This is a genomic window from Kribbella sp. NBC_00359, assembly GCF_036097425.1.
GTDB lineage: Bacteria > Actinomycetota > Actinomycetes > Propionibacteriales > Kribbellaceae > Kribbella.
In genome coordinates, this window is record NZ_CP107975.1 from 4,815,926 (window position 1) to 4,872,713 (window position 56,788).

Consider the following 56,788-nt stretch of genomic DNA (forward strand, 5'->3'; position numbering starts at 1 on the left):
CACGTCCGCGACGCCGACGACCTGTCGAAGGCCTACACGCCGGGCGTCGCCCGGGTCTGCACCGCGATCGCCGAGGACCCGTCCCTGGTACGCCGCTACACCTGGAAGTCCAACGTGGTCGCGGTCGTCACCGACGGCACCGCCGTCCTCGGCCTCGGCGACATCGGGCCGGCCGCGTCGCTGCCGGTGATGGAGGGCAAGGCCCTGCTGTTCAAGGAGTTCGGCGGCGTCGACTCGGTGCCGATCGCGCTGGACTGCACCGACGTGGACGAGTTCGTCGAGACCGTCGCCCGGATGGCTCCGACGTTCGGCGGCATCAACCTGGAGGACATCTCCGCACCCCGCTGCTTCGAGATCGAGCGGCGGCTGAAGGAGCGGCTGGACATCCCGGTCTTCCACGACGACCAGCACGGCACGGCCGTCGTCGTACTCGCGGCGCTGCGGAACGCGCTCCGGGTCACCGGGAAGTCCATCTCCGACATCCGCGTGGTGATCTCCGGCGCCGGTGCGGCCGGGGTCGCGTGTGCCCGGATCCTTCTGCAGGCAGGGGTCGGGGACCTGGCCGTCGTCGACAGCAAGGGTGTGCTGCACGAGGATCGCGCCGATCTGAACCCGGTGAAGCTCTCACTGGCCCGAGACACCAACACCGGTGGGCTGTCCGGCCGGCTGGTCGACGCGCTGGAAGGTGCGGACCTCTTCCTCGGTGTGTCCGGTGGGACGGTACCCGAGGAAGCGATCGCGCGGATGGCCGACGGGGCGATGATCTTCGCGCTCGCGAACCCGAACCCCGAGGTGCACCCGGACATCGCGCACCGCCACGCCGCCGTGGTCGCGACCGGCCGCTCGGACTTCCCGAACCAGATCAACAACGTCCTGGCGTTCCCCGGCATCTTCCGCGGAGCCTTCGACGCCAACGCGTCCCGCATCACCGAGGGCATGAAACTGGCCGCGGCCGACGCGCTCGCGAGCCTGATCGCGGAAGCCGACCTGCGCCCCGACTACATCATCCCGTCGCCCTTCGACGAGCGCGTCGCGCCTGCGGTCGCAGGCGCGGTCGCTAGCGCGGCCCACACCGACGGCGTCGCCCGGGCCTGAGCCTCCGGCTGCCACGACCCGAAGCTCAGCCGCGGACGACCATGCGCTCCCACCACTGCGCTGCGCGGTTCAGGATGTCCACGTCGTGGCCGCCGGACTCGACGTACCCCGTCATCGCCAGCCGGGAGTAGACCGCTGACATCGCGCCGCGGCCGGAGCCGTCGTACCAGCCATCTCGGCGGACCTCGTCGGCACCGGTGCCGGGGAAGGTCGTCCGCTCCAGGTCGAGCCAGGGGAAGTTCGCGGGAACCGGGAGCTGGGTCGCCTCGATGAATCGGTGCGTGTACCGGATCTTCGCGTCGAGTCCGAGCCAGAACTGCCCCGGCGCGAGCACCGCACGCGGTGGAGTGCCACGCCAGTACGACGCCAGCCAGGCCGCCGAATGCGGCACCTTGACCCGGTTGTCCCGGACGGCCTTCAACGCCGTACCCAGCTGGGCGATGGCGTTCGGGGACCAGCCGTAGGTGATCAGGTACGGCTGCTCACCGGTCTCCTCGCCGGTCTCGTACATCGCGCCGTCCAGTGGGAACCCGGCCGGGGCGCCGGCATAGATGAGGTCGGGATCGATCTGTGTGGTGCCGAGCAGATGCCGGGTGCCGGACGCGGCGGCATCGTTGTACGCGGTTGTGTGGAGCCGGCCGTATCCGAAGGCGAGTGCGCGGACCGCGGCGTACTGGTCGAGTGACAGCATCGACGGTGCCCAGTGTTCGATGTCCCAGCTGCCCATGCTGCCGTCGTCGCCGGCGATGAGGTGCGGAAAGGCGCCGACATACCGGTCGTTGTGGAAACTCGAGACGGCCTCCTGGCGCGTGTACTGCAGCGCCGCAAGCCGATCCAGCATTGCCCGGGCAGCGGTGTCGGCGGCTCGGATGCGAGTCGGGTCAGCGGAGCGCTGCTCCAACTGGTCTGCGTACTTGACCAGGAGCTCGGCCCGCCCGCTCAGGGTGCGGATGTCGCCGGTGCGCAGGACGTCGTCTGGATGGGCGGCGAACAGGTCGAGGACCGCGGACAGATAGGTCTCGAGGTTGGTGCGCAGCCGCGGATCGCCTTGCAGGTAGGGGCTGCGCAGCATCTGCAGGGCGATGTCGGTGTTCATGTGACTCGGCCGCACCCGCAGGATGTAGCCGAGCAGTTCGTCGGCGGACCGGCGCTGCTGCTGGTCACCGGTCACGTCGTAGATCGCCGCCAGTGCGGCGAACGCGTGCGTCGCGCCCTCGAGGCCGGGGCTGGTGGCGACGCCGTCGGCGGTGATCTGGAGATAGGCGCCGGTGACCTGCGCGGTCGTCGTGGCCGGGGCGGGTACGGCTGGGGCGGGTACGGCTGGTCCGATCAGCAGGGCGGCGGTCACGCCGGCGGTCACCAGGGCACGGAGCATCGGTTCCTCCTCGGGAATTACGGCCAGGCCCGTTATTCTCGCGGATCAAACCACATCGCCGGTCCGTTTTCCAGGGGTACGTGCCTGTGGTGAATTCGGTAACTGACGCTGTCCGCCGACCGGACTAGGGTGGGTCGCATGCTTGCTGCCTATGCCGCCAAGTTCGACGCCGACGACCCGATCGCCGCTCTGGAGGTGGGGGAGCGCCCCGATCCGACGGTGCCCGAGGGCTGGGTGACGATCGATGTGCGGGCGACGGCGCTCAACCACCACGACCTCTGGTCGCTCAAGGGGGTCGGGCTGGCCGAGCAGAGCCTGCCGATGATCCTCGGCTGCGACGCGGCCGGGGTCGACCCGGACGGCAACGAGGTCGTCGTGCACGCGGTGATCTCGGACCCGGCCTGGAAGGGTGACGAGACGCTCGACCCGAAGCGGTCGCTGCTGAGTGAGCGCTACCAGGGCACCCTTGCGGAGAAGGTCGCCGTACCAGCGCGAAACGTCGTACCGAAGCCGGCCGGGCTGAGCTTCGAGCAGGCCGCGTGTCTGCCGACCGCGTGGCTGACGGCGTACCGGATGCTGTTCACGCAGTCGGGGCTCAAGCCGGGCGACACCGTGCTCGTGCAAGGCGCGGGCGGTGGTGTGGCGACGGCGTTGATCACGCTGGCGCGGGCCGCGGGGATGCGGGTGTGGGCGACCAGCCGGGACGAGGGGAAGCGGGCCAAGGCGCTGGAGATCGGCGCGCATGACGCGTTCGAGTCCGGGGCGCGGATGCCGGAGCGGGTCGACGCGGTGATGGAGACGGTCGGCCAGGCGACCTGGTCGCACTCGCTCAAGTCGCTCAAGCAGGGCGGCACCCTGGTGATCTCCGGCGCGACCAGCGGCCAGGCGCCGAAGTCGGCCGAGCTGAACCGGATCTTCTTCCTGCAGTTGCGGGTCCAGGGCTCGACGATGGGGACCCGGACCGAGCTGGCCGAGCTCATGCAGTTCATGGCGACCGCCGGCATCTCGCCGCACATCGACTCGATGCTCCCGCTCGCCGACGCCCGCAAGGGCTTCGCGAAGCTGAACGAGGGCGACGTCTTCGGCAAGATCGTCTTTACTGTCTGAGTGCAACCAGAGATCAGGCCGGCCGGAGTCGAGGACGCCGAAGCCGGCGCATGGTGTCATCTGCAGTGCTGGCTGGAGGCGTACGCCGATCTCGTCGATCCCGCCAAGCTGGCCGAGCGGACCGCCGACATCGACACCCGGATCGAGCGCTGGACGATCGCCGCGAAGGAAGGCCGGCCGCGGTGGGTCGCGCTGAACCCGGACCCCGAGGCGCCGGTGCGGGAGCGGGTGGTCGGATTCATCGCGATCCGGCCGACCCAGGACGAGGATGCGCCGGTCCCGATCGAGGTGCAGGCGATCTACACCCGGAAGGCCTGGTGGAGCACAGGGCTCGGCAGCCGGCTGATGGAGGTTGCCATTGGCAACGCGCCGGCCAGCCTGTGGGTGCTGGAGGGGAACGAGCGGGCCCAGGCGTTCTACCGCCGCAAGGGTTTCGTCGCCGACGGGACGGTCGCCGACGAGCCGTTCTTCGACGTCGCCGAGCTCCGGATGGTCCGCCGGGGGGCCTAGTGTCACCGGCACAGCTGTGACACAGGCGGCGTACGACGTTTCATGGCTGAAACATGGGCGTCGCACCGGGGCAACGAGCCTGGCTCAGTCTGGTCCTACCGCGAGAAACCCCCGCGGTTTCGATCCGCCCGATCGATGAGGAGCAGGAGTGCCCATGAGGCCGACCTTGACGGTGATCGCCGACCCCGCCGACCGTTGGATGACCCGGGCCGCCTGCGTCGGCCAGGCGCCGGCGTACGACGAGACCGCGAGCCAGTGGGAGCAGCGCAAGGCCCAGGCGGTCTGCCTGACGTCGTGCCCGGTGCTGGAGGAATGCCGTGAGTGGGCCCGTCGGACCAAGTTCACCGGTACGGCGGCCGGCGAGAAGTTCCTCTACGGCCGCCGTCGCGGCCGCCCGGGCCCGCAGGAGCGCCGCCGCGCCAACCCCATGGTCGAGGTCGAAGAGCAGCAGGCCAGCTGATCAGGCGTTGAGAAGCTCGTCGGCGCGGTCCGCGTCGGCGGGCTTTTCTGTGCGCCGGAACGGCGACGTCAGCGTGGCGACGACGTACTGCCGGTTGTGGACGACCGCGACGATCGCCAGCACCAGGTAGACCGCACTCAGCACATACCGCCCGGTCTGACCCGGTACGGCGAACTGAACCGCGAACAGACCGAGCAGCGTCCAGGCCGCCCACCGCGGGAAGCGAAGACTCAGCAGTACGGCGAGCCCGAGCAGCGTCTGCGTGGCCGTCAGCAGGAACTCCTCGACCTGCCGTCCGTCCAGGTGCAGCGCGATCGGTCCACCGCCGACGCCGTACGCGATCGGGAGGCTGCCGATCAGCAGGGTCCACTGGTTCACCTTGGCCGAGATCAGCAGGCCCAGCGCGGCCGCGCCCTTGCCCCGCCAGGCGAACAGCAGGGCCACGATGAACTCCGGCGCCTCCGAGGCCAGCGGAGCCAGCCACTGGACCAGCAGGAACTGGTCGATCCCGAGCGCCCGGCCGCCCTCGACCAGCGAGTCCGCGAACGGCTCCGCCGACGCCAGGATCACCGCCGCCGACGCCAGGAACATCCCGATCACCGTGATCCGTCGCTGCACCGTCGGCAGGCCGCCGATCGTCGCCGCCGGCCCGATCAGGTCGGGCTCGTCGTCGTGCTCGGAGATCGCCGCGCGGTACAGGTAGTAGGCGAAGAACGCGAGCAGCAGGATGCCGAGCACCAGGTGGATCTCGCCGGTCACCGGGATGATGAACGCGACCAGGCCGGCGACCGCGAGGAAGCCGAGCTCGCGGCGGTAGCTGGATTCGAGCACCAGCGCCTTGACCGTCTGCCCGCTGCGCCGGGAGGCGACGTACAGGCTGACGAGGACGACGCTGGACCAGCCGAGGCCGAGGAGCAGCCGGTTCGAGCCGGTCATGTTGGCCGCGGCGAACTGCACATAGTCAGGGTTCGAGCCGGCGGTGTGCGCGAAGTAGAGGTCGACGGCGTACTCCGGGAGTACGGCGATGACCGCCAGCAGCGCGATCGCCAGACCGCCCGAGATGTCCACCTCTGCGGCCTCCGCCGCCCAGGCCAGCACGAACGACGCGGCGACGACGGCGAGGCCGAAGACGAGGATCGACGCGAGCGCCGGCGGGTGGGTGCCGGTCAGCCGGAGGGCGACCGCGGGGATCGCCACCACGAGCAGCAGGAGCACAGGGCGGAGGGCTCGGAACATGGTTCCAGCCTGCCACCGTTTTGATACTTTCGCAATTGCGAAAGTATGAGACCGTGCTCACGACGGCTCGGCGGACTGCCGTCCGGCCCGTCCACCGGTCACAATGACTGCGCGATGACCAGATCCCCTGAACCGACGAAGGCACAGCTGGATTCCGCCGCCGGCACCTTCGCGATGCTCTCCGCGCCGGTGCGGCTGCACCTGGTGTCACTGGCGGCCCAGGGCGAGTACGACGTCGGTACGCTGGCGGAGCGCGTCGGCGTGAGTATCGCCACCGCCAGCCAGCATCTCGGCAAGCTCCGGCTGGCCGGCATCATCACCGCCCGCCGCGAAGGCCGCCGGCACATCTACACCGTCGACGACCCGCACGTGCTCAACCTGGTCGACCAGATCTTCGAGCACATCGCCCCCGACGGCACCCTGGCCCCCGACCCACCCCGCCGCACCAGACCCCCACACACCGACTAAAGCATCTGCTGCCGGGTTCGAGGTACTGGCCGTCGGTCAGGTTAGTCGTCTTCGTCGTCGAGGCGGGCGAGCCAGGTGGCGAAGCGTTCGATCGGGGTTTCGAACTCGGGGTTCAGGTCGACGAACTCGCGCAGCCGCTCGGCCACCCAGGCCAGCGTGACGTCTTCCTCGCCACGCCGGCCCTCGAGTTCCTCGATCCCTCGGTCGGTGAAGTACACGTCAGCTGAAGGCCTGCTTGAGCAGGGTCGCCTGCTCGGTGCCGTGGACACCGTGCGAGCCGACCGCCGGGGCGGCCATGGCCGGCCGGGAGACCCGGTAGAACGGCCTGCCGCCGAGGTGCTCGGTCAGGTTCAGCGCCATGAACGGCCACGGGCCCTGGTTCGCGGGCTCGTCCTGGACCCAGCGGATCTCGGTCGCGTTCGGGTACTTCGCCAGCTCGGCGACGACCTCGTCGGCCGCCAGCGGGTAGAGCTGCTCGACCCGCAGGATCGCGGTGCTGATCTTGTCCGGCTCGACCTTCTTCCGCTCCGCCAGCAGGTCGTACACGATCCGGCCGGAGGCCAGGATGACGCGCTCGACGCTCGCCGGGTTCGCCTCGGCCTCGGGGTCGTTGATCACCGGCCGGAAGGTGCCGTGGGTCAGGTCCTCCGGCTGCGACACCGCCTCCTTGCGCCGCAGCAGCTGCTTCGGCGTGAAGACGACCATCGGAGTGTGCTCCTCGCCGAGCGTGTGCCGGCGGAGCAGGTGGAAGTACGACGCCGGGGTCGACGGCTGCGCCACCGTCATCGCGTCCTCCGCGCACAGCGCAAGGAACCGCTCGATCCTGGCCGAGGTGTGGTCCGGGCCCTGGCCCTCGTAGCCGTGCGGCAGCAGCAGCACGACACCGGACTTCTGGCCCCACTTCGCCTCACCGGACGAGATGTACTCGTCGATGACCGACTGCGCGCCGTTGACGAAGTCGCCGAACTGCGCCTCCCACAGCGTCAGCGCCTCCGGCCGCGCCACGGAGTACCCGTACTCGAAGCCGAGCGCGGCGTACTCGCTCAGCAGCGAGTCGTAGACGTAGAAGTTCGCCTGGTTCTCGTCGAGGTTCTGCAGTGGGACGTAGTCCTGCGCGTTGACCCGGTCGATGACCGCGGCGAACCGCTGCACGAAGGTGCCGCGGCGGCTGTCCTGACCGGCCAGCCGGACCGGACGCCCGGCCAGCAGCAGCGAGCCGAACGCGGTGATCTCCGCACTGGCCCAGTCGATCGGGCCCTGCGTGATCGCGTGCGCCCGGCGCTGCAGCTGCGGCATCACCTTCGGGTGCACGGTGAAGCCCTCCGGCAACGTGGTGTGCGCGTCGGCGATCTTCTTCAGCACCTCGGGCGTGGTCGCGGTCGCGTCCGGGCCGTCCGGCTTGTCCGGGTAGATCGGGGCGGTCACGTAGGGCGCCGGGGAGTCCGGCTGGTTCTTCGCCTCGCGGACCTCGGCGAACACCCGCTCGAGGCGATGCTGGAAGTCCTGCATGGCCTGCTCGGCCTCTTCGATCGTGATGTCGCCACGGCCGATCAGGGCCTCGGTGTAGAGCTTGCGGACGGACCGCTTCTGCTCGATCAGGTCGTACATCAACGGCTGGGTGAAGCTCGGGTCGTCACCCTCGTTGTGGCCGCGGCGGCGGTAGCAGACCAGGTCGATGACGACGTCCTTGTTGAACGCCTGGCGGTATTCGAAGGCCAGGTCGGCCACCCGGATGCACGCCTCGGGGTCGTCGCCGTTCACGTGGAAGATCGGCGCCTGCACCATCCGGGCCACGTCGGTGGAGTACATCGACGAGCGGGACGACGCCGGTGAGGTGGTGAAGCCGACCTGGTTGTTCACGATCACGTGGATCGTGCCGCCGGTGCGGTAGCCGCGCAGCTGGGACAGGTTCAGCGTCTCCGCCACCACGCCCTGACCGGCGAAGGCCGCGTCACCGTGGACGAGCAACGGCAGCACCGGGAACGCGGCCCCGCGGTCCAGCAGGTCCTGCTTGGCCCGGACGATGCCCTCGAGCACCGGGTCGACCGTCTCCAGGTGGGACGGGTTCGCCGCGACCGAGACCTTGATCTTGTCGCCGAACTCGGAGACGAACTCGCCCTCGGCGCCCAGGTGGTACTTGACGTCACCGGAGCCCTGCACGGTCCGCGGGTCGATGTTGCCCTCGAACTCGCGGAAGATCTGGCCGTACGACTTGCCGACGATGTTGGCCAGCACGTTCAGCCGGCCGCGGTGCGCCATGCCGATCGCGACCTCGGACAGACCGGCGCCGGCCGCCTCCTCGCAGAGCTCGTCGAGCAACGGGATGGTGGTCTCGGCACCCTCCAGCGAGAACCGGCGCTGGCCGACGTACTTGGTCTGCAGGAAGGTCTCGAACGCCTCGGCCTCGTTCAGCTTGGCCAGGATCCGCAGCTGCTCCTCGCGCGGCGGCTTGGTGTGCGGCCGCTCGACCCGCTCCTGGATCCACTTGCGCTGCTCGGGGTCCTGGATGTGCATGTACTCGACACCGGTGGTCCGGCAGTACGAGTCGCGCAGGATGCCGAGGATCTCACGCAGCTTCATGAACTTCCGGTCGCCGCCGCCGAACGAGCCGGTGGCGAACTCGCGGTCCAGGTCCCACAGGGTCAGGCCGTGGGTGGCCACGTCCAGGTCCGGGTGACTGCGCTGCTTGTACTCCAGCGGGTCGGTGTCGGCCATGATGTGGCCGCGCACCCGGTAGGCGTGGATCATCTCGAGGATGCGCGCCTGCTTGGAGACGTCCTCCTCGTGGCTGTGCGGGAGGTCGGCGGCCCAGCGGATCGGCTCGTAGGGGATCCGCAGCGACTGGAAGATCTCGTCGTAGAAGCCCTCCGCGCCGAGCAGCAGCTGGTGCAGGCGGCGCAGGTACTCACCCGACTGGGCGCCCTGAATGATCCGGTGGTCGTACGTCGAGGTCAGCGTCATCACCTTGCTGACCGCGAGCTTGGCCATCGTCTCGTCGGCCGCACCCTGGTACTCCGGCGGGTACTCCATCGCGCCGACGCCGATGATGCAGCCCTGGCCGGTCATCAGCCGCGGCACCGAGTGCTGCGTGCCGATGGTGCCGGGGTTGGTCAGGCTGATCGTGGTGCCCTGGAAGTCGGGCAGCGCCAGCTTGTTGTCCCGGGCCCGCCGGACGATGTCCTCGTAGGCCATCCAGAAGTCGGCGAACGTCATCGTCTCGGCGGCCTTGATCGACGGCACCAGCAGCTGCCGCGTGCCGTCCGGCTTCTGCATGTCGATGGCCAGGCCGAGGTTGATGTGGGCCGGCTGGACGTGCGTCGGCTTGCCGTCGGTCTCGTCGTACGACGCGTTCATCTCGGGCAGCGTCTTCAGCGCCTTCACCAGCGCCCAGCCGATCAGGTGGGTGAAGGAGACCTTGCCGCCGCGGGCGCGCTTGAGGTGGTTGTTGATGACGATGCGGTTGTCGATCAGCAGCTTGACCGGGACCTGCCGGACGCTGGTCGCCGTGGGGACCGTGAGGCTGGTCTCCATGTTCTGCGCGGTCCGCGCGGGCGCGCCGCGCATGATCTGCCGCTCGCCGTCGGAGTTGGTCGCGGGAGCCGGCTTGGGCTGGACGCTGGGCGGCTGGTTCACCGTGCCTCCGGTCGGGGCGCCGGTCTGGGCCGGCGCTTGCTTCGCTGCGGGTTGAGTCTGCGGTACGGCGGCCTGTGCGGCGGCCGGCGTGGGCTGAGCGGCCGCGGTGGTGGCCGCGGGTGCGCTGGAGGCGGGCGCGGACGGCGTTGTACCGCGGCTCGGCGCCTCAGGGGTCTTGTTCTCGGACACCGCGTCGGGCCGGGGAGCGTCGGCCGGGGTGGTGGTCACCGGCTTCGCGTCGTCACCAGGCTTGTACGTCTTGAAGAAGTCCAACCACGCCGGATCCACCGACTTCGGGTCCTGCTGGTACTTCTCGTACAGCTCGTCGACCAGCCATTCGTTCGCACCGAAGGCTGCTAGGGGATTGGTGTCTGATGGCTCGGTGGCCACTGGGCAGTTCGCCTCTTCCGATCGGGTCCGGTACCGCGGTTGTTACTGCTGATGTTATGGGTGGTGCCCCAGGGCAAGGCTAATAGCACGCCGACCACTTCCACAGCCCGGGACCACCGGACCAGTGCGTCGGGTGGTCAGGCCCTGGCGGCTTGATCGATCGAGGCCTGAAACACTGTGCAGGCAGGTGTTTCAGCTCATCGGCCGGAGGCTCCGGAGCCGACGGCACGGTCCACAGCCGACGGAGCTGCGGGACCCCTTGCAGAGGTGGGATTTCGGCCGCTCGCCGAGGTGACGCTGAGTAGAGTATTTGAGCGCAGTTGCCCACTGTATGCAGTTGTCCGCTTGCCGGTGGTGATGATCAGGACTGCGCAGAAATGTGGTCAACGTCACCCCGCGGATCAGTCCAGTCAGCCGCGATTGGGCTCACCGGTTGCTCAGGCGCCGGACCAGCTTCAGGCCCGACCAGGTCGCGTCGATCGCAGCCACCTTCACGTCGACCACGCCGAGCGGCAGGGCCAGCTCGCGGATGCCGTTCTCGTCCAGGTCGGTCGGAACGCCGGACGACCGCTTCGGCCACGCGATCCAGATCATCCCCGCGGTCACCGCCTTGCCGAGCAGCACCGGCAGGCGCTTGGTCAGCCGGCTCCGGTCCGGACAGAAGGCGAGCACCACGTCGTACGACGTCCGGCCGGCCCGGCGGACCACCGTCGTACCGGCGGGCAGGCCCTCGATCGCGAAACCGTCCGGCGCGTTGTCGAGCAGCACGACGTGCTCCGGCTTGATACCCAGCTTCGCCGCGAGCGGTTTGCCCGAGTAGCCCGGTGTGGTCATGAAGGGATCGTAGGGCTGCATACTGACGAGATGGCGTTGACGGATGAGGCGATCGTCAAGATCAAAGGGATGATCACCTCGGGGGAACTGGGTCCAGGGGATCGACTGCCGAAGGAGGCGGATCTCGCGGCGCGGCTCGGCCTGTCGCGGAACTCGCTGCGCGAGGCGGTCAAGGCACTGACGCTGGTGAACGTGCTGGACGTCCGGCACGGCGACGGCACCTTCGTCAGCAGTCTCGACTCGGCGCATCTGCTGGACGCGCTGAACTTCATGGTCGACCTGCATCGCGACGACTCGGTGCTGCAGTTCTTCGAGGTCCGGCGGCTGCTCGAGCCCGGGGTCGCGGCGCTGGCCGCCGTCCGGATCAGCCATGAGCAGCTGACCGAGCTCCGGCTGCTCTGCAGCGACCTGACCGCCGACTCGCCGGTCGAGGACCTGGTCGCCAACGACCTGCGGTTCCACCGCGCGATCGCCGAGGCGACCGGGAACCAGGTCGTGTGCTCGCTGCTCGACGGCATCTCCGGTGCGACCCAGCGGGCCCGGATCTGGCGCGGGGTCACCCAGGCCGGCGCGGTCGAGCGGACGCTGTCGGAGCACGCCGCGATCCTGGACGCGATCGAGATCGGTGACGCCGAGGCGGCCCGGGCCTGGATGACCGCGCACATCGCCGGCGTCGAGACCTGGCTCCGCAAAGCACCCTGAGGTACTCCGGTGGCATGGCCTTCGAACCGGCGCCGCCCCGCAGTGCGCTGACGCTGCGCCTGGTACTCGCGTCCTTCGGTCTGGCGCTGTGGATCGCGGCGGCCGTGCTGGCCGTCGTCTTCGACCTGCCGGCCGGCTGGGTGATCGCGTTCGGTGCGCTCGCGGTGGTCGCGCTGGTCGACCTGCTGATCGTTGCCCGGCGCAAGCGCCGGGAAAATGGTTGAACCCGGCCGGGAGTGCCGCCTACCCTTGGTGCTGTCCCATTCCCGACGTCAGGGGTCCGCGTTGTAGCTCCGAGGTCTTCTCTTCAGCCGATCGATCGCCACCCGTCCTGGTGTGCGGTCTCGTCCGAGACCTCTTCTGGAGTGCACGCACATGAGTTTTTCCCTGTCCTGTACGGACCTCTTCTTCGCCTGGCCGGACGGCGACGTCCTGTTCGACGGGCTCACCTTCGTCGCCGGACCCGTGCGGTCCGGGCTGGTCGGCCGCAACGGCGCCGGTAAGTCGACGCTGCTCCGGCTCATCGCCGGGCGGCTCACTCCGCAGCGCGGGTCGATCCGGGTGAGCGGCGAGCTCGGGTACCTGCCGCAGGACCTGACCCTCGACACCAGCCTGCGGGTCGATCAGGCGCTCGGCATCGAGGCCGTCCGCCGCGCCATCACCGCGATCGAGTCCGGTGACGCCTCGGAGGAGAACTTCGCGGTCGTCGGCGACGACTGGGATGTCGACGAACGGGCCGAGGCGCTGCTCGGCAAGCTCGGCCTCGGCGCGATCGACCTCGACCGGAACGTCGGTGAGCTGTCCGGCGGCGAGACGATCCTGCTCGGCCTGGCCGCGGAGTTGTTGCGGCGTCCCGACGTACTGCTGCTCGACGAGCCGACCAACAACCTGGACCTGCGGGCCCGGCGGCATCTGTACGACGCGGTCGAGCAGTTCCGTGGTGCGTTGGTGATCGTCAGCCACGACCGCGAGTTGCTGGACCGGGTCGACCAGATCGGCGACCTGCGCAAGGGCGACGTCACCTGGTACGGCGGGAACCTCACCGCCTACGAGGAGGCGGTGGCGATCGAGCAGGAGGCGGCCGAGCGGATGCTCCGGTCGGCCGAGGCCGACGTCCGCAAGCAGCGGCGCGACCTGATCGAGGCGCGGATGAAGATGGACCAGCGCCGGGCCCGCGGACAGCGGGCGTTCGAGCAGGGCGGGATCCCGAAGATCGTCGCGGGCGGGCTGAAGCGGGCGGCGCAGGTGTCGGCCGGGAAGCACCTCGGGATGCAGTCCGAGCGGCTCGACTCGGCGCGGGAGGCGCTGGCCGACGCGGAGGAGCTCGTCCACGACGACGACACGATCCGCGTCGACCTGCCGAAGACCGCCGTACCCGCGGGCCGGGTGGTGCTGCGGCTCGAGGATCACGTCCTGCGGACCGGGGCGCACGTGGACCTGGAGATCCGCGGGCCGGAGCGGATCGCGCTGACCGGGCCGAACGGCGCGGGCAAGACGACGCTGCTGCAGTCGGTCACGAGCGGTGGGTTGCCGGAGGTGCCGTTCCGGTATCTGCCGCAGCGGGTGGATCTGCTCCGGGACGACCTGTCGATTGTCGACAACCTCGCGTTGCTGGCCCCGAGCACGGAGAACCAGGAGCGGCGGTCGCGGCTGGCTCGCTTCCTCTTCCGCGGGCGGGCGGCCGATCAGCTGGTCAGCACGCTGTCCGGTGGCGAGCGCTTCCGGGCGACGCTGGCGGCGCTGCTGCTGGCTGAGCCCCCACCGCAGTTGCTGATGCTCGACGAGCCGACCAACAACCTGGACCTGGCCAGCGTCGCCCAGCTCCGCGACGCCCTCGCGTCGTACAACGGTGCCCTGATCATCGCCAGCCACGACCTCCCGTTCCTGCGCGAGATCGGCATCACCCGCTGGCTGGAGCTGACGCCGGAGACGCTGACGGACATCGACCCGCTCTAGTCGGCCATACCCCTGGGGGGTACTCTCGGGGGTATGGACGAGCATCACGACCACGCCGCGCCGGCTGAGCACGGTGGGCATGCGGGTCACGGGGATCATGCGGCGCAGTTCAAGGATCGGTTCTGGATCAGCCTTGGGCTGGCGGTGCCGGTGGTGTTCTTCAGTGCGATGTTCGCCGACCTGCTCGGGTACACGCGGCCGGAGTTCCCGGGGTCGGGGCTGATCGCCCCGGTCCTGGGGACGGTGATCTTCGTGTACGGCGGGCAGCCGTTCCTGACCGGAGGTTGGGGCGAACTGAGGTCTCGCCGTCCCGGGATGATGCTGCTGATCTCGATGGCGATCACGGTCGCGTTCGTGGCGTCCTGGGTGACGACGCTCGGCATCGGCGGGTTCGACCTGGACTTCTGGTGGGAGCTCGCGCTGCTGATCGTGATCATGCTGCTTGGGCACTGGCTGGAGATGCGAGCGCTCGGCGCTGCGTCCGGTGCGCTCGACGCGTTGGCCGCACTGCTGCCCGACTCGGCAGAGAAGGTGACGGCCGACGGCGTGGTCGAGGTGCCGCTCGGCGAGTTGCTGGCGGGAGACGTCGTACTGGTCCGCTCGGGCGGGCGCGTGCCGGCGGACGGGACCGTGATCGACGGGCAGGCCGAGGTCGACGAGTCGATGATCACCGGTGAGTCGCGTCCGGTCCTGCGGGCAATCGGGGATTCCGTGGTCGCCGGGACCGTTGCCACCGACAACGCTCTGCGGGTCGAGATCACGGCAGTCGGGGACGACACCGCGCTGGCCGGGATCCAGCGGCTGGTCGCCGAGGCGCAGGCGTCGTCGTCCCGCGCGCAGGCCCTGGCCGATCGGGCCGCGGCGTTCCTCTTCTACTTCGCGTCGATCGCAGGGTTGATCACGTTCGTGGTGTGGACGCTGCTGGGTGAGGTCAACGAGGCCGTCACGCGGACCGTGACGGTCCTGGTGATCGCCTGCCCGCACGCCCTCGGACTGGCCATCCCGCTGGTGATCGCGATCTCCACCGAACGCGCCGCGAAGGCCGGGGTCCTGGTGAAGGACCGGCTGGCGCTGGAGCGGATGCGCACGATCGACGTCGTCCTGTTCGACAAGACCGGCACTCTGACCAAGGGCGAGCCGGCGGTGACCGGCGTTGCCACGGTCGGACCCATCACTGACGAGGAACTCCTGGAGCTGGCCGCTGCGGTCGAGGCCGACAGTGAACATCCCTTGGCCAAGGCGATCGTCCGAGCCCACTCCGATCGGGTGCCGGTCGGTCACGGACGAGCCGTGGTGGCATCGGAATTCCAGTCACTCACCGGTCGCGGCGTACAGGCTGTTGTGGACGGTTCCGAGGTTGCTGTCGGTGGACCAGCGTTCTTGCGGGAGTACGGCGTACCCGAGCCGGCGGAGCTGGAGACGGACGTCGCGACCTGGAAGGGGCGTGGGGCCGCGGTGCTGCATGTGGTTCGGGACGGGCAGGTGGTCGGGGCGGTCGCGTTGGAGGACGAGGTTCGCGAGGAGTCGAGGCAGGCGGTGGATGCGCTCCATCGGCGTGGTGTGAAGGTCGCGATGATCACCGGCGACGCACACCAGGTCGCCGACGCGGTCGCCAAGGAGCTCGGCATCGACGAGGTCTTCGCGGAGGTCCTCCCGCACGACAAGGACGCGAAGGTCGCCGAACTGCAGGCACGCGGCCTCAAGGTCGCGATGGTCGGCGACGGCGTGAACGACGCTCCCGCGCTGGCTCGTGCCGAGGTCGGCATCGCCATCGGCGCCGGCACGGACGTCGCGATCGAGTCGGCCGGCGTAGTCCTGGCCGCCGACGACCCGCGCGCGGTCCTGTCGGTGATCGCCTTGTCGAAGGCCAGCTACCGCAAGATGTGGCAGAACCTGGCCTGGGCCACCGGCTACAACGTCATCACGGTCCCGCTCGCGGCCGGCGTACTCGCCTTCGCCGGCGTGGTCGTCTCTCCGGCCGTCGGCGCGATCCTGATGTCGATCTCGACCATCGTGGTCGCCCTCAACGCCCAGCTACTGCGCCGCCTTGACCTCTCACCCGCTCGACTCGCCGCGTAACCCGGTCAGCGTGACCGCGACCAAGCGCCGTACCGCCGCCTTCGACGGTACGGCGCCCCCCGCGCCGAGCGCATGCACGCAGTACGCCGCCAACTCCTTGGGCGGAACGTCGTCACGCACGTCGGTCATCAGACCCGCGAGGAACTCGATGAGGTGCTCACGAGCCTTGGTCACATGCTCCGACCGATGTAGCGACGCAGCGGGCTCCGACTGCGGGTGCTCGTAGCAGATGAACGCATAGGCCTCGAGCACATCGCTGAGCTGCCCGCTCCGCCGCCAGATGTCCTCGAGCTGCCGGAGATGTTCACCCACCTGTCGCTCGTGCCACGCGGCCAGAACCGACTCGACGTCCGGGAAGTACTTGTACAGCGTCGCCCGCCCGACCCCGGCCCGCTGAGCAACCTCCGACATCGTCACCCCGGTCACACCGCGCTCGGCCACCAGCGCGGCGGCCGCGTCGAGCACAGCCCCCCGCACCGCCTCCCGATGCGTCGCAATGCTGTCATCCCACAACTTCGGCACGGCCATCAGCCTACCTTGACAGACTGTCCGTATTCGAGACACTCTGTCTTGAAAAAGGAGTGTGTCGGGATGGCAGTCGTGCAGGCGTACGTCGGGACTCCGCGAGCGGCACGGTACGTCGAACAACTGACCAGCCACTTCGGTCACCAGCCCGGCGGGATGAAGGTGCTGGCGAGTAGTCCGGGTGAGCTGGTCATCGACCTGGGCGAGGCAACGTGGACGATCCGCAGCGCCGCGGACGAGCTGATCCTCCAGGTCGAGGCAGCCGACGCCGCCCGCCTGGACGAACTGAGCGCCCACGTCGCGCAACGCATCGAACAGATCGGCCGCCGCGACGGCCTCCAGGTCCACTGGCGACCCCAAGAACCGCAGTGAGCAAGAGCGGGGACATGGGCTGATTGCACAGTCTCCGGTCGCCTGGTGTGCACGATGGACGGTGAACAGGCCCGGCCGGCGCCGTACGTTCGATGAAATCCCCAGGCTGGAGGTTCTCATGGCCGGTTCATCTGTTGGTACGGACGACTACGCGCTCGCTCGGGTTCCGGAGAGTGCCCGGTATTCGTGGTGGTCTGTCGCGACGCAGCGGTTCGGGCAGATCTCGGCGCTCAGTCAGTTTCTGCTCGGCGCGACGCTCGGGTTCGGGATGGACTTCTGGACCGCGTTCTGGGCGCTGACGCTCGGCGCGGTGATCCTCGAGCTGGTGGCGATCCTGATCGGGATCATCGGGGCCCGCGAGGGCTTGCAGACCTCGGTGATCGCCCGCTGGACCGGCTTCGGTCAGGCCGGCTCGGCACTGATCGGGCTGGCGATCGGGATCAGTCTGATCGGCTGGTTCGGGATCCAGTCCGCGGTGTCCGCGGCCGGTCTGAGCCAGTTGATCGGCGTACTGCCGACGTGGGGCTGGTCGCTCGTCTTCGGTCTCGCGGTCACGCTGGTCGTGCTCCGTGGCTTCCATTCGATGGCGTGGGTCGCCTATGTGACCGTGCCCGCGTTCCTCCTCCTGGTCGGCTGGTCGATCATCAGCGAGCTGTCCGACCACAGCCTCAGCGCACTGGTCAGCTCCGCGCCGCCGGGTCCGCCGCTGAGCCTGCTGGAGGGTACGACGCTCGTCGCCGGCGGATTCATCGTCGGAGCGGTGATCACCCCGGACATGACCCGCTTCAACCGGACGGTCGGGGACGTGGTGAAGCAGACCGTTCTCGGCATCACCCTCGGCGAGTACGTGATCGGCCTGTGCGGCGTACTGCTCGCGCACGCGGTCGGCTCGGCGAACGTGATCACCATCGTCACCTCGTCGGTCGGCTGGGTCGGCACCCTGGTGATCATCCTGGGCACGATCAAGATCAACGACTGGAATCTCTACAGCTCCGGCCTCGGCGTGGTGAACTTCATCGGCACCGTCTTCGGCCGGCACGTCAACCGGGCCGTCGTCACGCTCGTGGTCGGCATCCTCGGCAGTGTGCTCGCGGCCGGCGGGATCCTGGACAAGTTCACCGACTTCCTGATCGTGCTCGGCGTCGCGTTCCCGCCGATCGCCGGGATCATGGTCGCGGAGTACTTCGTGGTGAAGCGCTGGCGCCCCGAGCTGGACGCGACGCGGGCCGAGGGCACGCTGCCCGCCACCGCGCCGACCTGGGTACCGGCCACGATCGTGATCTGGGTCGCCGCCGCCCTGATCGGCAAGTACGTCACCTGGGGTCTGCCCAGCATCAACTCACTGGTGGTCGGCTTCGCGGCGTACGTCGTCGCCGGCCGGCTCGGCCTGATCCGGGGCGTCGGGACGAGTCGCACCATGGACAGTGAGCAGACCGCCATCACCGCCGTACCGGCGACCAGCTAGACACAACGGGAGGATCTGGAATGCGTATCGGGATCGATGTCGGTGGTACCAACACCGACGCCGTACTGCTGGAGGGCGAGGGCACCGGCGTCAGCGTGCTGGCCGCCAACAAGTCGGCCACCAGTGCGGACGTCACCGCGGGCATCATCGACACCCTGGACCGGTTGCAGGCCGAGCGGTCCTTCGACCCGGCGCAGATCCAGGCGGTGATGATCGGCACCACGCACTTCATCAACGCCCTGATCGAGGCGCGCCGGCTCGCCCCGACGGCGGCGCTGCGGCTCGGTCTGCCGGCCACCGCGTCGCTGCCGCCGCTGGTCGACTGGCCGGAGCGCCTGGTCGAGGCGATCAGCGGGCGCAGCTACCTGGCCCATGGCGGGCACGAGTTCGACGGACGGCACATCGCCGAGCTGGACGAGGACGAGCTGCGCCGGCACGCCGCGGACATGATGTCGCACGGCGTCCGGTCGGTGGCGATCTCGTCGGTGTTCTCGCCGGTGAGCAACGAGTTCGAGCTGCGGGCGGCCGAGATCCTGCGCTCCGAACTCGGCGACGACGTGGCGATCTCGCTGTCCCACGAGATCGGCCGGATCGGCCTGCTCGAGCGGGAGAACGCGACCATCATCAACGCGGCTCTGCGTGAGCTCGCGGCGAGCATCGTGGACGGTCTGGCCGGCGCGGTCGCGGGCCACGGCATCGCGGCGCCGCTGTACCTCAGCCAGAACGACGGCACGCTGATGGACGTCGACTTCGCCCGCCGCTACCCGGTCGCGACGTTCGCGTCCGGCCCGACCAACTCGATGCGCGGCGCGGCGCTGCTGTCCGGCCTGGACACCTGCGCGGTCGTCGACGTCGGCGGCACGACGACCGACGTCGGCGTACTCACGCACGGCTTCCCGCGGGAGGCGACCACGGAGGTGGACGTGGCCGGCGTCCGGACCAACTTCCGGATGCCGGATGTGCTCAGCATCGGCATCGGCGGTGGCAGCTTGGTGGCCGAGGGCAACGACCTGGTGACGGTCGGCCCGCGGTCGGTCGGCTATCGACTGACCGAGGAGGCGCTGGTCTTCGGCGGTACGACGCTCACCGCGACGGACATCGCGGTCGCGGCCGGCCGGGCCGAGATCGGTGACCCGGCGGCGGTGGCCGAGCTCGATCCGACGCTGGTGAAGGCGGCGCTGGCGCGGGTGGCGGCGGACATCGCGGACGCGGTGGAGCGGATGCGGACCTCGCCCGACCCGCTGCCGGTGGTCGCGGTCGGCGGTGGCTCGATCCTCCTGCCGGACGATCTGCCGGGCAGTCTCGCGGTGCATCGGCCGGATCACTTCGCGGTGGCGAACGCGATCGGTGCGGCGATCGCCCAGGTCGGCGGCGAGGTGGACCGGGTGTACGCGATCGACCCCGGCCGGCGGGACGCGGTCGTGGACGAGGCGCGGCAGGAGGCGGTCGACCGAGCCGTCGCCGCAGGCGCCGATCCGGCGCAGGTGCGGATCGTGGACTTCGACGAAGTACCGATTCCGTATTTGCCGGGCAACGCGACCCGCATCCGCTGCAAGGCGGTCGGCGATCTCCGGCTGGGGGCATCATGAACCCAGATGGGGGAAGTGCGATGAGGCTGGGTGTCGATGAGCTCGCCGCGCTTGCCCGTGGAGCTGCCGTGCTGGGCACCGGTGGTGGCGGGGATCCGCACATCGGCCGGTTGCTCGCGCAGCAGGCGGTCCGGGAGTACGGCCCGGTCGAAATGGTTGCCGTTGACGACCTTCCGGACGACGCCTGTGTGTTGCCGGTGGCGATGATGGGCGCGCCGACCGTCATGGTGGAGAAGCTCCCGTCGGCGGATCAGATCTCGGTCGCCGTCCAGACCCTGGCTCGGTATGTCGGCAAGACGCCGACTCACATCGCGTGTATCGAAGCGGGCGGCGTGAACTCGACCGTCCCGGTGATCGCCGCGGCGCAACTCGGTCTGCCGTTGGTCGATGGTGACGGCATGGGCCGCGCGTTCCCCGAACTGCAGATGGTGCTGCCGACGCTGGCCGGCATCGAGGCGACCCCGATGTCGATTGTCGACGAGAAGGGCAACCGCGGTGTCTTCGACACGATCGACAACCCCTGGGCCGAGCGGCTGGCCCGGTCCGCGACCGTCGACATGGGGTGCTCGGCGATCGTCTCGCTGTACGCGATGACCGGCTCCGAGATCCGCCGGGCGTTCGTCTCCGGGACTCTCAGCCAGTGCCTCGCGATCGGTCACGCGATCGAGCGTGCGCAGCAACTGCACAGCGATCCGGTCGCGGCCGTGGTCGATCAGCTCGGCGGCCGGTTGCTGCACGTCGGCAAGGTGGTCGATGTCCAACGACGTACGACGACCGGGTTCGCCCGGGGTGACGCCGCGATCGACGGACTGGACGCATCGCTCGGGCGATTGATGGCGCTGCACTTCCAGAACGAGCACCTGGTGGCCGAGATCGACGGCACCGCGGTCGCGACCACGCCCGACCTGATCATCGTGCTCGACACCGAGTCCGGCGAGCCCATCACCACGGAGGCGTTGCGCTACGGCCACCGCGTCAGCGTGCTCGCCGCGCCCGCCGACGAACGGTGGCACTCACCGGAAGGTATCGAGCTGGTCGGTCCGCGCTACTTCGGCTACGACCTCGACCCGATCCGCGCGCTGGAGACGGTATGAGCTGGCAGCTCGACATCGAGCACCTGAGAGACCTTGCGAGGGGTGCCGCGATTCTCGGCACCGGCGGTGGCGGCGATCCGCTGATCGGGCGATTGCTCGTGGAGCAGGCGATCCGCGAGCACGGACCGGTCACGGTCCTCGACCCGGATGAGCTCGACGACGACGCCTTCGTCATCCCGACCGCGCAGATGGGTGCGCCGACGGTCATCGTGGAGAAGATCCCGCGCGGCAGCGAGCCGGTCGGCGCGTTGCGCGCACTCGAGCGCCATCTCGGCCGCACCGCGGATGCGACGATGCCGATCGAGTGCGGCGGCATCAACTCGATGATCCCGCTGCTCGTCGCCGCCCGGACCGGTCTGCCGGTGGTCGATGCCGACGGCATGGGCCGCGCGTTCCCCGAACTCCAGATGGAGACGTTCTCGGTGTACGGCGTACCCGGGTCGCCGATGGCGATCGCCGGGGAACACGACGAGACCGTCGTCATCGACACCGGCACGGACAACAAGCAGATGGAGTGGCTGGCCCGCGGGATCACGATCCGGCTGGGCGGCGTCGCGCACATCGCGGAGTACTCGATGACGGGCGCCGAGGTGAAGCGCACCGCCGTACCCAGAACACTCAGCCTCGGCCTGTCGATCGGGCGCGCGGTCCGCGAAGCCAGGGCTGCGCATGACGATCCGATCGAGGCGATCCGGGCAGCGCTCGCGCCGACGCTCTACAACCACCTCCGGGTGCTCTTCCGCGGCAAGGTGGTCGACGTGGAACGCCGTACCGTCGAGGGCTTCGCCCGCGGCCGCGCCCGCTTCACCGCGTACGACGGCGGGTCCGAACTGGAGATGCGCTTCCAGAACGAGAACCTGGTCGCAGAAGTCGACGGCGAGGTCGTCTGCACGGTGCCGGACCTGATCTGCGTGCTCGAGGCCGACACCGCCGAGCCGATCACCACAGAGGGCCTGCGCTACGGCCAACGGGTCACCGTGGTCGGGATCTCCACGCCCGACCTGATGCGCACACCTGAGGCGCTGGCGGTGTTCGGACCGGCCTGTTTCGGGCTCGAGGTGGACTTCAGTCCGGTCGAACGACGGGTCGAGGCTCTGACCGTCGCCCCCTGACTCTCGGCCCGCCGTGCTCGATACCCCTCCGCGGCGGGCCGAGCGTTCCGCCCCGCGGGGGCGGCGCCTCGGTGACATCATCGGCTCATGACGACGGTCATCCGAGAGCAGGATCTGGGGGCGCTGGTCGTCGGCGTCACTCTGCTGGGGTCCGGTGGCGGCGGCGACACGGGTGCGTTCGGGCGGATGCTGCGTCGGCGGCTCGGGGCTGGTGAGCTGGTACTGCGGGACGCCTCGGACACACCCGGTGCGTACCTGAGCCCCATCGGCGTGGTGGGTGCGACCAGCGTGCTGGCGGAGAAGCTGCCCAGTGGTGGTGAGTTCGAGACCGCCGTTGGGGCGGTGAGCCGGTGGACCGGGCAGGCGGTCACCGGGCTGATGTCACTCGAGGCAGGTGGGCTGAACGGCCTCAGTCCGCTCATCGCCGCGCTGGACCTCGGACTGCCGTTCGTCGACGCCGATCTGATGGGCCGGGCGATGCCACGGCTCGACCAGTTCTCCTGGGCGGTGGCGGGGCGTTCGCTGACGCCCTGCGCGCTCAGTGAACCGAGCGGACAGGTGATCGTGGTGGATCACGTCGATGCGTCCGGTCTGGAACGCGCGGTGCGGAGCTTTGTTGCCCAAACCGGCGGCTGGGCCGTGCTGGCGCTGGCGCCGACACCTGTCGATGCCGCGACGTCGGATGCGGTCAATGGCAGTTTGACTCGAGCTCTGGCGCTGGGCCGGGCGCATGCCGGACTCGACACCGGCGCTGCGCCGGCGACTGTCGCGTCGGCTCTCGGCGGCCGGCTGCTGGGTGGCGGACGGGTCGAAGAGGTCGCGCGGCATGCCATAGCGAACGGCGGGGCTGCCTTCGGGCGCGGCAGTGTCTGTGTGGTCGATTCCGCGAGCCGTGCGGTGGTACGGATCGAGACGGAGAACGAGTATCTGCTCGCCATGGTCGACGGAGAGCCGGTCGTGAGTACGCCGGACCTCGTCTGTGTGCTGGATCGACGCACACTGCAGCCGATTGCGGTCGAGGCGATCCGAACCGGCGACGAGGTGCTCGTACTGGCACTCCCCGGGCCGGACTGGTGGCGCCGAGGCGATCGGATCGGGTACGTCGGACCGCGAGCGTTCGGACTCGGGTGCGACCCGCAACTGCTGGAGGCCTCATGACCGCGCCTTCGCTGTCGGCGATGCTGACCTCACCCGGCTGGCGGGATGTCGTCGTCCTGGGCGGTGGACAGGAACCTGGTCCCACGCTGATCGGCTCTCGCGTGCTCATGAACGTCGCCGGCCATCCGGAGCCGATGACCGGCGAACTGCTGGTCGTACTGCTGGCGACCGACCACTCCGACTGGCGGATCGACGCACTGATCAGCCGAGCCTCGGCAGCGGGCGCAGCGGCCCTGCTGCTCGCCGGTGCCGAGCCACTCGGCCGTGGAGCTCAGCTGCTGGCCGAGCGGTTGCAGCTGCCGGTGCTGGGCAGTCCGGATCCGCTAGCAGCTCACGAGCACCTGAATCGGGTGGCGGCCGAGCCCGACGTGGTGCGGGCCGACCTGGTGCTCCGGGCGGTGACCGCGTTGCGGCGGGCCGATAGCGATCTGAGTTCGGTGTTGCGTACGGCGTGCGCCGTACTGGGGCGGCCGGTGACATTGGCCGGCTCCGACGGAGGCACGTTGGCGGGGGAGCCGTTGGCGGCTGACGAACGGCCCGCGCTCGTGGCGGCGTTACCCGCGGTGCCGGTGGGTTGGGCGGCGCCGTACCGGGTGGATCTGCCGAGTGGTGCGGTGCTGATTGCGGTGGCAGTGCTCGGTGCTGGGCCGGTGTGCTGGCTGGTGGCCCGGTTGCCCGGAGTCGTGCCGGCTGAGGTTGCCGCCGTACCTGCTGTGTTGACGGTGGTGGCGCCCGCGGTGGGGGAGCGGTTGGCGTTGCGGCGGCTGGAGTTGGAGCGGGACGCGCGGCAGCGTACGTCGTTGCTCGGTGAGCTGGTGCATGGTGAGCCGTCGGAGGCGACGCGGCGGCGGGCCGTGGATCTCGGGTGGCAGCTGGACGGGTGGCACACGGGGATCCGGATCGGGACCGACGGGCAGGTGGACGTCGCGGGGCGGCGGGCCGACGTGGTGGAAGCCTTTGACGCTGAGGGTTTGCAGGCGGTCGTGGTGGAGCAGGGTGACGGATGGTCCGCGTGGATCACCGCTGCGCGCGAGCCGACGTCGACCGAGGTCCAGCAGCAGGCGGCGGCGATCAGACGGGTGCAGCGTCGCCTGCTGACGGTCGATGCGTACGTCGGTGTCGGCCGGGTTGCACCTGGTCCGAGCGGAATCGCCACGTCGCTGGCCGAAGCAGGTGATGCGGCCGGCCTGGCCCGGGGCCGCGCCGAAACCGGCCGTTTCCTCCACGTTGACCGCCTCGGCCTGGCCCAGCTCCTCCTGGCCTGGACCCGCACCGACACGTTCCAACCTGCCGCCCGCGCTCTCCTGGCTCCCATCGAAGACCAGCCCGGCGACCTGGTCACGACCCTCGCGGTCTACCTCGACACCGAGTCCTCGCTGGCCGAAACCGCCGCTGTCCTGGGGATCCACCGCAACACAGCAGCCGCCCGCATCACCAAGATCCAGCACCTCCTAGGCGTAGACCTGGCCAACCCGGACGAACGCCTGGCCCTCCACCTAGCCTCCAGAACCACCAGAACCTAAGACGGAGTCGGCGCATCCTCGCGGAGGAGGCCGGCGGACTTCAGGTCGGACCAGAGGGCGACCGGGACCTCGGTGCGGGCGAGGGTTGCGTTGGTGTGGACCTCGTCGGGGGTGCGGCAACCCACCGCGATGCCGGCGACGGCGGGGTGGGCGAGGGGGAAGGCCAGGGCCGCGGCGGGGAGGGTGACCCCGTGGGACTCGCAGATGTCGGCGAGCTGGTTGGCCTTGGCTACCAGGGAATCCGCGGCGGGTGCGTAGTTGAAGGTGGCGCCGGGGGCGGGGCGGGGCTGGGAGAGCAGGCCGGAGTTGAAGATGCCGACGGCAACTACCTGGACGTCGTTCGCGAGGCAGGCGGGGAGGACGTCGTCGAGCCCGTCGGGGTCGATCAGGGTGTAGCGGCCGGCCAGCATGATCACGTCGATGTCGATCTCGTTGACGAACCGGGTCAGCATCGCGGTCTGGTTCATGCCGGAGCCGATCGCGCCGATCACGCCCTGGTCGCGCAGCTCGATCAACGCCGGGAAGGCGGTCGCGACGGCCTCGTCATAGTGGTCGTCGGGGTCGTGCACGAAGACCACGTCGAGCCGGTCGGTGCCGATCCGCCGCAACGAGTCCTCGATACTGTGCAACACGCCGTCCCGCGAGAAGTCCCAGCGCCGCCGCCGGTTCGTGTTGATCTCGAAGCCCTCGTCGTCGGTCGCCGCGCCGTCGGTCTCGTAGATGATCCGCCCGACCTTGCTCGACAGCACGAACTCGTCCCGCGGCTTGCCGCGCAGCCCATCCCCGAGCCGTTCCTCGGCGAGCCCGAGCCCGTAGTGCGGAGCGGTGTCGAAGTACCGCCACCCCTCGTCCCAGGCGGCGTTCACGGTCGCGACCGCATCCGCCTCACTCACCGAGCCGAGCAGATTCCCCAGCGGCGCACCGCCCAGTCCGACCCGCTGACCGTCCGGAAAGATCTTCATGAGCGTGCTCGATTCTGGACCGCCGGCAGCCGCAGGTTCTGCATCCCGCCGTCGACGGCGAGCGCCGTACCGGTCGTCGAGCCCGACAGCGGGCTGGCCAGGTAGGCGATCGCGTGCGCGACCTCGTCCGCCGACACCAGCCGGCCCATCGGCTGACGCGCCTCCAGGGCGGCTCGTTCGGCGGCCGGGTCCTCGGCCACGTCGAGCAATCGGCCGACCCACGGCGTGTCCGCCGTACCGGGGTTCACGCAGTTGACGCGGATCCCCTCGCGCACGTGGTCCGCGGCCATCGCCATCGTCAACGCGAGGACGGCGCCTTTGCTCGCCGAGTACAACGCACGATTTGGCAGGCCCGCGGTCGCGGCGATCGAGCAGGTGTTGACGATCGCGGCGGCCGACGACTTCCGCAGGTACGGCAGCGCGGCCCGGGTCACGCGAGCGATGCCAACCACGTTGACGTCGAGGACGCGGTGCCATTCGTCGTCGTCGTTCGCGGCGACCGTGCCCTGCGCGCCGATGCCGGCGTTGTTCACCACGATGTCGATCCCGCCGAGTTGCAGCGCCGCCGCGGCGACCGCGTCCCGGACCGAACCGTCGTCGGTGACGTCCGCGGCGATCCCGGTCAGCGGCTCGGATACGTCAGGCTTCAGGTCGAAGACGACCACCTGCGCGCCCCGGGACGCCAGCAGCGAGGCGGCCGCGAGTCCGATGCCCTGGGCGCCTCCGGTCACCACGGCCCGCAGGCCGGCGAAGTCCGTCACTTCCCGCTCTCCTTCGAATCAGTCAGGTCGGTCCAGATCTTGCCACTTGGGTACCGGAAGTCGGTCAGCGTCTCAGCATCCATCTCGGCGCCGAACCCGGGCCGCTCCGGCGCCACGTAGTGCCCGTCCCGGATCACCACCGGGTCCAGGAAGTGCTCGTGCAGGTGGTCGACGTATTCGATCACGCGATCCTCCACCGACCCGCTCACCGCGACGTAGTCGAACATCGACAGGTGCTGGACCAGCTCGCACAGCCCGACCCCACCGGCGTGCGGACAGACCGGTACGCCGAACTTCGCCGCCAGCAGCAGGATCGCGACGTTCTCGTTCACTCCCGCGACCCGGGCCGAGTCGAGCTGCAGCACCGACAGCGCCCCGGCCTGCAACATCTGCTTGAACACCACCCGGTTCTGCACGTGCTCACCGGTCGCCACGCGGATCGGCGCGATCGCCTTCGCGATGGCCGCGTGCCCGAGGATGTCGTCCGGGCTCGTCGGTTCCTCCACCCACCAGACGTCGTACGGCGCCAGGGCCTCGACCCACCGGATCGCGTCGGCCACGTCCCAGCGCTGGTTGGCGTCGATCGCGATCCGGATGTCCGGGCCGACCGCCTCGCGGGCCAGCCGCATCCGGCGGATGTCGTCGTCCAGGTCCGCGCCGACCTTGAGCTTGATCTGGGTGAAGCCCTCCGCGACCGCCTCGTGACACAACCGCACCAGCTTGGCGTCGTCGTACCCGAGCCAGCCGGGTGTCGTCGTGTACGCCGGGTAGCCCCGCTCCCGCAGCAAAGCCTCCCGCTCGGAGCGACCCGCCTTCGCGGCGCGCAGGATCTCGAGCGCTTCGGACGGCGTCAGCGCGTCGGTCAGGTAGCGGAAGTCGACGAGATCGACGATCTGCTCCGGCGTCAGGTCGGACAGCAGCTTCCACAGCGGTACGCCGGCCCGCTTGGCGGCCAGGTCCCACACGGCGTTGACGACCGCGCCGATCGCCATGTGCATGACGCCCTTCTCCGGGCCGAGCCAGCGCAGCTGCGAGTCGTGCACGAGCGACTTCCAGAACCCACCGAGATCGTTCAGCGTCGCGTCCAGGTCGAGGCCGATCACGTGGTCGCGGAGCGCCTCGATCGCCGCGGTCTGTACGTCGTTGCCACGGCCGATCGTGAACGCGAATCCGTGTCCCTCCAGCCCGTCGGCCGCGTCGGTGCGCAGGATCAGGTACGCCGCCGAGTAGTCGGGGTCGGTGTTCATCGCGTCGGAGCCGTCCAGGTCCAGCGACGTGGGGAAGCGGACGTCGTACGTCTCTAACTCGGTGAATCGTGGCATCAGGACCCGATCTGCGGCGGTGGGCGGACTGTCGCGAGGAATCCTATAGGATATGTGCCGATTTGGGCAGCGCTCAGGGCCGGGCACCGATGGTGATGGCCGGGGGATCCGCCGGTTAGAGTCGGTGCCGTGGCGGACGAGGGCGACGGCGTACTGCGGTTGGGGAGCCGGTCGTTCGGCGTGGGCGAATTCGCCCTGATGGCGATCATCAACCGCACCCCGGACTCGTTCTTCGACCGGGGCGCGACGTACGCGACCGACGCGGCCTACGCGGCGATCGACCAGGCGGTCGCGGACGGCGCCGACCTGGTCGACATCGGCGGCGTCAAGGCCGGGTACGGCGAACCCGTCAGCGAGGACGAGGAGCTCCGCCGGACCGTGGACTTCGTGGCCGGCATCCGGGCCCGGCATCCCGGCCTGGTGATCAGCGTCGACACCTACCGCAGCGGGGTCGCCCGGCGGGTCGCCGAGGCCGGCGCCGACCTCCTCAACGACACCTGGGGCGGCGCCGATCCCGACCTGGTCCACGCCGCCGCCGAAGCCGGGGCCGGACTCGTCTGCAGCCACGTCGGCGGCCTCTCACCGCGCACGGATCCGCACCGGATGGCGTACGACGACGTGGTCGCGGACGTGATCCGGACGACGACCGGTCTCGCGGACCGCGCGGTCGCGGCCGGGGTCCGGCCGGACGGGATCCTGATCGACCCGACCCACGACTTCGGCAAGAACACCCTGCAGTCACTCGAGCTGACCCGGCGCCTGGACGAGCTGGCGGCGACCGGCTGGCCGGTGCTGGTCGCGGTATCGAACAAGGACTTCATCGGCGAGACCCTCGAGCTCCCGCCGGGGCAGCGTGGCAACGGGACACTCGCCGCACTCAGCATCTCGGCCTGGCTGGGTGCCCGGGTGTTCCGAGTCCACGACGTACCCGCGGCTCGGCAGGCGCTCGACCTGATCGCCGTACTGCGTGGCACCGCCCAGCCCGCCGGAACCCGAAGGAGCCTGGCCTGATGCGTCGCCTGGAAGACCTCTCCGACCCGGAACTGGCCGCGGTCTACCAACCGGAGGATCGGTCGGTCGCGCACCTGCGGGCGAACTTCGTCAGCAGCCTCGACGGCGCGGTCGAGATCGACGGCCGGTCCAAGGCGTTGTCGAGTGACTCCGACAGCCGGGTGTTCAGCATGGTCCGGAGGCTGGCCGATGTGGTGCTGGTCGGCGCCGGCACGATCCGCGACGAGGGATACTCGCCGCTGCGGTTGTCCAAGGCGGCCCGGGAGTGGCGGACGGCGCAGGGACTGGCCGAGAATCCGACGTTGGTGATCGTGTCGTCGCGGTTGGAGCTGAGCCCGGTGAACCCGGTGTTCCAGTCGGCGGTTCGGCCGCTAGTGGTCACCCACGCTGCCTCGCCGCCGGAGCGGCGCGAGGCACTCGGCGAGGTGGCCGAGGTGCTGGTTCTGGGTGCGGCCGAGGTCGATCTGAAGGCGCTCGTCGACGAGTTGGCGGCGCGGGCGATGCCGCAGATCCTGTGCGAGGGCGGGCCGCATCTGCTCGGAGCGCTGACTGACGCCGACCTGGTCGACGAGATGTGTCTCGCGCTCGCGCCACTCCTCGCCGGGCCCGGTTCCGGCCGCATCACCGCGGGGCCGGCGACGACGCTGACCCGGCAGATGAAGCTCGAGTCGACGCTCGCCGCCCAGGACGACTACCTCTTCTTCCGCTACGTCCGGGAGGCCTAGCCCGTGCCCGTCGTGAGCGCCGCGGTCTGCCCCCACCCGCCGCTGCTCGTCCCCGAGGTCGCCTCCGGAGCGGCACCTGAGCTGGACGACCTCCGCACCGCCTGCCTGACTGCGATCGACGGCTTGTCCAACGCGACCAGCGTGCTCGTGGTCGGGACGGGACCTGTCCGCGCCACCTTCCCGGCCGCCGCAGGCGGCTCCTTCGGCGCGTACGGCGCGCCCGCTGTGCGGATCGGCGCCGACGACCCCGTCCTGCCGTTGTCCTTGGCCGTCGGCGGCTGGTTGCTCGAGCAGGCCAAGGCCGCCCAGCTGCCACGCGCGTACCTCGCCGTGCCCACTGACACGACTCCGGCCGACTGCCTGCGACTCGGCCAGGAAATTGCTGAAGGCAACGACCGTATTGGGCTGCTGGTGATGGGGGACGGGTCGGCCCGACGAAGCGAGCACTCGCCCGTTCACCTCCACCCGCGGGCCGAGATCTTCGATACCACGGTCGCACACGCCTTCCAGCACACGGATCTCGACGTACTGCGTGCCCTCGACCCCGACCTTGCCGCTGAGTTGCAGGCGGCGGGCCGAGCGCCCTGGCAGGTCCTCGCCGGCGCCCTGGAGGGATCGACGGTGACTGGCGACCTGACCTACCATGCCGCGCCGTACGGCGTCGGCTACTTCGTGGCCCAGTTCATACTGTCGGGGTGACTGAGGAGCGCGCGGGGTATCGGCGGTCGGCGAAGTCGCCGCGGGGTGAGGCGCGGCGGCGGGAGCTGCTCGACCGCGTCGCCGACGAACTCGGCGTCAACGGTCTGGTCGACTTCTCGCTCCGGCGGGCGGCGCGCGCGGCCGGTACGACGCACAAGGTGCTGCTGTATCACTTCGACGGACCGGAGGACCTCCTCACCCAGGCCGTGTCCCAACTGCGCGAACGGCGGATCACCCGCGCACTCGCGGCCGCCACCGAGGCGCCCGGGGATCGGTCGCTCGCGGATCGGGTCCGGTCGATGTGGCCGACGCTGATCGGCGAGGAGTCGTGGGTGCTGGACCAGGCGATCGGCCTGGCGATGTACGACGCGGCGCGGTACGCCGACCTGGCCCGGGAGGCCTCGAAGCAGTACCTGCCGGCCCTGCTGTCGATCTGTCCGCAGGAATGGCCGGAGCGACGGAAGTTCGAGGTCGCTCAGCTGATCCTGGCCACGCTGCGCGGCTGCCTGATCGAGTGGCGCACGAGCGGCGACGGCGCCGGCATCGATGCCGGCCTCGACGCCTTGGTCCGCGCGCTCGAACGTGAGGAAGCGTCTAGCGACTGATCGTAGACACTTTGCGAACCACGTGGTTCACTTCTGGTATGCGCGAGAACGTGAGCTTCACCAGTGCCGGCGTCGAGTGCGCGGCCTGGCACTACCCAGGGTCGAACGGCGGCTGCGTGGTCATGGCCGGCGGATTCGGCGTGACGAAGGAACCGGGCACGGACCGGTTCGCAGAGCGGTTCGCGGCAGCCGGGTTCGACGTACTGGCGTTCGACTACCGCAACCTCGGTGAGAGCGGCGGAGAGCCGCGCCAGGTCGCCCGGATCGCCGACCAGTTGGACGACTGGCGGGCCGCGATCGCGTTCGCAGCCACGCTTCCAGGGGTGGAACGCGTGGGCATCTGGTCGTTCTCGCTGTCCGGCGGCTATGTCCTGCAGTTGGCCGCGGAGCATCCGGACGTGACGGCTGCGATCGCGCAGTCGGCGAACGTGGACGGCCCGGCGGCTAGCCGCAATGCGTCCCGCTATCAGACACCGTTCACGGCGCTGCGGCTGATCGGACGCTGCATCCTCGACACGCTCGGCGGCCTCGTCGGTCGGCCGCCGAAGCTGGTCGCCCTGGCCGGACCGCCTGGCACGGTCGCGCTGCTCAACACACCGGACGCGCAGTTGACCACCGAGGCGCTCGACCCCGACAACCAGTACGACTGGCAGCAGGCCATAGCGGCACGCTCAGTCTTCGGAGCCGCCGTCTACCGCCCCGCCAAGTACGCGAGTCAGGTCCGCTGCCCACTGCTCTTCGTGGTCTGCGACGACGACCAATCAGCCCTCGCCGCGCCGGCCCTCGCAGCCGCAGCCCAGGCCCCCACCGCCGAAGTCCTCCGCGTCCCCGGCGGCCACTACGCCCCCTTCCTCGACGCCCACGAGACTGCGGTAGAAGCCGAACTGTCCTTCCTCAACCGCCACCTCACCCCAGCCGAGTCGCCCCTCAACCACTCCGCCTGAAGGCCACGCCCCAACCGCAGAGGGCACAGAACGCACGAAACCGGAGGCGGCACCAGCAGAGACTGTGCAGGCCGACAGGACGTATACCCCCACTGACCTGGTGATGGACGGTGCGTGAGCCTAGGTCGGCCCGCCGAACGCGGACACGTCCTGTCGAAATGTCCGCCTAGCGTCGGGTTTAGGGCGTGGGTGCGGTGGGGGAGGGCTCGACGGGGATGGAGGGCCAGCGGGGGGCGGTTGCGGCCAGGTCGGGGCGTCCGGTCATGCGGAGTTGATCGGTCAGTTCTTGCCGGGCTGTTTGTACGGCGGCTGTCGCGGCGTCGGCGGTTTGGTGGGGGCCTGACCAATTGCAGGTGGCGTCGCCGGCGTACCAGGTGCCGCTGGATGAGCGTCGTACGTGAGAGGCTGCGAGGCGCGCGGCGGGGAGGTTGGAGCCGGCTAGTTGGATGACGGCGTCGACCGCGACCACCTCGGCGCCGAGGTCGAGGATCGGCTGCAGCTCCACCGCATCCGTCAGCACGAACTCGTAACCGGCCGGAGCGCGCTCGCCCAACCAAGCCAGCGCCTCCTCGGCCGTCGCCCGCAAGAGCTCCGCGTTGTCCGGATCTGCTAGTTCGTGCACTCCGCAGAGCCGGGTGTGTGTCGGCCGCAGTTCGTTCTGCCACAGCCGCACCTGCAGCTCCTCCCGCCCCGACAACCGCCGCCCAAGAATCCGCGCCAGCCCCACCACGTCAAAGTTCAACTCATCCGGCGTCCTCTTGCGCCCCGCCTCGAGCGGCTCACCCACCCGCGTCCCCCGCGTAGTCCACGGACCCACATGCCACCTCGTCAGAGCCGCCATAGCCAAGACCCTAAACGTCGTCACTCTTCGCTGTGGACGTGCTCACGGTTTTGGTCCATCGTTGAGCATCACACCGGTGGCCCGGGGGCATCGGGCACGACACGTCACGTGGGGGGAACCACTGTGAGCCGAACGACGACGACTCCGCCTGCCGGAAAACCGGACGAGAAGAAGCAGTGGGCCTGGCACCGGCATCCGGCGCTGATCGCCGCCATTCCCGCCGTCTTCGCGGTGATCGGCAGCGCGCTCACCATTGTGCTGGGCCGGGCTGACGCCTTGCCCAACGCCATCAACCCTGCCCCGCCGCCGACCACGGTCCTGACGACGCAGACAGCGACGACGACCACGACGGCGACGGTCAGCGAGACCGTCACGGAGACGCCGGCCGTCCAGATCACGGACCCCGGGACTACTAGTACGCTGCCGGCCCTCGCTCCGGGCAGTCTCGCCATCACCGTGCTGATGGGCGCCAACGGCAAGATCGGACCGCAGGAGTACCGCGCCGGCGCGATCCCGACTGCCGTCGCCCAGGTGCTCGACGAGAGCGGGCACTACCCGGACACCGGCTGCTACCCGACCTGGGTGCTCAAGCGCGGATCTGCCGTGGTGAAGACCGGGCGGAGCGGGTCCTGCCGTGAGACCTTCTACCTCTCCAGCGACTCACTGGAGGTCCGCGGCATCTACCACCTGACGGTGTCCGTCGTGACCGATGCCGGCGCCAAAGGCTCGAAGACCGCCGACTTCAAGGTGACGTGATCAGGCGGACTTGGCCGGGGCCGGTACGTCGAAGGTTTTGGCGAGGTCGGTGAGGATCGAGCAGGCGCCCTGGAGGCCTACGGCGGTCATCCAGGTGAGGTCGGGGACCTCGTGGACCTTGGCGGCCAGGGGCTTCCAGAGGGGGTTGGACTTGAACTGGGCGGCGGTCTTGGCGCTCACGCCCTTCTCGTCGGCGTAGGTGGCGACGAAGATCGCGTCGGCGTCGGCGTCCTTGATCCGCTCGGGGCTGATCTCGAGGGCGAAGCCGTTCACGTCCTGCGGCGCCGGGCGCTTCAGGCCGGCGTCATTCAGCACGATGCCGGAGAAGCTGGCGTTCTGGTAGAGCCGCGTCGGCCCGTCGACGAACCGCACGACCGAGATGGTCGGGTTCCCGGCCTTCGCGTTGATCGCCCCGCCGACGGTCTTGGCCGCGTTCTCGTACGACGAGAGCTCCTTCGCCGCCAGGTCTTCCTCGCCGAGCGCCTTCGCCTCCAGCCGGATGTTGTCCTTCCAGGTCGGCCCGGTGGTCTCCGACATGACGGTCGGCGCGATCGCGGAGAGCTGGTCGTAGAGCTTCTCGTGCCGGACCTTCGCGGTGATGATCAGGTCCGGGTTCAGTTCGGCGATCTTCTCCAGGTTCGGCTCGGCCAGCGTGCCGACCGCCTCCGCCTCGGAGCCGTACGTCGTCCGGTCGTCGCCGAGGTAGTCCGGCAGCTTCCCGTTGATGCTGCGGTAGTCGGTGTACCCGACAACCGGCGTGTCCAGGATCAGCGTCGCATCCACGAAGCTCGCGTCCAGCGCGACCACGCGCTGCGGCTTGGTCTTGATCTCGGTCTTGCCCATCGCGTGCTCGACGGTCCGCGGGAAGCCCGCCGCGGAAGCCCCGGCGGCGTCCGGCGCGTCGCCGGAGTCCGAGGAACCGCACGCGCTCAGAGCGAGCGCGGCGACAGCGAGCAGGGCGGTGAAGCGAGGCAGGCGCACGGGTGTCTCCTGGTCAGGACGGGTCGCAGGTTAAGGTGGCTCACCACCTCAAAGGTAAGGCAACCCTAACCGCATGTCCGTGTCGTCCGCACGCCCCGCCGCGCCGCCGTCCACAGTTCGTCCCAGTGCCAACGCGTCCGTACGGCGTACTGCCGCGCTGCTCGCCCTCGTCGTGATCCTGGTGCTGGCGTTCGCGGCCAGTCTCGCGCTCGGCTCCCGCTGGTTGGGGCCGGGTGCGTTGTGGCATGCCCTCACCGCGAATGACGGCTCCGATGCCGACGTGATCGTCCGCAGCCTGCGGTTCCCGCGCACGGTCGTGGCCGTGCTGATCGGCGCGTGTCTGGGCATCGCCGGGGCGTTGATGCAGGGCCACACGCGCAATGCCTTGGCCGAGCCGGGCATCTTCGGCGTGAGCTCGGGCGCAGCGTTCGCCGTCGTACTCGGTCTGCAGCTCGGCGTTGCCGACTCGGTCGGGGCGACGGTGTGGTTCGCGCTGATCGGGGCACTCATCGCCACGTTCGGCGTGCAGCGGTTGGCGTCGCGGGGGAGTGGCGCGACGCCGGTCGGGCTCGCGCTGACGGGCGCGGCGGTGGCCGCGATGCTCGGCGCGCTGACGTCCGCGATCGTGCTGCTCGACGCGGACACGCTGGACAGTTATCGCTTCTGGGCGGTCGGTTCGGTGGCGGGTCGCGGACTGGACGTCGCCGGTCAGGTGCTGCCGTTCGCTGTCGTCGGCCTGCTGCTGGCCGCGGTCAATGCCCGGGACCTGGATCTGCTTGCCTTGGGCGACGATGTGGCCGTCGGCCTGGGCCTGTCGATCCGCCGGGCCCGGCTGGTCGGGCTGGGTGCGATCGGCCTGCTCACCGCCGCCGGAGTCGGAGCCTGCGGACCGATCGGCTTCCTCGGGTTGCTCGCCGGCCACGTCGCCCGCCGGATCTTCGGCGCCCGCAACACCTGGCTGATCCCTTCCGCCGGACTGATCGGCGCGACCGCCCTGGTCCTCGCGGATCTCGTCGGGCGGCTGGTCGGTGGCGCGGGCGAGGTCCAGGCCGGCGTCGTCCTCGGTATCGTCGGCGCGCCCTTGTTCGTGCTCGTCGTACGACGCCGCGCGGTGGTCCTGTGAAGTCGCGGACCGTTGTCCTGAGCATCCTCTTCGCGGCTCTGGCGATCGTGATCGCCCTGATCTCCTTGAGCGTCGGTACGACGAAACTCCCGATTGCCGATGTGGTCCAGGTGCTGCTCGGCGGCGGCCGCCGCGGTACGCGTCTGGTCGTCCTCGAGTTGCGACTGCCCCGGGTCGCCACCGGACTGCTCGTCGGCATCGCGTTCGCCGTCTCCGGCGCACTCCTGCAGACCTTGTCCCGCAACCCGCTCGCCAGCCCCGACATCGTCGGCGTCAACTCCGGCGCGTCCGCCGGCGCCGTCGCGGTGATCGTGCTGGCCGGCACCGGCGGCGGGAACATCTCCGGCGCCGCCGCGAAGGTCGGCATCCCGCTGGCCGCCGTCCTCGGTGGACTGATCGCGACGCTGCTCGTCGGCGCGTTGTCGGTACGGCGTGGCGTGGTCGACGCCGGTCGGGTCGTCCTGATCGGGGTCGGGGTCGCGGCCGCGGCGAACTCGCTGGTCGCCTGGATGCTGGTGATCGGCGACGTCAACGACGCGGGCCGGGCGGCCGCCTGGCTGGCCGGTTCGCTCAACGCCCGCGCCTGGAGCGACGCGATTCCGGTGCTGGTCGCCGTCGTGGTTTTGTTGCCGGTAGCAATGATGTTCAACCGGGACCTGTCCGCGCTGGTGCTCGGTGACGATGTCGCGTCCTCGCTCGGCGTCCGGGTGGCCCGGATCCGGCTCGGGTTGCTGGTCATCGCGACCGTGCTGGCCGCGATGGCGACCGCGGGCGCCGGGCCGATCGCGTTCGTCGCACTCGTCGCGCCGCAGATCGCCCAGCGGCTGACCCGGATGGAGCGACCACCCTTGCTCACGACCGCGATGCTCGGCGCGCTGTTCGTCGTACTGGCCGATCTGCTGGCGCGCAACGGTTTGCAGTGGTTGCGGGTCGGGCCGTACGAGTTGCCCGTCGGCGTGGTCACGGCGGCGTGCGGAGCGCCGTACCTGCTTCATCTCATCGGCCGTCAGCAGAAGGGACGCTGAACCGTGCACGTCGAGAACCTGACCCTCGCGTACCGCGCTGATGCGCCGGTCGTGTCCGGACTGACCCTGGAGGTGCCGGTCGGTCAGCTGACAGCGGTGGTCGGGCCGAACGGGTCCGGCAAGTCGACTCTGCTGCGTGGGATGAGCAGGCTGCTGATTCCACAGAGCGGTCAGGTGCTGCTGGACGGCAAGGACATCCACAAGCTACCGGCGCGTGAGCTGGCCCGGCAGCTTGGTGTGCTGCCGCAGGGTCCGGTCACACCGGAGGGGATCACGGCAGCCGAGTTGGTGTCGCGGGGACGCCATCCCCACCGCGGACTCTTCGGGCGGCTGACCGCCGAGGACGACGAAGCCATCGACGAGGCCCTCGAGGCTGTCGAGCTGACCGAACTGCGGGACCGGTCGGTCGACCAGTTGTCCGGTGGTCAGCGGCAGCGAGTGTGGATCGCCATGGTGCTGGCCCAGGGCACGCAACACCTGCTTCTGGACGAGCCCACGACGTACCTGGATCTGGCGCACGCCGTCGACGTGATGAACGTGGTCCACGCCGCGGCGACATCAGGCCGGACCGTGGTCACGGTGCTGCACGACCTCACCCTCGCCGCGCAGTACGCCGATCACCTGGTGGTGATGGGGAGCGGCCGGATCGCGGCCGAGGGCCGTCCGGTCGACGTACTGACCGAGGAGCTCCTCCATGACGTCTTCGGTTTGCGGGCCACTGTGGTCGAGGTCGGGGGAGCGCCCGTCGTCGTACCGGATCGTAGGCTGGCTGGGTGACCCACTCCGTCAGCGGACTCGCGGACATCCTCGCCGATTCGGTGCCCTGGATGTCCGTGCGTACGGCGGACTCCGTGCCCGGACCGGAGTGGGTGTCGTGTGCGGAGCTGGTCGCGGAGCAGTTGGCCGGAGGTGATCCGACGTACGGCTGGCGCCAAGCCGCAGCGGATGACTATGCGCGGGACTACTCCATAGATCCGCCTGAGCAGGTCGCCGCGATGTTCACGCTGATGTGGTACGTCCAGGTGCCCGCACTCGTGGCGGGAGTGACGGCCGCGGCGACCGGTGTCTCACCCGAGGTGTCGCCGTCCGCTCTGGCGTTCAGGCGACACCCGACCGCGCACTACCCGACCGAGGTCGCACTGCTGTCGACAGAGGTCGTGCCACTCGCCGCAGCCTCGGAGCAACTCAAAGCACACACCACGGCCTTCCTGGAGTCTTACGAGCCCGGTGTGAAGCTTGGCTCGCTGCAGCGCTTCGGTGCGGTCGACGACGAGGTGCGGGCCGCGCTCCGGTTGCCGGACGAAGCGCCGTACGCCGAGCAGGCCGCCAAGGCGTTCGGGGTGTCGCTGGAGCAGAAGCTGCGGACGTCCTGCTGCTACTTCTACGTGCTGCCGAACGTGAACGCCTGCACCACCTGTCCGCGCTTCCGCTGAATTTCGCTCTGAGCGGAACGACCCCCGCCCGTCCGGATCCGGCCGGAAAACTGTCGGTGGCGCCGGGAAACATGGCGGGCATGAATCGTCAACTGTCCCAGGTGTCACCGACGGGTAATCCCACGTCGGTTGTCCGGCCCCGGGTCCGGGGTTAGGTTCGCTGACGTGACCTCGTCCGGTGGTTCTCCGGCGACGACTCCGATCGGCTCCCGGGCCGAGGCGGAGGGTTATGTCGCGATGGTCTGTTTCAAGCACGGTCCTCCTCGGCTGTACGGCGTCGAACTCGAGTGGACCGTGCATCATGCGGAAGATCCGCACCGGCCGCTCGACGCCGGCCACTTGCGCAAGGCCCTGGGCGTGCACGCGCCCCCGACCCTGGTCAGAGGCAGCCCGCAACTGCCGCTCGGCCGGGGCGCCCTGGTCACCGTGGAGCCCGGTGGTCAGGTAGAGATCTCCGGCCCCGCGTCGGACTCGATCCCGCAGCTGATCGATGACACCGCCGCCGACGCGGCCGAGCTCACGGCTCTCCTTCTCGATGCGGACCTCGTTCCGGGCGACCACGGCCTGGACCCCTTCCGCACACCTCGCCGCATCCTCACCGTCCCGCGCTACGCCGCGATGGAACACGCCTTCCAGCGCCTCGGCCCGCACGGCCCACGGATGATGTGCAGCACGGCCGGCCTGCAGGTCTGCCTGGACGCCGGCGAAACGGACCAGACCGCACAGCGCTGGCGCGCGCTGCACGATCTCGGTCCCGCGCTGGTCGCCCTGTTCGCCAACTCCCGCCGCCGGGCCGGCGCGGACACCGGCTGGGCCTCCGCCCGGACCGAGGCGACCTTCGGTACCTGCGCCCCGTTCACCGAGCCGCCACCACTCGACGGTGATCCCGCCGCCGCGTGGGCGCGGACGGCGATGGAGGCGCCCGTGTTGTGCTTCCGCCGCGGCGACAGTTGGGACGCGCCGGACGGACTGACCTTCGGCGCCTGGGCGGACGGACAGCTGCCCGGCGACAGGCCGACGTACGACGATCTGGACTATCACCTGTCCACGCTGTTCCCGCCGGTTCGCCCGCGCGGGTATCTCGAGGTGCGCTACCTCGACGCGCAGTCCGGCGACGGGTGGATCGCCCCGACCCTGCTGCTCACCGCGCTGATGTCCGATCCCGCTGTGATCGACCGGGTGCTGGCCGCCGCCGAGCCCGCCGCCGGTCGCTGGTTCCCCGCGGCGCGGGAGGGGCTGGAGGACAAGTTGGTCCTGCAGGCCGCCCGCGACGTGGTCGACCTGGGCACCGAGGTGCTGACCCGCACCGGCGCGGCCCCCGAACTCACCGATGCGGTCGCAACCCGGCTGCATCGCATCGTCGACGACACCCAAGGAAGGCGAGCTTCATGACTGTGCTTTTGGCCGGGCCTTCGGCGCCGGCGGGGTCCTGGGGCCTTGGCTCCCGGCCTTCCCTCGTCGTTCCAGTCGCTTCGCTCCCTCCACTCCTCAGTCCAGGCCGGGAGGCCCCATGACCCACCAATTGTCCGAATTGTCTCCCGAGGGACTGCGCGCGTTCGTGGCGGAGCAGCTCGAGCGGTCGCGGGCCCGGACGGTGCAGCTGACCGACGCGGTCGACACCGACGACCTGGTCAAACAGCACTCGAAACTGATGTCGCCGTTGGTCTGGGACTACGCCCACGTCGGCAACCAGGAAGAGCTCTGGCTGGTCCGCGACGTCGGCGGCCGTGAGCCGCTGCGCCAGGACATCGACGAGCTGTACGACGCGTTCATGCATCCGCGGGCGGACCGGCCGGCGCTGCCGCTGCTCGGTCCGGCGGAGACGCGGTCCTATGTCACCGAGGTGCGGGACAAGGTCATGGACGTCCTGGACCACGTGAAGTTCGACGGCGGCCGCGAGCTGGTGGACAACGCCTTCGCGTTCGGGATGATCACGCAGCACGAGCAGCAACACGATGAGACGATGCTCGCGACGCACCAGTTGCGTGTCGGTGCGCCGGTGCTCGACGCGCCGCCGCCTCCTCCCGGTCGCAAGCTGGCTGCCGCCGAGGTGCTGGTGCCGGGCGGCGTCTTCGAGATGGGTACGTCGATCGAGCCGTGGGCCCTGGACAACGAGCGACCGGCGCACGCTGTCCGGGTGGCGCCGTACGTGATCGACACGGCGCCGGTGAGCAATGGGGACTATCTGCGGTTCGTGGTCGCCGGTGGCTACGAGGATCCGCAGTGGTGGTCCGAGGCCGGGTGGGCGCACGTGCGGAAGGCGTCGCTGGTGGCGCCGCGATTCTGGGAGCTCGCCGACGGTGAGTGGTGGCGGCTGCGGTTCGGCCACCGGGAGCGGTTGCCGTTGGACCAGCCGGTGATGCATGTCTGCTTCTACGAGGCCGAGGCGTACGCGAAGTGGGCCGGGAAGCGGCTGCCGACCGAAGAGGAGTGGGAGTTCGCGGCGCGGTTCGACCCGTCGAGCGGCCGGACCCGGCGCTTTCCCTGGGGTGACGACAGCCCGGGCCCGCAGCACGCGAACCTGGGCCAACGGCATCTCGCGCCGGCGCCGATCGGCGCGTATCCCGCCGGTGCGTCGCCGCTGGGAGTCGAGCAGTTGATCGGCGACGTCTGGGAGTGGACGTCGAGCGACTTCACGCCGTACCCAGGGTTCCGCGCGTGGCCGTACGACGAGTACTCGCTGGTGTTCTTCGGGCCCGACTACAAGATCCTCCGCGGCGGCTCGTTCGGCACCGACGAGGTCGTTGCCAGAGGCACCTTCCGGAACTGGGACTACCCGATCCGCCGGCAGATCTTCGCCGGCTTCCGCTGTGCCCGCGATCCCCGGCCCGAGGAGCTGAACGCCTGATGTGCCGTCACCTCGCCTACCTGGGCCCGCCGGTCACGCTGGCCTCGCTGGTGCTGGAGCCGTCGCACTCACTGTTCGAACAGAGCTGGTCGCCGCAGGACATGCGCGGCGGCGGTTCCGTCAACGCCGACGGCTTCGGCCTCGGCTGGTATCCCGAGGGCGATGCCACCGTGTCCGGCGGCCCGGTCCGGTACCGACGGCAGGTGCCGATCTGGACCGACGAGAACCTCCCCGGCCTGGCCGGCTCGATCCGGTCCGGCGCCGTCGTCGCCGCTCTCCGGAACGGGACCGTCGGGATGCCGTACGGTCAGGCGGCGGTCGCGCCGTTCATGGCCGGGAACTGGTTGTTCAGTCACAACGGACTGATTCCCGGCTGGCCTGAGTCGACGCTGAAGCTGGCCGAGCGACTCCCGGTCGCCGACCTGCTCCGGCTCGACGCACCGGTGGACTCCGCGCTGCTGTGGGCGCTCATCGCCAATCAATTGTTCGCCGGGATCCCGCCGGCCGATGCGGTCGCGGCCGTCGTACCCGAGGTGGAGGCGCTGGCGCCGGGATCGCGGCTGAACATCCTGCTCACCGACGGCGAGCAGTTGGTCGCCACCACCTGGACCCATTCGCTGAAAGTACGCCGGACCGCCGACTCGGTGACCGTCAGCTCGGAGCCGTTCGGTCCCGGCGACTGGGACGACATACCGGACCACTCGTTGCTCGTGGCCACCGCCACGACGCTGCAGATCACCCCGATGGAAGGACCCGAGTGACCCTCATCGACGTACATCTGACTCCGGACTATGCCGCCCGCGCGTTGCGGGACGACGTCCGGGCGGGGCTGACCGCGGACCCGAAGTGGCTGCCGCCGAAGTGGTTCTACGACGCCCGCGGCAGTGAGCTCTTCGAGGAGATCACGCGGCTGCCCGAGTACTACCCGACGCGCGCCGAGCGCGAGATCCTGCAGGCCCGGTCCGGCGAGATCGCCGCCATCACGAAGGCGCACACGCTGGTCGAGCTCGGCTCCGGATCGTCGGGGAAGACCCGCCTGCTGCTCGACGGGCTGCGGGACCGCGGCACGCTGACGACGTTCGTACCGCTGGACGTCTCGGAGTCCGCGCTGCGGGAGGCGGCGGATGCGATCAACGCCGACTACCCGGCGCTCGACGTCCACGGCGTCGTCGGCGACTTCACCGCCCACCTCGACAAGCTCCCCGGCGACCCGCCGCGCATCGTCGCCTTCCTCGGCGGCACCATCGGCAACCTGCTCCCGGCCGAGCGCGAGACCTTCTACACCTCGATCCGCGAAGTCCTCGAACCAGGGGAGTGGCTCCTCCTGGGCACCGACCTGGTGAAGGACCCAGCCACGCTCGTCGCCGCGTATGACGACAGCGCAGGCGTCACCGCCGAGTTCAACAAGAACGTCCTGCGGGTGATCAACCGTCAACTCGGCGCGGACTTCGACGTCGACGCCTTCAGCCACGTCGCGATCTGGGATCCGGAGAACGAGTGGATCGAGATGCGGCTGCGCGCCGACCGCGCCGTCAGCGTCCTCATCCCCGAGGTGCACCTCGAGATCGAGTTCGCCGAAGGCGAAGAGCTCCACACCGAGATCTCCGCCAAGTTCCACCGCCACGGCGTGGAGGCCGAACTGGACAAAGCGGGCTTCACGTCGGCCGCGTGGTGGACCGACTCCGAAGCCCGCTTCGCCCTGTCGCTCTGGCAAGCCGTCTGACGTCAGCCGGCTGACTTGATCAGGCCGTTGATCTTGTCGATGTAGGCCGGGAGGTCGGTGATCGGCTTCTTGCCGCTCAGGATGGGCTGGTAGTTCGCCGTGGTCAGGTCACCGACCTGCTGGGCCCATTGTGTGGTGAACCGAACACCGACTGTCTTCTCCGCGCCCAGGTCAGCCTTGACCGTGTCCACCACCGTCGCCTGCTGCGCCTTCGTCAACGCGTCGAAGTAGCTCGCCTGCGCCGGGGTGTACGCGGGCGGGGCGACCGGCGAGGCCGGCAGGACGGCGTCCCACACCTTCGTGTTCAGGTACTCCAGCACCTTGAACGTGGCGTCCTGATCCTTCGTGTACTGCGGGGTGCAGATGCCGACCGAGTCGTACAGGGTCGTCGGGGTGTCGACCTGCGGGAACGGAGCGAAGCCGTACTTCACCTTCGGCTTGTCGGTCTGGAACCCGGCGGCCAGCCACTGCCCGCCGAACATCATCGGCACCTTGCCGGCGGAGAACAGCGACTGCACGTTCGCGGCGTCGTACCCGGGCGGGGAGACCGAGCCGTTCTTGATCGCGTCGACCAGCTTCTGCACGCCCTCGGTGTACTTGGCGTCGGCCTCGGCCTTGGTCGGGTGGTTCACGTTGTCGGTGAACGGTGCCCCACCGGCCGAGACGGAGTACATGCTCATCGTGAACGGGCCGTCCAGCGAGGTGAGCTGGTCGGCGACCAGGCCGTACTTCGCGCCGTTCTTGTTCGCCAGCTTCGCGGCCGCGGCGTACATCTCGTCCCAGGTCCAGCCGGCCTTCGGGATCGCCAGGCCGGCGGCGGTGAACGCGTCCTCGTTGTACCAGACGCCGTACGTGTTCATCAGCGACGGCAGACCGCCCATCTGGCCGTCGGCGGTCTTCCAGTTCTCCATCGCGGAACCGACGAACTTGTCGGCCTTGAAGTCCCCGTCGCCGTCCTTGATCTTGCTGCTCCAGTCGACCAGCAGCCCCTGCGAGGTGTACTGCTGCTCGGTGTCGTTGCCGCACCAGAACAGGTCCGGCAGCTTCTTCGCCTGGGTCAGCGACGCGAGCTTGTCGCCGAAGTTGCCGGCCGGGGTGTCGAGCAGCTGGACGGTGATGTTGTCGTCCTTGAAGTCGGCCAGTGCCTTCTTGATCGCGGCGTTGGTCTGGGCCGACTCCCAGGTCATCACGGTCACAGTGACCGGGCCGCTGCTCGAGCCGCCGCCGGAGTCCGACCCGCTGCAGGCCGTTGCCGTCAGCAACCCGGCACAAGCCAACGAGGTAATGATGAAGGTGCGTTTCACTTCGAACTTCCCCTCTATTTCTGGGTCGTGCTGCCGAGCGCGCCGAGACCCTGGATGAAGTAGCGCTGCGCGGCGAAGAAGACGATCAGCGGCGGCAGCATGTAGAGCAGGTTCGTGGCCATGTAGAAGCTCCAGTCCGGCGTCTTCCCGGCGAACGGCGAGATGAACGACGCCATCCCCACCGACAACGGCCACTTGCCGGACGAGTACAGATAGACCAGCGGGTTCAGGTAGTCGTTCCAGGACGCCTGGAAGGCCAGGATCGCCATCGTCAGCCAGGCCGGCCGGGTCAGCGGCAGCATCACCTGGGTGAAGATCCGGAAGTGCCCGGCGCCGTCGATCTTGGCCGCCTCGTCGATCGAGTACGGGATGGCCAGGAAGTACTGCCGGGCCAGGAAGATGAACAGCGGGTTCCCGCCCAGGAACGCCGGGACGATCAGCGGCAACCACGTGTCGTACCAGCCGATGCTCTTGTACAGCTGGAACAGCGGGATCAACCCGACCACGCCGGGCAGCAGCATGCTCCCGACGAACAGGTAGAACCACACCTTCCGGCCCGGGAAGCTCAACCGGGCCAGCGCGTAGCCGGCCATCATCGCGGTCATCACTCCGCCGAGCACGCTGAGCGCGGTGATGATGACCGAGTTCAGCAGCAGCCGTGGGAAGTGGATCGCCTTCGGCCCGTTGACGAAGTTGCTCCAGGTCCACTCGTGCGGCAGGAGCTTCGGCGGGATGTCGAACACGGCGGTCCGGCTCTTCAGTCCGATCGTGATCATCCACAGCAGCGGGACGATCATCACCGCGCAGACGAACAACGCGACCACGTACCAGGACGTCGTACCGACGAGGCGGGGCTTCTTCTTCGCCGGCGGCGCGATCGGGCTGGGAGCGGGCTGTTCGACGTCGGTACGGACAGCGGTTTCAGTCGGGAGTGTTGTCACTGTACGTCCAGAGCGAGGAGAACTTCGCGGTCAGGGCGATCACGGCGATGATGATCACGAACAGCACCCACACCTGCGCCGACGCGTAGCCCAGTTGGGGGATCTGGCCCAGGTTCGGGAAGCCGTTCTTGTAGATCGACAGCATCAGTACGTTGGTGCTGAATCCCGGCCCGCCGTTGGTCAGGATCTTCGGCTGGTTGAACGTCTGCAGCGCCGCTGTGGTCTGCAGGATCACCTGCAGCAGCATGATCGGGCTGATCATCGGCATCGTGATCCGGAAGAACACCGACCACGGCCCGGCGCCGTCCACCCGGGCCGCCTCGTACAACTCGTTCGGCACCGACTGCAACGCGGCCAGGAAGATGATCATCGTGCCGCCGACGCCCCACAGCATCACCAGCACGACCGCCGGCATCGACATCTTCGGGCTCTGCAACCACAGACTGGTCGGCAGTCCCAACCGGTCCAGGATCGTGTTCAGCAGGCCGACCTGCGGATCCAGGATGAACTTCCACAACGTGATCGTCGCGACCGCCGGGAGTACGACGGGCAGATACGCCAGCGTCCGTACGACGCGGACGCCGGCGAACCGCTGGTTGCAGAACATCGCCAGCGCCAGCCCGAGGATCAGCGACAACGGAACGTAGAGGAGCACGAGGTACCCGGTCGCGCGCAGCGCCGGCCAGAACGCCGGGTCGACCGTGAACAACCGGCGAAAGTTGCCCAGGCCAATGAACACCGGGTCGACCAGGCCGTTGTACTTGGTCAGCGCGAGGTAGAACGAACGGATCAGCGGGTAGGCGACGAAGACAACGAACCCGATGATCGCCGGGGCGATGAACAGGTACGCCGCCTTCACGTCGGAACCGGCGTTCCGGCTCATCCCGCCCCGGCTGCGGCCGGCCTTCCTGCTGCCGGTCTTCAGGCGGGAGGCTTCGCTCACGCTTCCCCTCGTTGCGCTCGGAGAAGGACTCATCCTGCCTCCTGGACGGTAACGTTTCCAACGATTTACTGTTGGGTGACGATGCCGTGTCGTGAAAAGGAAGTCAACCCCGTGTCCGAAACGTTTCCAAACAGGCCAGAGACCGCCCGGCCGACGATGATCGACGTCGCCCGGCGGGCCGGCGTCGGGCTCGGCACGGTGTCCCGGGTGGTCAACGGCGGGCACGGTGTCCGGGACGAGACCGCGCAGCGGGTCCGGACCGCGATCGAGCAGCTCGGGTTCCAGCGCAACGAGGTGGCTCGCGCGCTCCGGCCGGGCAAGAAGTCGTCGAGTCTCGCGCTGGTGCTGGGCGACCTGACCAACCCGTTCTACGCGACGATCGCGAAGGCCTCGCTCGAGGTTGCCGGGCAGTCCGGGTTCGCCGTCGTCCTGGGCAGTGTGGACGAGGACCCGGAGGGCGAGAAGCGCGCCATCCAGGAGCTGGTCAGCCGGCAGGTCGCCGGGCTGATGATCGTGCCGGACCAGGGGGATCACTCATTCCTGGTCGGCGCCGGCGTACCGGTGGTGTTCGTGGACCGGCCGGCCACCGGGATCGATGCCGACATCGTGATGGTCGACAACGAGGGCGGCGGCCGGCTCGCCGCCGAACATCTGCTGGGGCAGGGCCACGAGCGGATCGCGATCCTACTGGCGCCGTCGTATTACACGACCGGGCGACGCTTGCGCGGCTTCCGGCGAGCGCATCGGGCGGCCGGCGTCGATGTCGACGAGTCGCTGGTCGTCCAGCTGTCCGAAGGCAACGCCGAGACCGCGGCCAAGGCGACCCGCGAGGTGATGTTGCGGCCCGATCCGCCGACCGCGATCTTTGCCTCGACCAACTTCCTCACCGAGGGTGTGTTGCGGGCCCTGCACCAGCTCGGCCGGGAGCCCGCGGTGGTGGGTTTCGACGACTTCCGGCTGGCCGACATGTTGCCGACGCCGGTCACGGTTGTTGCCTCCGACATCGCCGAGCTCGGCCGCAGCGCGGCGCGGCTGCTGCTGGATCGGGCGTCGGGTGCGGACACTCGAGCACCGCAGCGGATCGTGTTGCCCTGCGCCTTGATCCAGCGCGGCTCCGGCGAGCGCGCACCGGATTCTGCTCCGAAGAGAAATCCTCAGTGAGCCGTCCAGGCTGTGGCTAGGGTCGCGACATGTATTACGAGTCCTTCGGCGAGGGACGGCCGATCATCTTCCTGCCCGGCTGGGGTGGCGACAACGGCGAAGGCCGCGACATCCACGAGCCCGTGTTCGAAAAGCGTTCCGGGTGGCGGCGGATCTACGTGGACCCGCCGGGCACCGGTAAGTCTCCGGCGGACCCGTCGATCACCGACCAGGACGGCATGCTCGCGGCGATCCTCACGCTGATCGACGACCTGGTCGGCGACGAGCGCTTCGCAGTGGCGGGTACGTCGGCCGGCGCCCTGCACGGCCGCGGCATCGTCAAGCGCGACCCGTCCCGCGTCCTCGGCCTCCTGCTGCGCGTGCCCGGCATCGTGGTCGACCGGACCCAACGCACGCTACCCACCGACGACTATCTGGTCCGGACTCCCGAGTGGGAGGACAAGGATCGCCGGTACTACGACGCCGTCGACTCGATCGCCGATCTCGACTTCCTCGGCCGGATCCAGGCCGACGTCAGCACCTACGGGCTGCGCGAGGACCCGGCGGCCCGGTTCGACGGACCGACGCTGATCGTCACCGGTCGCCAGGACACCATTACCGGGTACGCCGATGCCTGGTCGATCCTCGACGACTACCCGCGCGCCACGTACGCCGTCCTCGATCAGCAGGACCACGGGCTTCCGGTCCGGCGACTCACGGCGTACCGGGCACTGGTGGACGACTGGCTGGATCGCATGGAGGAGCACCTGGACGCGTGAGGGGCGGAACGCGCGTCCAGGTGCTCTCCAGTGAGGGGACTGGTCAGAAGTTCGGCCAGGCCCAGCCGAGGTAGCTGGAGAAGTAGGGGAGTTTGGCGAGGCCGATCTTGCCGTTGACGCTGGTGGCCCAGAAGTAGCCATCGCCTCGGGCGACGCCGACGTGGCCGTACGGCGCCGCGAGGTCCCAGAAAACCAGGGCGCCCTTCGGCGGGTTGAGGTCGCCGCGGTGTGCGACCCCGCGGGCGACTGCGTCGTTCCAATCGATCTTGGCCGAGCCCCAGATCAGGTCCTTGTTGTACGAGTTCTCGGCGGCCTTCTCGCAGTACCCCTGGTATGCCGTCGAGCCGTTGCGGGCGGCGTACCAGTTGATGGCGCGATCGGCGCGCGGGTTGCCGGCGCACAGCGGCGCGACCAGACCGGAGCTGCCGGTGTTGACGTAGGCGTCGGAGATGAAGCCCTTGCCGGGGACGTGGTCCCAGACCAGGCTGCGGCCGAACTTGCCGGTGACCGGCTCGCCGTAGGTCTGGCAGTCGATCTCGACGGAGCCGTTGGGTTGGGTGCCGACCGCGCCGAAGTCGGTGGCGTTGCCGGATCGGATGGTCACGCCGAGGCCGCTGTCGGTGACGACGGTGCCGGTGGCGGCGTTCGCGGGCAGGGTGCCGGTGAGGATCGCGGCGCCGCCGAGCAGGGCGGTCGCGGCGATGCGGGCGGTGATGCGTAAGAGGGCGGTACGCATGATGTTTGTCCTTTTCGCTCAACCAGTGGCGAAGTGGCACTGACTTACAGAGAATCAGAGGGTTACGGTGTTGTCGCAGTGGGCAACGATCGACCGGGGAGTGCGTCGTGAGGCCAGCGCAGGCTCGCTTTGTGATCGGCTGCCGGATGCGTGAGCTCCGGGAAGTGGCCGGCGTGCCGCTCAGCCGCGCGGCCGCGGAGTCCGGCTGGGACAAGGGCCACCTGTCCCGGGTCGAGCGCGGCCACACCAAGCCCAGCCGCGAGCTGATCGAGTGGTACGACGCCTCGTTCGGAGCCGGCCAGGCCTTGGTCAACCAACTGATCGAGCTGGACGCCGCGGTCCGCGCCGGCCGGGACATGTCCCAACGCGACCTCCGCCGCCACGTGCAGCCAGTGCTCCTCGGCGGCTCCGTGCCGATCGACCACCACCCGGAGGACCGCGCCGAACTGGTAGGGGAGTCCGTGCCCGACGGCACGCGAGTCTGCCGGGATCAGTCGTTCGACAAGACCTGGGAGGTCCGCAACAGCGGCGAACGCCCCTGGCGCAACCGCTGGCTGACCCGCCAAGGCGCCGCCGGCGCCCCCGGCTGGCTCCGGTCACCCGTACGCGAACGCCTACCCGACGCCGAGCCAGGCCACATCGTGACGGTCGCGATGACCCTGCAGGCTCCATCCCAGGTCGGCGCCTCCACCGCCTACTTCAAAATCACCGACGAAGCCGGCCGCCTCTACTACCCCGGCCTGGAGTCCCCACCCATGTACTGCACCATCTTCACCGTCTACGAGCTCTGAAGGATCAGCCGGAGATGCCGTAGTCGGCGTCGATCTCGGCGTCTAGTTCGGCTTTGCGTTTGATCCAGCGTTCGCTGAGGCCTTTGACCTCTTCGCCGATGAAGTCGATGAAGCCGAGGGATACGCGGATGCGGCGGTGGGCGGCGGTGCCTTCGCCGGAGGCGTCGAGGACCTTGCGCAGCGAGTCGGCCCAGCGGACCAGGGCCTGGTCCTCGCTCATCATCGTCTGGTACCAGGCGTCGTCCTGGACGACGTACACATCGCGACGGGTGCCGGGCTCGCGCTCGCGGGTGGCCAGGCGCAGTTGGAGCAGATAGTTGACCGCACCGGAGACCGCGGCCGGGCTCGCCTGCAGCTGGTCGGACAGGTCGGCGGCGGTCATCCGTCCGTCCACACTCGACAAGATGGCGGCGAACACCCGGCCGGCCATCCGCGGCCAGCCGGTCTCGGCCAGCAGGTTGCCGAACTGTTCGGTGTACCGCCTCACGGCGTCGTCGTCTCGCTGTGCACTCACCGCCCCATCATCCCCTCTAGGTCACTCGGATACCTGACACGTGAACGACGTGTTAGAAAGATTCACAATCTTCTGAATGAAGTGTACGTTATGAATCATGACATCAGCCATCGTGGTCTCTGGACTGCACAAGTCGTACGGGAGTACGCACGCCCTCGACGGTCTCGACCTGGACGTCGCGACCGGTGAGGTGCACGGATTCCTCGGGCCGAACGGCGCCGGGAAGTCCACCACCATCCGGGTCCTGCTGGGGCTGCTGCGGGGTGACGCCGGCGATGTCTCGCTGCTCGGTGGCGACCCGTGGCACGACGCGGCGAAGCTGCACCGGCGGCTCGCCTACGTTCCCGGCGACGTGAACCTGTGGCCGAACCTGACCGGCGGCGAGGTGATCGACCTGCTCGGCCGGCTCCGCGGCGGGCTGGACGAGAAGAAGCGCGACGACCTGCTCCGCCGGTTCGACCTCGACCCGACCAAGAAGGGCCGCACGTACTCGAAGGGCAACCGGCAGAAGGTCGCTCTGGTCGCGGCCCTGGCGTCGGACGTCGAGCTGCTGATCCTGGACGAGCCGACGTCTGGCCTGGACCCGCTGATGGAGGAGGTGTTCCGGCAGGTCATCGAGGAAGACCGACAGCGCGACCGGACCGTGCTGCTGTCGAGCCACATCCTCTCCGAGGTCGAGGCGCTGTGTGACCGGATCAGCATCATCCGCCGCGGCAAGGTGGTCGAGACCGGCACGCTGTCCGACCTGCGCCACCTCACGCGTACGTCGATCCACGCCGAGCTGGCCGCGTCGCCGAACGGCCTGGCCGAGCTGCCCGGCGTCCACGACCTCGATGTCGAGGGCAACCGGGTTCGCTGCGAGGTGGACACGGCCCAGTTGGACGCGGTGATGCGGCAGTTGTCCGCGAGCGGCATCAAGAGCCTGGTCGCGCAGCCGCCGACGCTGGAGGAGCTGTTCCTGCGGCACTACGAGGACGACGACACCAGCGCCGAGCCCATGGCGGCCGCGCGATGAACGACTTCGTCGGTACCGGGACCCTGGTGCGGCTCGCGCTGCGCCGGGACCGGATCCTGATCCCGGTATGGATCCTGGTGTTCGTGATCTCGGCGGCCGGGTCGGCGAAGGCGTCGATCGACCTCTATTCGGACCCGCAGTCGCTGGCCGAGGCCGCGCGGACGTCGAACGCGTCGCCCGCGCTCGTGTCCCTGTACGGCCGCATCTTCGACGAGTCCTCGCTCGGTGAGGTCTCGCTGTTCAAGTTCACCGCGTTCGGTGCCCTGCTGGTCGGGTTGTTGGCCGCCATGCTCGTCGTACGGCACACCCGGACCGAGGAGGAGAGCGGTCGCCTCGAGTTGCTCAGCGCCGGAGTCGTCGGCCGGTACGCCGCTCTGACCGCCGCGCTGATCGTGTCGTCGGGGACCGTCATCCTGCTCGGCCTGTTGACGGCTCTGTCGCTGATCGGGAGCGGTCTGCCGGCCACTGGTTCGTTCGCGTTCGGAGCGATGTGGGCCGCGGCCGGTCTGTCGTTCGCAGGCGTCGGTGCGGTGACGGCACAGGTCACCGAGGGCGCGCGGGCAGCGAACGGGCTCACCGCGGTCGTGCTGGGTGTTGCGTACGTCCTGCGTGCGATCGGGGACTCCGCGTCGAACGGCAGCACGCAGTGGGTTTCGTGGTTGTCGCCGATCGGGTGGTCGCAGCAGGTGCGTGCGTACGCCGGCGACCGGTTCGTCGTCGTACTGGTGCCGCTGGCATTCATGGCGCTGACGGTCGCCGTTGCGATGGCGCTGATTCGGCGGCGTGACGTCGGAGCCGGCCTGGTGCGGCCGCGTCCGGGCCCGCCCACTGCTGCGCCGTCGCTGCGGTCGCCGCTGGCGTTGGCCTGGCGCCTGCACCGTGGAGCGTTCTATGGCTGGCTCTTCGCGTTCCTGCTGCTCGGCCTGCTGGTCGGCAACATCGCGAGCAACGTGGACGGCTTCGTCACCAGTGACAGCGCCAAGGAGATGGTGGAGAAGCTCGGTGGGGTCAATGGCATCACCGATGCCTTCCTGGCGACCGAGATGGGCGTCATGGGTCTGCTCGCCTCAGCCTTCGGGATCCAGGCGGCACTCCGGCTCCGCTCCGAGGAGACCGCGCTCCGCGCCGAGCCACTGCTGGCAACCGATGTCACTCGGAGTCGGTGGCTGGCGAGTCACGTGCTGATGGCGCTGTTCGGCACCGGTGCGCTGATTCTCGTTGCCGGACTGGGCTCCGGGATCTCCAGTGGTGCGTCACTGGGCAACATGGGTCGCCAGGTGCCACGGATGCTGGCCGCGGCCGCCGTACAACTGCCCGCGATCTGGCTGGTCACCGCACTGGTCGTGATCCTGTTCGGCGCCGCACCCAAGCTGGTCACCGGCGGATGGGTCCTGTACGGCGTGTTCCTGCTGATCGGCCAGTTCGGATCGGTCTTCAACTTGCCGCAGTCCGTCATCAACCTCAGCCCGTACGGCCACACCCCGCGCCTCCCCGGCGGCGACTTCTCCGTGACCCCAGTCATCTGGTTGACCGCCATAGCCGCCGCGCTGACCCTGGCCGGCTTCGCCACCTTCCGCCGCCGAGACATCGGCTGATCCGAGCAGCGCTGGTCTGAGGGGTCCAGCGCCAACGGCCCGCCCGGCACCTCACCGGGCGGGCCGCCTTGTCTACGATCGCTAGGTGTTGAGCGAGCGACTTGCGGGTTTCTGGACCGAGCGGCATCTGTGTGTGCTGAGTACCGTCCGGGCGGACGGGACTGTGCATGCGACGCCGGTGGGGGCGACGCTGGATGTCGAGGCGGGGATCGCTCGGGTGATCTGCTCGGGGACGTCGCACAAGGCCCGGACGATCCGGAAGGCGGGTGCCGAGGGTGCTGCGGTGGCCGTGACTCAGGTGGACGGGCCGCGGTGGAGCACGCTCGAGGGACGTGCGGTGGTGAGTGACGACCCGGCACGGGTTGCGGAGGCGGTACGGCGGTACGCGAAGAGGTACCGCGAGCCGCGGGTGAACCCACGCCGCGTGGCCATCGAGATCACCATCACGAAGGTGCTCGGCAATGCCGGCTGACCTCGTCACGGTGGTGGGAGTCGGTGCCGACGGCTGGAACGGCCTGTCCCCGGCCGCCCGTGCCGCCGTCGAGTCGGCCGAGGTCCTGATGGGCAGCCCCAGACAACTGGCCCTCGTCCCGCCAGACCTCGGTGTGGCGGACGACTCCGGCGACGTCGGAGCTGCGTCGCCCACGCACGTCCCCGGTGACGTCGGAGCTGCGTCGCCCACGGATGTTCCCGGTGACGTCGGGGCTGCGTCGCCCACGGATGTTCCCGGTGACGTCGGGGCTGCGTCGCCCACGGACGTTCCCGGCGGGGTTGCGGGCCGGGTGCGGGTTGCTTGGCCTTCGCCGCTTTCCGAGGCCTTGCCGGGCTTGCTGCAGGAGCACCGCGGTCGCCGGATCTGTGTGCTGGCCAGCGGCGACCCGACCTTCCACGGCATCGGCACGACACTGACGCGGTTGCTCGGCGCAGACGCCGTACGGGTCATTCCACATCCGTCGAGCGTGTCCTTGGCCTGTGCTCGGCTGGGTTGGCCCCAGGACCAGGTGCAGGTAGTGAGTCTCGTCGGCCACCCCGTCGAGCGAATCCACCCGCACATCCAGCCCGGTCGTCAGCTTCTGGTGCTGAGCTGGGGTGCTCACACCCCCGCAGAGGTCGCGGAGTTGTTGGTTGCGCGTGGCTACGGCTCCAGCCAGCTCACCGTCCTCGAACAGCTCGGCGGCCCGTCGGAGCGCGTGCGGACGACCCGAGCCTCGGAGTGGTCGGACGACACCAACGCGCTCAACGTGATCGGAGTGCTCTGCCAGTCCGACGCGGACGCTGTTCTGCTGCCCACGGTGCCGGGTCTGCCGGACGACGCGTACGAGAGCGACGGACAGCTGACCAAGCGCGAGGTGCGCGCGGTGACGCTCTCCCGACTCGCACCGGTGCCCGGCCAGTTGCTATGGGACGTGGGCGGCGGCGCAGGCAGTATCGCGATCGAATGGTCGCGCCATCACCCCACCTGCCGGGCGATCGCCATCGAACGCGATCCGGACCGGGCGAAGCGGCTGGACCGCAACGCCACTGCGCTAGGGGTAGAACTAGCTGTGGTGCACGGCGCGGCTCCTGCGGCACTCGACGGGCTGCAGTCACCCGACGCGATCTTCATCGGCGGGGGAGCGACCGCGGCCGGCATGTTCGACGCCTGCTGGAACGCGCTCCGGCCCGGCGGCCGCCTCGTCGTCAACGGCGTGACGCTGGAGACCGAGTCCCTCATCGCCCAGTGGTACGGCGCGGTCGGCGGCGATCTGATCCGCCTTGATGTACAACGCGCATCACCGGTTGGAACGATGACCGGCTGGCGTCCCGCGATGCCTGTCACGATCTGGAGCGTGACCAAGTGACCGTGCACTTCATCGGGGCCGGTCCGGGAGCCGCCGACCTGATCACGGTCCGCGGCCGCGACCTGATCGCCGCCGCACCGGTCTGCCTGTACGCCGGTGCCCTCGTCCCGGACGAGCTCCTCGACTACTGCCCACTCGGCGCGCGCAAGGTCGACACCGCCTCGCTCACCCTCGACGAGATCATCGCCGAACTCTCCGCCGCCCACGCCGACGGACTCGACGTCGCCCGCCTCCACTCCGGCGACCCGTCCGTCTTCAGCGCGATGGCCGAGCAGATGCGCCGCCTCGACGCCCTGGGCATTCCGTACGACGTGACACCCGGCGTACCCGCCTACGCGGCGGCCGCGGCGACGCTCGGCCGCGAGCTGACCGTGCCCGAGGTCGGTCAGACGGTGATCCTGACGCGCATCGGCGGCCAGGCCAGCGCGATGCCGGCGGGCGAGGAACTGGCGGTCCTTGGTGCGAGTCGGGCGACGCTCGTGCTGCACCTCGCCGTCCAGCAGATCGACCGGGTCGTGGCCGAGCTCGTGCCGAACTACGGCGCCGACTGCCCGGTCGCGGTCGTTGCCCGGGCCTCGCGCGACGACGAGGTGATCCTGCGTGGGACGCTCGCGGATATCGCGGATCAGGTGCGGGCTGCGGACATCCGCCGTACCGCCGTGATCATCGCCGGAAAGGTGCTTTCGGCAACGACCTTCCGCGACAGCCATCTGTACTCGGCCGCGCGGGTGCGATGAAGGTCCTCCTGCTCGGCGGGACCGGCGAGGCTCGGGAGCTGGCCGACCTGCTGGTCGCTTCTGGTTGTGAGGTGGTGTCCTCGCTTGCTGGGCGCACTACTGACGCGCGGCTACCAGTCGGCGAGGTCCGCTCAGGTGGCTTCGGTGGCGCGGCCGGGTTGGCGCGCTGGCTCCAGGCGAACCCGGTCGACGCCGTCGTCGATGCGACGCATCCCTTCGCGGCGACGATGACGTCGCATGCGGTGACTGCCGCGCATCAGGTCGGCGTACCGCTGCTCGTCCTCCGGCGTCCGGGCTGGAGCGCCGAGCCCGGCGACACGTGGCACCGGGTCGACTCGCCGGCCGAAGCCGCGGGGTTGCTGCCTTCTTTGGGATCCCGCGTGTTCCTCACCATCGGCCGCCAAGGACTTGAGGTCTTCGCGACCACCGGCCTCTGGACTCTCGCCCGCTGCGTCGATGCGCCCGAACCCCGGCCGTCGTGGTGCACGCTGATCCTCGCCCGCGGCCCGTACGACGTCGACGGTGAGCTCAGTCTGCTGCGCGAGCACCGGATCGACGTCGTGGTCACCAAGGACAGCGGCGGCCCGGCGACCTCGGCAAAGCTGGAAGCCGCACGCCGGCTACGCATCCCCGTGGTCGTCATCCGGCGCCCGCCGCTGCCGTCCGGAGTCGACGCGGTGGACTCCGTCGCCCAGGCAGCCAAGTGGCTCGCGGATACAGACCACCTCACCCGCTGATCCGGAAGCCCTCGACCACTTGACGGCGGATCCGCGGGGGCTCGGTAGATTGACGCTCATGGGGATTCAGATCGCGCCGAGCATCCTGTCCGCCGACTTCGCGCGGCTGGCCGATGAGGCGGCTGCCGTGCCGAACGCGGACTGGCTGCATGTCGACGTGATGGACAACCATTTCGTCCCGAACCTCACCCTCGGCCTGCCGGTGGTGGAGTCGCTGGCGAAGGCGACCGACACCCCGCTCGACTGTCACCTGATGATCGAGGACCCGGACCGCTGGGCGCCTGGGTACGTCGAGGCCGGCGCGTCCAGCGTCACCTTCCACATCGAAGCGTGCAAGGCGCCGATCCGCACCGCGCGCGAGATCCGCGCCAAGGGCGCCAGGGCCGCGATGGCGCTGAAGCCGGCCACGCCGATCGAGCCGTACGAGGATCTGCTGTCCGAGCTCGACATGATTCTGATCATGACCGTCGAGCCCGGCTTCGGCGGCCAGAAGTTCCTCGACGTCTGCGTGCCGAAGATCCGCCGGACCCGCGAACTCCTGAAGAAGCACGGTCTCGAGCTGTGGATCGAGATCGACGGCGGAGTCTCCGTCGACACCATCGAGCGGTGTGCTGAGGCAGGCGCCGACGTGTTCGTGGCCGGCTCGGCGGTCTACGCCGCCGACAACCCGAACGCGATGGTCGAGCAGCTACGCGGTCTCGCCGAGCAGGCTGCCGGCCGGTAGCGCGGACTCAGCCGGCGACTGCGCCGGCACCCGCAACAACAGCACCATTGAGATTCCCGCGAGTACGGCGGCCACCAACCAGACGTACCGCACTCCGAAGCTCTCGATCACCGCGCCCGAGACGGCGGCTCCGATCGCCGCTCCACCCATCGCCGCGCTGCCCATCCATCCGAACACCTCGGTCCGGACCGTGTCCGGGGTCAGCGCACCCAGGCGCTCGTACAGCGCACCGATCGCCGGAGCCAACGTGAGCCCCGACAGCGTCAGCGCAATCCCGAGCGACACCGGTGACCACGTCGCGAACACGCAGAGCAGCATCCCCGCCGTGACCAAGGCTGCCCGCCGCCAGAGATACGACGTACGCCGGCCAGGCAATGCGCCTGCCACCGCGCCGCCGACCAGACTCCCGAAGGCCCAGACGGCCTCGAAGATGCCCGCGATCAGCCGCTGACCGTGCTCGTCCGCGAACGCCACGATGCCGAGCGAGATGCCGTTGAACGCCATCACCCACAGGCCGAAGGACAGGATCAACGGCAACCGATACCGGTG

The 56,788-nt window shown here is 69.5% G+C and carries 57 protein-coding genes (2 of these 57 cut by a window edge); 40 read left to right on the forward strand and 17 right to left on the reverse strand.

The annotated features are described in order from the left end of the window. Positions 1-1,095, forward strand: partial view of an NAD(P)-dependent malic enzyme gene (locus OG876_RS23700; RefSeq protein ID WP_328518807.1) — the 3' portion only. The gene continues 102 nt to the left of window position 1, outside the view; only the last 1,095 of its 1,197 coding nucleotides appear in the window; its start codon lies beyond the left edge, outside the window; it ends in the stop codon at positions 1,093-1,095. Between the two features lie 25 nt (positions 1,096-1,120). Here OG876_RS23700 and OG876_RS23705 read toward each other — a convergent pair whose 3' ends face one another. Continuing rightward, positions 1,121-2,470, reverse strand: a complete 1,350-nt coding sequence (locus OG876_RS23705) for a hypothetical protein (RefSeq protein ID WP_328518808.1) — start codon at positions 2,468-2,470, stop codon at positions 1,121-1,123. A gap of 138 nt (positions 2,471-2,608) precedes the next feature. Here OG876_RS23705 and OG876_RS23710 point away from each other — a divergent pair, with 138 nt between their 5' ends. The 3 genes from OG876_RS23710 to OG876_RS23720 all read left to right on the forward strand — a co-directional run bounded on the left by OG876_RS23710 (position 2,609) and on the right by OG876_RS23720 (position 4,547). Beyond that, the gene (locus tag OG876_RS23710; protein WP_328518809.1) at positions 2,609-3,577 is read left to right on the forward strand and encodes a zinc-binding dehydrogenase; all 969 of its coding nucleotides are present in this window, start codon (positions 2,609-2,611) and stop codon (positions 3,575-3,577) included. After that, entirely contained in the window at positions 3,578-4,087 is a 510-nt protein-coding gene (locus OG876_RS23715; RefSeq protein ID WP_328518810.1) for a GNAT family N-acetyltransferase, read from the forward strand. A gap of 154 nt (positions 4,088-4,241) precedes the next feature. Further along, positions 4,242-4,547 (forward strand): WhiB family transcriptional regulator, encoded by a 306-nt coding sequence (locus tag OG876_RS23720; RefSeq protein WP_328518811.1) that lies wholly within the window; start codon positions 4,242-4,244, stop codon positions 4,545-4,547. On the opposite strand, the gene OG876_RS23725 is transcribed toward OG876_RS23720, so the two are convergent. Continuing rightward, positions 4,548-5,783, reverse strand: coding sequence for a sodium:proton exchanger (locus OG876_RS23725; protein WP_328518812.1), 1,236 nt, complete (start codon positions 5,781-5,783; stop codon positions 4,548-4,550). Positions 5,784-5,897: 114 nt separating this feature from the next. Between OG876_RS23725 and OG876_RS23730 the strand changes: the two genes are divergently transcribed. Continuing rightward, the gene (locus tag OG876_RS23730) at positions 5,898-6,251 is read left to right on the forward strand and encodes an ArsR/SmtB family transcription factor (RefSeq protein WP_328518813.1); all 354 of its coding nucleotides are present in this window, start codon (positions 5,898-5,900) and stop codon (positions 6,249-6,251) included. 41 nt (positions 6,252-6,292) lie between these two features. Here OG876_RS23730 and OG876_RS23735 read toward each other — a convergent pair whose 3' ends face one another. The 3 genes from OG876_RS23735 to OG876_RS23745 form a co-directional block, all read right to left on the reverse strand. Then, on the reverse strand, positions 6,293-6,469 hold the full coding sequence (locus OG876_RS23735) for a DUF6104 family protein (RefSeq protein ID WP_165554028.1): 177 nt from the start codon (positions 6,467-6,469) through the stop codon (positions 6,293-6,295). Position 6,470: 1 nt separating this feature from the next. Beyond that, a complete protein-coding gene (locus OG876_RS23740) occupies positions 6,471-10,274 on the reverse strand; it encodes a multifunctional oxoglutarate decarboxylase/oxoglutarate dehydrogenase thiamine pyrophosphate-binding subunit/dihydrolipoyllysine-residue succinyltransferase subunit (RefSeq protein ID WP_328518814.1) in 3,804 nt (1,267 codons plus the stop codon). A 426-nt stretch (positions 10,275-10,700) separates the two neighbouring features. Next, entirely contained in the window at positions 10,701-11,108 is a 408-nt protein-coding gene (locus OG876_RS23745) for a DUF3052 domain-containing protein (RefSeq protein WP_328518815.1), read from the reverse strand. 30 nt (positions 11,109-11,138) lie between these two features. On the opposite strand from OG876_RS23745, the gene OG876_RS23750 reads away from it, so the two are divergent. From OG876_RS23750 to OG876_RS23765, 4 genes are all read left to right on the forward strand, one after another. After that, on the forward strand, positions 11,139-11,810 hold the full coding sequence (locus tag OG876_RS23750) for a FadR/GntR family transcriptional regulator (protein ID WP_328518816.1): 672 nt from the start codon (positions 11,139-11,141) through the stop codon (positions 11,808-11,810). 14 nt (positions 11,811-11,824) lie between these two features. Further along, entirely contained in the window at positions 11,825-12,034 is a 210-nt protein-coding gene (locus tag OG876_RS23755) for a DUF6343 family protein (RefSeq protein WP_328518817.1), read from the forward strand. Positions 12,035-12,185: 151 nt separating this feature from the next. After that, a complete protein-coding gene (locus OG876_RS23760) occupies positions 12,186-13,766 on the forward strand; it encodes an ABC-F family ATP-binding cassette domain-containing protein (RefSeq protein WP_328518818.1) in 1,581 nt (526 codons plus the stop codon). A 33-nt stretch (positions 13,767-13,799) separates the two neighbouring features. Next, a complete protein-coding gene (locus OG876_RS23765; RefSeq protein ID WP_328518819.1) occupies positions 13,800-15,845 on the forward strand; it encodes a copper-translocating P-type ATPase in 2,046 nt (681 codons plus the stop codon). Here OG876_RS23765 and OG876_RS23770 read toward each other — a convergent pair. Further along, a complete protein-coding gene (locus tag OG876_RS23770) occupies positions 15,822-16,373 on the reverse strand; it encodes a TetR/AcrR family transcriptional regulator (RefSeq protein WP_328518820.1) in 552 nt (183 codons plus the stop codon). The genes OG876_RS23765 and OG876_RS23770 overlap by 24 nt on opposite strands. Positions 16,374-16,436: 63 nt before the next feature. Between OG876_RS23770 and OG876_RS23775 the strand changes: the two genes are divergently transcribed. The 7 genes from OG876_RS23775 (at position 16,437) to OG876_RS23805 (ending at position 24,683) form a co-directional block, all read left to right on the forward strand. Further along, positions 16,437-16,742: a DUF2218 domain-containing protein gene (locus OG876_RS23775; protein ID WP_328518821.1), complete on the forward strand. Its 306-nt coding sequence runs from the start codon at positions 16,437-16,439 to the stop codon at positions 16,740-16,742. A gap of 118 nt (positions 16,743-16,860) precedes the next feature. Further along, entirely contained in the window at positions 16,861-18,207 is a 1,347-nt protein-coding gene (locus tag OG876_RS23780) for a purine-cytosine permease family protein (protein ID WP_328518822.1), read from the forward strand. 20 nt (positions 18,208-18,227) lie between these two features. Continuing rightward, on the forward strand, positions 18,228-19,796 hold the full coding sequence (locus OG876_RS23785; RefSeq protein WP_328518823.1) for a hydantoinase/oxoprolinase family protein: 1,569 nt from the start codon (positions 18,228-18,230) through the stop codon (positions 19,794-19,796). Between the two features lie 20 nt (positions 19,797-19,816). Continuing rightward, positions 19,817-20,890, forward strand: coding sequence for a DUF917 domain-containing protein (locus OG876_RS23790; RefSeq protein ID WP_328518824.1), 1,074 nt, complete (start codon positions 19,817-19,819; stop codon positions 20,888-20,890). Next, positions 20,887-22,002: a DUF917 domain-containing protein gene (locus OG876_RS23795; RefSeq protein ID WP_328518825.1), complete on the forward strand. Its 1,116-nt coding sequence runs from the start codon at positions 20,887-20,889 to the stop codon at positions 22,000-22,002. The genes OG876_RS23790 and OG876_RS23795 overlap by 4 nt, the downstream gene beginning before the upstream one ends. A gap of 87 nt (positions 22,003-22,089) precedes the next feature. Continuing rightward, positions 22,090-23,160 (forward strand): DUF917 domain-containing protein, encoded by a 1,071-nt coding sequence (locus OG876_RS23800; RefSeq protein ID WP_328518826.1) that lies wholly within the window; start codon positions 22,090-22,092, stop codon positions 23,158-23,160. Next, on the forward strand, positions 23,157-24,683 hold the full coding sequence (locus OG876_RS23805; RefSeq protein ID WP_328518827.1) for a PucR family transcriptional regulator: 1,527 nt from the start codon (positions 23,157-23,159) through the stop codon (positions 24,681-24,683). The genes OG876_RS23800 and OG876_RS23805 overlap by 4 nt, the downstream gene beginning before the upstream one ends. On the opposite strand, the gene OG876_RS23810 is transcribed toward OG876_RS23805, so the two are convergent. Genes OG876_RS23810 through OG876_RS23820 form a run of 3 tightly spaced genes read right to left on the reverse strand, consistent with a single transcriptional unit; the run spans position 24,680 to position 27,728 of the window. Further along, positions 24,680-25,645: an aldo/keto reductase gene (locus tag OG876_RS23810; RefSeq protein WP_328518828.1), complete on the reverse strand. Its 966-nt coding sequence runs from the start codon at positions 25,643-25,645 to the stop codon at positions 24,680-24,682. The two genes, OG876_RS23805 and OG876_RS23810, sit on opposite strands and share 4 nt — an antisense overlap. Continuing rightward, on the reverse strand, positions 25,642-26,406 hold the full coding sequence (locus OG876_RS23815; protein WP_328518829.1) for an SDR family NAD(P)-dependent oxidoreductase: 765 nt from the start codon (positions 26,404-26,406) through the stop codon (positions 25,642-25,644). Before OG876_RS23815 ends, OG876_RS23810 begins: the two co-directional genes overlap by 4 nt. After that, positions 26,403-27,728 (reverse strand): L-fuconate dehydratase, encoded by a 1,326-nt coding sequence (locus OG876_RS23820; protein WP_328518830.1) that lies wholly within the window; start codon positions 27,726-27,728, stop codon positions 26,403-26,405. Before OG876_RS23820 ends, OG876_RS23815 begins: the two co-directional genes overlap by 4 nt. 129 nt (positions 27,729-27,857) lie before the next feature. Here OG876_RS23820 and folP point away from each other — a divergent pair, with 129 nt between their 5' ends. Genes folP through OG876_RS23845 form a run of 5 tightly spaced genes read left to right on the forward strand, consistent with a single transcriptional unit; the run spans position 27,858 to position 31,712 of the window. After that, positions 27,858-28,739 (forward strand): dihydropteroate synthase, encoded by an 882-nt coding sequence (gene folP, locus OG876_RS23825; RefSeq protein ID WP_328518831.1) that lies wholly within the window; start codon positions 27,858-27,860, stop codon positions 28,737-28,739. Beyond that, positions 28,739-29,464 carry a pyrimidine reductase family protein gene (locus tag OG876_RS23830; RefSeq protein ID WP_328518832.1) on the forward strand — a complete coding sequence of 242 codons (726 nt, stop codon included), beginning with the start codon at positions 28,739-28,741 and terminating at the stop codon, positions 29,462-29,464. Before folP ends, OG876_RS23830 begins: the two co-directional genes overlap by 1 nt. 3 nt (positions 29,465-29,467) lie before the next feature. Next, positions 29,468-30,163 (forward strand): class III extradiol dioxygenase subunit B-like domain-containing protein, encoded by a 696-nt coding sequence (locus tag OG876_RS23835; RefSeq protein WP_328518833.1) that lies wholly within the window; start codon positions 29,468-29,470, stop codon positions 30,161-30,163. Beyond that, entirely contained in the window at positions 30,160-30,768 is a 609-nt protein-coding gene (locus OG876_RS23840; protein ID WP_328518834.1) for a TetR/AcrR family transcriptional regulator, read from the forward strand. The genes OG876_RS23835 and OG876_RS23840 overlap by 4 nt, the downstream gene beginning before the upstream one ends. Positions 30,769-30,806: 38 nt before the next feature. After that, a complete protein-coding gene (locus OG876_RS23845; protein ID WP_328518835.1) occupies positions 30,807-31,712 on the forward strand; it encodes an alpha/beta hydrolase in 906 nt (301 codons plus the stop codon). A gap of 178 nt (positions 31,713-31,890) precedes the next feature. Here the strand turns inward: OG876_RS23845 and OG876_RS23850 are convergent, their stop codons facing one another. Then, the gene (locus OG876_RS23850) at positions 31,891-32,454 is read right to left on the reverse strand and encodes a hypothetical protein (RefSeq protein WP_328518836.1); all 564 of its coding nucleotides are present in this window, start codon (positions 32,452-32,454) and stop codon (positions 31,891-31,893) included. 222 nt (positions 32,455-32,676) lie between these two features. Here OG876_RS23850 and OG876_RS23855 point away from each other — a divergent pair, with 222 nt between their 5' ends. Then, the gene (locus OG876_RS23855) at positions 32,677-33,309 is read left to right on the forward strand and encodes a hypothetical protein (RefSeq protein ID WP_328518837.1); all 633 of its coding nucleotides are present in this window, start codon (positions 32,677-32,679) and stop codon (positions 33,307-33,309) included. On the opposite strand, the gene OG876_RS23860 is transcribed toward OG876_RS23855, so the two are convergent. Then, complete coding sequence (locus OG876_RS23860; protein ID WP_328518838.1) at positions 33,310-34,290, reverse strand: ABC transporter substrate-binding protein; 981 nt, start codon at positions 34,288-34,290, stop codon at positions 33,310-33,312. It lies immediately after the preceding gene. A 73-nt stretch (positions 34,291-34,363) separates the two neighbouring features. Here OG876_RS23860 and OG876_RS23865 point away from each other — a divergent pair, with 73 nt between their 5' ends. The 8 genes from OG876_RS23865 to egtD all read left to right on the forward strand — a co-directional run bounded on the left by OG876_RS23865 (position 34,364) and on the right by egtD (position 42,442). Then, entirely contained in the window at positions 34,364-35,413 is a 1,050-nt protein-coding gene (locus OG876_RS23865; protein WP_328518839.1) for a FecCD family ABC transporter permease, read from the forward strand. Then, entirely contained in the window at positions 35,410-36,438 is a 1,029-nt protein-coding gene (locus OG876_RS23870; protein ID WP_328518840.1) for a FecCD family ABC transporter permease, read from the forward strand. Before OG876_RS23865 ends, OG876_RS23870 begins: the two co-directional genes overlap by 4 nt. Before the next feature lie 3 nt (positions 36,439-36,441). Beyond that, complete coding sequence (locus OG876_RS23875) at positions 36,442-37,215, forward strand: ABC transporter ATP-binding protein (protein ID WP_328518841.1); 774 nt, start codon at positions 36,442-36,444, stop codon at positions 37,213-37,215. Then, the gene (locus OG876_RS23880; RefSeq protein ID WP_328518842.1) at positions 37,212-37,871 is read left to right on the forward strand and encodes a (2Fe-2S)-binding protein; all 660 of its coding nucleotides are present in this window, start codon (positions 37,212-37,214) and stop codon (positions 37,869-37,871) included. Before OG876_RS23875 ends, OG876_RS23880 begins: the two co-directional genes overlap by 4 nt. Before the next feature lie 165 nt (positions 37,872-38,036). Then, positions 38,037-39,263, forward strand: a complete 1,227-nt coding sequence (locus tag OG876_RS23885; RefSeq protein ID WP_328518843.1) for a glutamate-cysteine ligase family protein — start codon at positions 38,037-38,039, stop codon at positions 39,261-39,263. Positions 39,264-39,381: 118 nt separating this feature from the next. After that, positions 39,382-40,719, forward strand: a complete 1,338-nt coding sequence (gene egtB, locus OG876_RS23890) for an ergothioneine biosynthesis protein EgtB (protein ID WP_328518844.1) — start codon at positions 39,382-39,384, stop codon at positions 40,717-40,719. Beyond that, on the forward strand, positions 40,719-41,480 hold the full coding sequence (egtC, locus tag OG876_RS23895) for an ergothioneine biosynthesis protein EgtC (RefSeq protein WP_328518845.1): 762 nt from the start codon (positions 40,719-40,721) through the stop codon (positions 41,478-41,480). The genes egtB and egtC overlap by 1 nt, the downstream gene beginning before the upstream one ends. Then, positions 41,477-42,442 carry an L-histidine N(alpha)-methyltransferase gene (egtD, locus tag OG876_RS23900; protein WP_328518846.1) on the forward strand — a complete coding sequence of 322 codons (966 nt, stop codon included), beginning with the start codon at positions 41,477-41,479 and terminating at the stop codon, positions 42,440-42,442. Before egtC ends, egtD begins: the two co-directional genes overlap by 4 nt. A 2-nt stretch (positions 42,443-42,444) precedes the next feature. On the opposite strand, the gene OG876_RS23905 is transcribed toward egtD, so the two are convergent. The 3 genes from OG876_RS23905 to OG876_RS23915 all read right to left on the reverse strand — a co-directional run bounded on the left by OG876_RS23905 (position 42,445) and on the right by OG876_RS23915 (position 45,630). Beyond that, complete coding sequence (locus OG876_RS23905) at positions 42,445-43,629, reverse strand: extracellular solute-binding protein (protein ID WP_328518847.1); 1,185 nt, start codon at positions 43,627-43,629, stop codon at positions 42,445-42,447. 131 nt (positions 43,630-43,760) lie between these two features. Continuing rightward, positions 43,761-44,687, reverse strand: coding sequence for a carbohydrate ABC transporter permease (locus tag OG876_RS23910; protein ID WP_328518848.1), 927 nt, complete (start codon positions 44,685-44,687; stop codon positions 43,761-43,763). Then, positions 44,668-45,630: a carbohydrate ABC transporter permease gene (locus OG876_RS23915; protein WP_328518849.1), complete on the reverse strand. Its 963-nt coding sequence runs from the start codon at positions 45,628-45,630 to the stop codon at positions 44,668-44,670. The genes OG876_RS23910 and OG876_RS23915 overlap by 20 nt, the downstream gene beginning before the upstream one ends. Positions 45,631-45,741: 111 nt before the next feature. Between OG876_RS23915 and OG876_RS23920 the strand changes: the two genes are divergently transcribed. Both OG876_RS23920 and OG876_RS23925 read left to right on the forward strand, forming a co-directional pair. Next, positions 45,742-46,791 (forward strand): LacI family DNA-binding transcriptional regulator, encoded by a 1,050-nt coding sequence (locus OG876_RS23920; RefSeq protein ID WP_328518850.1) that lies wholly within the window; start codon positions 45,742-45,744, stop codon positions 46,789-46,791. Positions 46,792-46,820: 29 nt separating this feature from the next. Then, positions 46,821-47,549: an alpha/beta fold hydrolase gene (locus OG876_RS23925; protein ID WP_328518851.1), complete on the forward strand. Its 729-nt coding sequence runs from the start codon at positions 46,821-46,823 to the stop codon at positions 47,547-47,549. A 43-nt stretch (positions 47,550-47,592) separates the two neighbouring features. Here the strand turns inward: OG876_RS23925 and OG876_RS23930 are convergent, their stop codons facing one another. Beyond that, entirely contained in the window at positions 47,593-48,285 is a 693-nt protein-coding gene (locus OG876_RS23930) for a CHAP domain-containing protein (protein ID WP_328518852.1), read from the reverse strand. Positions 48,286-48,392: 107 nt separating this feature from the next. On the opposite strand from OG876_RS23930, the gene OG876_RS23935 reads away from it, so the two are divergent. Then, entirely contained in the window at positions 48,393-49,076 is a 684-nt protein-coding gene (locus OG876_RS23935; protein WP_328518853.1) for an NBR1-Ig-like domain-containing protein, read from the forward strand. Between the two features lie 4 nt (positions 49,077-49,080). Here OG876_RS23935 and OG876_RS23940 read toward each other — a convergent pair whose 3' ends face one another. Beyond that, positions 49,081-49,590 (reverse strand): GbsR/MarR family transcriptional regulator, encoded by a 510-nt coding sequence (locus tag OG876_RS23940; RefSeq protein ID WP_328518854.1) that lies wholly within the window; start codon positions 49,588-49,590, stop codon positions 49,081-49,083. Positions 49,591-49,687: 97 nt separating this feature from the next. Between OG876_RS23940 and OG876_RS23945 the strand changes: the two genes are divergently transcribed. The 7 genes from OG876_RS23945 (at position 49,688) to rpe (ending at position 56,239) form a co-directional block, all read left to right on the forward strand. Next, on the forward strand, positions 49,688-50,605 hold the full coding sequence (locus tag OG876_RS23945) for an ABC transporter ATP-binding protein (RefSeq protein ID WP_328518855.1): 918 nt from the start codon (positions 49,688-49,690) through the stop codon (positions 50,603-50,605). Then, on the forward strand, positions 50,602-52,200 hold the full coding sequence (locus OG876_RS23950; RefSeq protein ID WP_328518856.1) for an ABC transporter permease: 1,599 nt from the start codon (positions 50,602-50,604) through the stop codon (positions 52,198-52,200). The genes OG876_RS23945 and OG876_RS23950 overlap by 4 nt, the downstream gene beginning before the upstream one ends. 85 nt (positions 52,201-52,285) lie before the next feature. After that, positions 52,286-52,672, forward strand: coding sequence for a pyridoxamine 5'-phosphate oxidase family protein (locus OG876_RS23955; protein ID WP_328518857.1), 387 nt, complete (start codon positions 52,286-52,288; stop codon positions 52,670-52,672). Continuing rightward, complete coding sequence (cbiE, locus tag OG876_RS23960; RefSeq protein WP_328518858.1) at positions 52,662-54,041, forward strand: precorrin-6y C5,15-methyltransferase (decarboxylating) subunit CbiE; 1,380 nt, start codon at positions 52,662-52,664, stop codon at positions 54,039-54,041. Before OG876_RS23955 ends, cbiE begins: the two co-directional genes overlap by 11 nt. Beyond that, on the forward strand, positions 54,038-54,778 hold the full coding sequence (gene cobM / locus OG876_RS23965) for a precorrin-4 C(11)-methyltransferase (RefSeq protein WP_328518859.1): 741 nt from the start codon (positions 54,038-54,040) through the stop codon (positions 54,776-54,778). Before cbiE ends, cobM begins: the two co-directional genes overlap by 4 nt. Then, positions 54,775-55,515 carry a cobalt-precorrin-6A reductase gene (locus tag OG876_RS23970; RefSeq protein WP_328518860.1) on the forward strand — a complete coding sequence of 247 codons (741 nt, stop codon included), beginning with the start codon at positions 54,775-54,777 and terminating at the stop codon, positions 55,513-55,515. Before cobM ends, OG876_RS23970 begins: the two co-directional genes overlap by 4 nt. 58 nt (positions 55,516-55,573) lie before the next feature. After that, a complete protein-coding gene (rpe, locus tag OG876_RS23975) occupies positions 55,574-56,239 on the forward strand; it encodes a ribulose-phosphate 3-epimerase (protein ID WP_328518861.1) in 666 nt (221 codons plus the stop codon). On the opposite strand, the gene OG876_RS23980 is transcribed toward rpe, so the two are convergent. Continuing rightward, positions 56,204-56,788: the 3' portion of an MFS transporter gene (locus tag OG876_RS23980; protein ID WP_328518862.1), read on the reverse strand. The gene runs 633 nt beyond the window's last position; only the last 585 of its 1,218 coding nucleotides appear in the window; its start codon lies beyond the right edge, outside the window — the gene reads right to left on this strand; the stop codon is at positions 56,204-56,206. The genes rpe and OG876_RS23980 overlap by 36 nt on opposite strands.

Coding starts and splice junctions, on each gene's coding strand:
- OG876_RS23705 (WP_328518808.1), bottom strand. CDS start 2,470: ATGCTCCGTGCCCTGGTGACCGCCGGCGTGACCGCCGCCCTGCTGATC.
- OG876_RS23710 (WP_328518809.1), top strand. CDS start 2,609: ATGCTTGCTGCCTATGCCGCCAAGTTCGACGCCGACGACCCGATCGCC.
- OG876_RS23720 (WP_328518811.1), top strand. CDS start 4,242: ATGAGGCCGACCTTGACGGTGATCGCCGACCCCGCCGACCGTTGGATG.
- OG876_RS23725 (WP_328518812.1), bottom strand. CDS start 5,783: ATGTTCCGAGCCCTCCGCCCTGTGCTCCTGCTGCTCGTGGTGGCGATC.
- OG876_RS23730 (WP_328518813.1), top strand. CDS start 5,898: ATGACCAGATCCCCTGAACCGACGAAGGCACAGCTGGATTCCGCCGCC.
- OG876_RS23745 (WP_328518815.1), bottom strand. CDS start 11,108: ATGACCACACCGGGCTACTCGGGCAAACCGCTCGCGGCGAAGCTGGGT.
- OG876_RS23750 (WP_328518816.1), top strand. CDS start 11,139: ATGGCGTTGACGGATGAGGCGATCGTCAAGATCAAAGGGATGATCACC.
- OG876_RS23755 (WP_328518817.1), top strand. CDS start 11,825: ATGGCCTTCGAACCGGCGCCGCCCCGCAGTGCGCTGACGCTGCGCCTG.
- OG876_RS23760 (WP_328518818.1), top strand. CDS start 12,186: ATGAGTTTTTCCCTGTCCTGTACGGACCTCTTCTTCGCCTGGCCGGAC.
- OG876_RS23765 (WP_328518819.1), top strand. CDS start 13,800: ATGGACGAGCATCACGACCACGCCGCGCCGGCTGAGCACGGTGGGCAT.
- OG876_RS23770 (WP_328518820.1), bottom strand. CDS start 16,373: ATGGCCGTGCCGAAGTTGTGGGATGACAGCATTGCGACGCATCGGGAG.
- OG876_RS23775 (WP_328518821.1), top strand. CDS start 16,437: ATGGCAGTCGTGCAGGCGTACGTCGGGACTCCGCGAGCGGCACGGTAC.
- OG876_RS23780 (WP_328518822.1), top strand. CDS start 16,861: ATGGCCGGTTCATCTGTTGGTACGGACGACTACGCGCTCGCTCGGGTT.
- OG876_RS23785 (WP_328518823.1), top strand. CDS start 18,228: ATGCGTATCGGGATCGATGTCGGTGGTACCAACACCGACGCCGTACTG.
- OG876_RS23790 (WP_328518824.1), top strand. CDS start 19,817: ATGAGGCTGGGTGTCGATGAGCTCGCCGCGCTTGCCCGTGGAGCTGCC.
- OG876_RS23795 (WP_328518825.1), top strand. CDS start 20,887: ATGAGCTGGCAGCTCGACATCGAGCACCTGAGAGACCTTGCGAGGGGT.
- OG876_RS23800 (WP_328518826.1), top strand. CDS start 22,090: ATGACGACGGTCATCCGAGAGCAGGATCTGGGGGCGCTGGTCGTCGGC.
- OG876_RS23805 (WP_328518827.1), top strand. CDS start 23,157: ATGACCGCGCCTTCGCTGTCGGCGATGCTGACCTCACCCGGCTGGCGG.
- OG876_RS23810 (WP_328518828.1), bottom strand. CDS start 25,645: ATGAAGATCTTTCCGGACGGTCAGCGGGTCGGACTGGGCGGTGCGCCG.
- OG876_RS23820 (WP_328518830.1), bottom strand. CDS start 27,728: ATGCCACGATTCACCGAGTTAGAGACGTACGACGTCCGCTTCCCCACG.
- OG876_RS23830 (WP_328518832.1), top strand. CDS start 28,739: ATGCGTCGCCTGGAAGACCTCTCCGACCCGGAACTGGCCGCGGTCTAC.
- OG876_RS23845 (WP_328518835.1), top strand. CDS start 30,807: ATGCGCGAGAACGTGAGCTTCACCAGTGCCGGCGTCGAGTGCGCGGCC.
- OG876_RS23865 (WP_328518839.1), top strand. CDS start 34,364: ATGTCCGTGTCGTCCGCACGCCCCGCCGCGCCGCCGTCCACAGTTCGT.
- egtB (WP_328518844.1), top strand. CDS start 39,382: ATGACCCACCAATTGTCCGAATTGTCTCCCGAGGGACTGCGCGCGTTC.
- egtC (WP_328518845.1), top strand. CDS start 40,719: ATGTGCCGTCACCTCGCCTACCTGGGCCCGCCGGTCACGCTGGCCTCG.
- OG876_RS23905 (WP_328518847.1), bottom strand. CDS start 43,629: ATGACCTGGGAGTCGGCCCAGACCAACGCCGCGATCAAGAAGGCACTG.
- OG876_RS23925 (WP_328518851.1), top strand. CDS start 46,821: ATGTATTACGAGTCCTTCGGCGAGGGACGGCCGATCATCTTCCTGCCC.
- OG876_RS23930 (WP_328518852.1), bottom strand. CDS start 48,285: ATGCGTACCGCCCTCTTACGCATCACCGCCCGCATCGCCGCGACCGCC.
- OG876_RS23945 (WP_328518855.1), top strand. CDS start 49,688: ATGACATCAGCCATCGTGGTCTCTGGACTGCACAAGTCGTACGGGAGT.
- OG876_RS23950 (WP_328518856.1), top strand. CDS start 50,602: ATGAACGACTTCGTCGGTACCGGGACCCTGGTGCGGCTCGCGCTGCGC.
- cbiE (WP_328518858.1), top strand. CDS start 52,662: ATGCCGGCTGACCTCGTCACGGTGGTGGGAGTCGGTGCCGACGGCTGG.
- OG876_RS23970 (WP_328518860.1), top strand. CDS start 54,775: ATGAAGGTCCTCCTGCTCGGCGGGACCGGCGAGGCTCGGGAGCTGGCC.
- rpe (WP_328518861.1), top strand. CDS start 55,574: ATGGGGATTCAGATCGCGCCGAGCATCCTGTCCGCCGACTTCGCGCGG.